Source organism: Bradyrhizobium oligotrophicum (genome assembly GCF_051168495.1).
Taxonomy (GTDB): Bacteria; Pseudomonadota; Alphaproteobacteria; order Rhizobiales; family Xanthobacteraceae; genus Bradyrhizobium; species Bradyrhizobium oligotrophicum_A.
Genome location: NZ_JBNPVB010000029.1, coordinates 1 through 56,813 on the forward strand (window position 1 = coordinate 1; position 56,813 = coordinate 56,813).

Here is a 56,813-nt window from a genome sequence, read left to right on the forward strand (position 1 = left end):
CAGACCGCGGCCATCGCATCCCCACCTCGCGTGTCGTGACGATCGCGCGCTACGCCCCTCTGCGGTGAGGCGGGATGCGCAGAGAAGATCATGATTTCAGAAAAAACGCAATAGAATTATTTTTATCAGAAGGTGAGGCGGTTATCCTCCGCCGTCGTCCCGGGCTCCATACTCCGCGGCGGGAGTGGTCAGAGCGATCTGGTCAACGTCTGTGCGCCAAATTACGGCCGGTGGCTATGGGTCCCAGGTCAAGCCCGGGACGACACCGTTTAATAGGCGCGATCGGTGGTCGTGCCTCCGGCGCCGTACGAAGTCCAACTCAGTCTGTTTCTTGCCGCACAGAGTTGCATCGGGGTGATCGTTGCATGCAATGATCGCTCATGAAATGGGCTGAGTTTCCCGTTGAAGGAGCCTGCTCAGCAAGCGGGCAACTTCGGCGGCCTGATCAACCTATTGAATTAGTTCGTGCTTCGTGACCGCCGTCGGCCTCTGCCCAATTGTACACAATGGCATAGCGCTTGCTTTGCCTCTTGCGACGCATTCTCGCGGGGAGGCAGGCGGCCATGGCGAACTCACTGGCGAACTCACCTGCAAAGGCAAGCGCGACCGTGCGCGCCGAGCCGGAGCCGATCACGCTCGATCTGTCCAGGACCGCGCTCGTCATCATCGACATGCAGCGCGACTTCATGGAGCCCGGCGGCTTCGGCGAGACGCTCGGCAACGACGTCTCGCAACTCGCCCGCGCGGTCGAGCCGATCGGCAGCGTGCTGGCGGCGGCGCGCAAGACGGGCATGCTGGTGATCCATACGCGCGAAGGCCACGAGCCGGATCTGTCCGACGCGCCGCCGGCCAAGGTCGAGCGCGGCGCGCCGTCTCTGCGCATCGGCGATCCCGGCCCGATGGGGCGGATTCTCATTCGCGGCGAGGCCGGGCACGACATCATTCCCGCGCTCTATCCGATCGACGGCGAGGTCGTGATCGACAAGCCGGGCAAGGGTGCGTTCTATGCCACGGAGCTGAGTGACGTGCTGGAACACCACGGCATCGAAAACCTGCTGGTGTGCGGCGTCACCACCGAGGTCTGCGTCAACACCACCGTGCGCGAGGCCAATGACCGCGGCTATCGCTGCGTCGTCATCTCCGACGGCTGCGCATCCTACTTCCCGGAATTCCACGAGATGGGCCTGAAGATGATCAAGGCCCAGGGCGGCATCTTCGGCTGGGTCGCCGAGTCGGCCGCGGTTCTGCAAGCCATGCACTGAGAGTCATGCACTGAGAGCCATGCACTGAGAGCCATGCGTTGAGAGCCAAGTGTTGAAAGCCAAGTGCTGAAACAGACGAGTTCGGAGACCTGATCGCGTCAATTCAACAGGGGAGCAAGGCGATGAGCGGAAGCGGGACGGCAAGCTCGGTCAAACCAGATTTCAAACCGGCGCTCTGGACACCGGGAGACTGGAACGCGTTCTTCGGTTTCGGCACCAACATCCTCGTTAACATGCTCGTCCTCACCGGGCTGCTGCGCTTCGTGCTGAAGATGCCCGACAGCCTGGTGTTCGGCCGCATCCTGCCGGCGCTCGGCCTGATGATGTGCCTGTCGACGTTCTACTACGCCTTCCTCGCCTATCGCCTGGCGCAGAAGACCGGACGCACCGACGTCTGCGCGCTGCCCTCGGGCGTCAGCGTGCCGCACATGTTCATCGTCACCTTCGTGATCATGCTGCCGATCACCTTGAAGACCGGCGATCCGTTGAAAGGCTGGTCGGCCGGCCTGGTCTGGGTGTTCTTCCAGAGCTTCATCCTGATGATCGGCGGCTTCATCGCGCCCTATATCCGCAAGATCACGCCGCGCGCCGCGCTGCTCGGCACCTTGGCCGGCGTGTCCGTCACCTTCATCTCGATGCGGCCGGCGCTCGAGATGTACATGACGCCGCAGATCGGTCTGGTGTGCTTCGCGATCATCCTGGTCAGCTGGTTCGGCGGCGTGAAATATCCGAAGGGCCTGCCGGCCGGACTCGTAGCGATCGCGGTCGGCATGATCATTGCGTGGGGCTCGAACCTGTTCGGCCTTGGGCTCGGTGGCCTCAGCGTCAAGGGCGTGGGTGATGCCTTCGCGAGCTTCGGATTCTCGGTGCCGCTGCCGGCCTTCGGCACGGTGTTCTCCGGTTTCGAATATCTCGGCATCATCCTGGTGACCGCGATTCCGTTCGGCATCTACGACCTCGTCGAGGCCATGGACAATGTCGAGAGCGCGGAAGCTGCCGGAGATGAGTACCCGACCACACGCGTGCTGACCGCCGACGGCATCGTCAGCCTGATCGGCTGCATGATGGGCAACCCCTTCATCAACGCGGTCTATATCGGCCATCCCGGCTGGAAGGCGATGGGCGGGCGCATCGGCTACTCCGCTGCGACAGGCCTGATGGTGATCGTGCTGTCCTGGCTCGGCATCATCTCGGTGCTGCTGGCGCTGGTGCCGGTGGTCGCGATCTCGCCGATCCTGCTCTACATCGGCATGCTGATCGGCGCGCAGGCGTTCCAGACCACGCCGGTCAAGCATGCGCCGGCGATCGTGCTCGCCTTCACGCCGCATCTGGCGGCCTGGGCCAAGCTGCAGATCGACACCATGCTGGCCTCGACCGTGACGGCGGCGCAGAGCGTCGGCGGTCTCGCCGCCGACAAGGTCGACGCGGTCAAGACGGCTGCGATCGCCGCACTCCCGCAGCAGGGTGTGCTGTATCATGGGTTGGAGGTGATGGGCGGCGGCTCGATCCTCGCCGGCCTCGTGCTCGGCGCGATCGGCGTGTTCGTGATCGAGCGTGACTTCACCAAGGCGGCGGCGTTTGCTCTGGCGGGGGCCGTCATGACCTTCTTCGGCTTCATGCACGGCGAGGCCGTCGGCATCGGCATCACGCCCGCGGTGGCTCTGGCCTATGTCGTGGTGGCCGGCGGCTTGTTCGCGCTGGGGCGGCTCGGCATGTCCCAGAGCTACGTGCCGCATGCCGACATGCACGCGGCGCCCGCGGAGTAGTTGACGGACCTGAGATACGCTCGACACGGTCATTGCGAGGAGCGAAGCGACGAAGCAATCCAGGGCCCCACACGGGACACTGGATTGCTTCGCTTCGCTCGCAATGACGCAAGAGGATGAGGCTCGGAGATCACGATCGACGAGCGCCAAGACTCGCATCGTGGAGCCGGACTCACGGCCGCACCGCCGGCGCGTCCAACGGCATTCCGTGCGCCCGTGACATCAGATAGAGTTCCAGCGCGATCATGTCCGCAGCGTCGAAGTCGAACGCCTGCGCGCGGACGCCGGTCATACAGCCGCGGAGGCGGCGCTGCAGCGAGCCCATGCCCTGCCATTCCAGCCGGTAAATCGGATAGCCGGTCGCCTGTCCCTGCGTGATCGATGAGCCGGCGAGATGCTTGTCCCAATTGTCGTCGTGGCAATTGGTGCAGGCGAGATTGAGCTGGCCCTGGCGCTCGAAGAACAGCTGATGGCCGCGCGCGACGAACGGCTGGAGTCGGGGGTCGTCGCCGGCCGTGATCGGCAGGCCGCGCGACTGCTTTGCGATCAGCGCCGTCAGCGCGAGCAGCTCGCGGCTCTCCGGCGCGAACGCGGCGGCCTGCTGATGCTGCGTGCGGCAGAGATTGACGCGCTGGCCGAGATCGACCGGCGCGGCGCTGGCGGCATTGAAGGCCGGGAAGCGTGCGGCCGTGCCTCTCATGCTGACGTCGACCTCGCCATGACAATCGCTGCAGGACTTGTTCGCGGCGCCTGCCTTCGTCGTCCATAGCGTCTCGCCGTCGAGCACCGAGAGCATCGCGGGATTGGCGGTGTCGTCGTCCTGCATCGCCCTGGTGTCCGGCGACATGAAGTCGTAGCCGGAGCGGCGCTCGGAGGGCGCGATTTCGCCGGCGAGCACGGGCAGCGCTGCGCCGAGCAGAGTCACAACGAGAAGGGCGCGCGGCGTCATTCGACCGTGATCGCCGCCGACGCGGTGGCGACGAAGCCGTTATCGCCGATCCACTCGAATTCGAATTTGCCGCTCTCGCTGGCGGTGGTGAAGAACGACAGGAAGGGATTGGCGGCGATGGCCGGATAGAGATCGGCGCGAAAGATTTCGGTGCCGTTGAACTTGCAGGTGAAGCCGGTGATGATGTCGCGTGGCACGACCTCACCGGCCGCGGTGTGGCGGTAGCCCGGCTCCATCACGTGGCTCATCAGCGTCTTGATCTCGATGACCGTGCCGCGTTTGGCCTTGGGCGGCACGTTGACCAGGGCTGCGGGCATCACGGCATCTCCTCGGTGCAGGCGGCGAGCGTCACGATGACGTCGACGCTGACGGACCAGAACGAGCCGTCCGACAGCCTTGCAATCGCGACCACCTTCTGGGTGTCGGCGAGCCGAATGCGGGTCGTGACCTGGGCGCGGCCGGCACTCGGCGTCAGATGGAAGTTGGCGACGTTGGGTTGCGGGTTCTTCTCGTTGAAGACGTGGATGCTCTTGACGTAGCTCTCAGGTGTCATCGGGTGATCGACGCTGACCGTCATCGGCACGGTGTTGCCGTTCTCGACCAGCGGCGGGATGTCGAGCCGGACCTTGCCGACGTTGACATGGGCCTCGCCGACGAGGTTGCGGATGGCCGAGGCCAGCATTGCCGGCGTGGCCTGCGCCGGCCGGACGGTAATCAGCGGCAGCGCGCCAGCGAGCGTGCCCGCCAGCTGCAGCAGGTGGCGGCGCGAGAGGTGGGAGGGTGCGAACATGCTGTCCATATGGGCTCACTCGCGCAACGTCGCGAGATAGGCGACGATGTCTTCGATCTGCTCCGCCGACAGGATCGGCTTGTCGCGCCAGGCGGCGCCGACGCGCGTCAGGCCTTCGATGCGATAGTAGGACGGCATGATCGTCTCGGCATTGACGCGGCTGGCATCGACCAGCCGCAGCCGGAGCTGTGCGGTCGTGGAGCGGCTGCCGGCACCGGCGAGGCTCGGCGCGAGGTCGCCCTGGAAGCGCGCTTCCGGAAACGGGCCGGAGTGACAGAGGATGCAGGTCGAGCTGCGCGCGAGCACCATTGCCCGGCCGCGCGTGGCGTCGCCGGGCTGGCCGGTGAGCGAGTCGGCGATGCCGTCGCTGGTGACCTTATATGGCGTAAGCGTCTGCGCCGCGGCGATGGCGGGCAGGGCGGTGATGAGCATGGCAATGAGCCGGCTAGCCGAAGGCGTCATCGGTCAGCGCCTTGAACCAGGCCGTGGCGGCTTCGGCTTCGGTCGCGCGTGTCGAGCGCGGTGCATCGATGGGACTGGTCCGGCCGCCCTCCATTTCGGCGAACAGGTCGCCCTTCGGCTGATAGACACCGGAGAGCGAGAACGCGTAGTCCGGCGCGACGATGCTGTAGCAGACGCCCGTCAGCGGCGGCGGCTCGGATTGCCGGCCGGTGAGATCGCGCGCGATCACGGCCGCGCAGGCCTTGCCCTGCGCCTGCGCCGCACCGGCCGATTTCGGAATACCGCCGCCAAGACAGGCGTCGCCGATCACGTGAACGTCGGAGACGAGCTTCGAAGCAAAGGTCGCGGCATCGATCGGGCACCAGCCGGTGCGGTCGGTGGCGCCGGCGAGCGATGCGATGCGACCGGCCTTCTGCGGCGGGATGATGTTGGCGACATCGGGATTGTAGTTGCCGAACTCGGTGATCACGGTGCGGCTCGCCACGTCGACGCCGGTCACGCGGCCGCCCTGCGACAGCGGAATGCGCTCGATCATGCCGTCATAGAGCTGCGCCCACGCCTGTTCGAACAGCTTCTGCTGCGAGAAAGTGTCCTTGGCGTCGAGGATCAGCACCTTCGACTTCGGCTTGTGCGTCTTCAGATGATGCGCGATCAGGCTGGCGCGCTCGTAAGGCGCGGGCGGGCAGCGCGAGGGATTGGCGGGGACCGCGATCGCGACCGTGCCGCCGTCTGGCATCGCCTCGATCTGCTTCCGCAACAGCAGCGTCTGTGGGCCGGCCTGATAGGCATGCGGCATCAGGGTCGATGCGGCCTCGTCGTAACCCTGCAGCGCGGTGAAATCGATGTCGATGCCGGGCGCGAGCACGAGGCGGTCGTAGGCGAGCGTGGTGCCGTCGGCAAGCGTGACCTTGTGCACCGCCGTGTCGATGGCCGTCGCTGCCTGCAGGACCACGCGCACGCCTTCGGCCGCGATCCTGTCGTAGCCGAATTGCTGGGCGCCGATGTCGCGCAGGCCGGCGATCACCTCGTTGCTGAGGGGGCACGCCGTGAAGAGCTTGTTCGCCTCCACCAGCGTGACGTCGAGCCTGTCATCGGCCTGGCGCAACGCGCGGGCGCAACTCGCGCCACCAAAACCGCCGCCGATCACGATCACGCGCGCCGTCGTTTGTGCGCGCAGCACGGCGGGGGCGGCGATCAGGGCTGCGCTCGCCGCGATCAGGCCGCCGACCTCTCTGCGCGTGCGCGGCCGGGACATCGTCATGGTCTTGCAATAGCACGGCGGCGGCCATTGGTCCCAACGGCCGCCGCCGCGCTGATCATGCGAAGGTGATGTTCTGGTCGCGCAGCGGCACCGAGCGGATGCGTTTGCCGGTGGCGGCGAAATACGCATTCAGCACCGCGGGCGCGGCGACGCCGATGGTCGGTTCGCCGACGCCGCCCCAGAACCCGCCGCTCGGGACCATGATCGCTTCCACCTTGGGCATCTCGGCGATGCGCATCGAATTGTAGCTGTCGAAATTGGTCTGCTCGATGCGGCCGTCCTTGACGGTGCAGCCGCCATAGAACAGCGCCGACAGGCCATAGACGAACGAGCCGGCGATCTGCCGCTCGACCTGCGCCGGGTTGACGACATAGCCCGGATCGGTCGAGGCGACGATGCGGTGGATCTTGATCTTGGTGCCGTCGATCACCGAGATCTCGGCGGCGCCGGCGACGTAGCTGCCGTAGCCGTGAAGCTGAGCGAGGCCGCGATATACGCCCTCGGGCGGTGCGGAGCCCCAGCCGATCTTATCGGCCACGGCGTTGAGCACCGCGAGATGCTTTGGATGATCGGCCATCAGCCGTCGGCGGAATTCCAGCGGATCCTGGCCGGCAGCGCTCGCGAGTTCATCCATGAAGCATTCGAGATAGATCGCGTTCTGGTTCACGTTGACGCCGCGCCAGAAGCCCGGATTGATGTGCGGGTTGCGCATCGCGTGCTCGATCAGCAGGTTCGGCACGGAGTAGCCGATCGTCGCCTCGCCGGTCGCGCCGAGCCCCTGGAAGGTCGCGGGGTCCTTGCCGTTGACCAGCGCGTCGGGCCGCAGGCTGAACAGGATCGACTGGCCGGAAATGCGCATGTGCAGCGCGGTCAGGTTGTTGTCGGCGTCGAAGCCGCCGGTCAGCTTGCATTGCGTGATCGGATGGTAGCGGCCATGCGTCATGTCCTCCTCGCGCGACCAGATCAGCTTGACCGGCGTGCCCGGCAGCTCCTTGGCGATCTTCACCGCCTGGCGGACGTAATCAGTTTGCCCGCGCCGGCCAAAACCGCCGCCGAGGATCAGCTTGTGCACTTCGCATTTGTCGGCCGGCAGGCCCGAGGCTTCCAGCACCGCGGCGAACGCCGCCTCGCCGTTCTGCGTGCCGCACCACACCTCGCAGCGATCGGCGGTGTAAACCGCGGTCGCGTTCATCGGCTCCATGGTGGCGTGGTTCTGGTAGGGATAGTTGTAGACCGCCTCGACTGTCTTCACGGCGCTCGCCAGCGCCGCCTTGGCATCGCCGTTCTCGTTGCCGACGAAGGCGGGGCCTGACTCGAGCCCTTCGGCCAGCCATTTGCCGATCGAGTCCGACGAGACCTTGGCGTTCGGGCCTTCGTCCCACACGATCGGCAGCGCATCGAGCGCGGTCTTGGCGTGCCACCAGGTGTCGGCGACGACGGCGACCGCGGTGCCGTCGATGGCGACCACCTTCTTGACGCCCTTCATGCCGGCGATTTTGGCTTCGTCATAACTCTTCAGCTTGCCACCGGTGACCGGGCAGTCCTTGATAGCGGCGTTGAGCATGTTCGGCAGTGTGACGTCGGCGCCGTAGATCATCGCGCCGTTGACCTTGTCGGCGGTGTCGAGCCGCTTCACGCCCTTGCCGATCAGGGTCCAGTCCTTCGGGTCCTTCAGCTTGACGTCGGCCGGCGGCGTCAGTTTGGCGGCGGCTTCCGCCACCTTGCCGTAGGTCGTCGTGCGGTCCGAGGCCTTGTGGGTGATGATGCTGTTGGCGGCGGTGCATTCAGCCACCGGCACCTTCCACTGATCGGCGGCGGCCTGGATCAGCATCATGCGCGCAGCGGCGCCGCCTTTGCGGACGTAGTCCTGCGACGAGCGGATGCCGCGACTGCCGCCGGTGGAGAAATCGCCCCACACCCGCTTGCGGGCGACGTTCTGGCCGGGTGTCGGATATTCGGTCGTGACCTTGCTCCAGTCGCAGGCGAGCTCCTCGGCGACGAGCTGGGCGAGACCGGTGAGCGAGCCCTGGCCCATCTCCGAGCGGGCGATGCGGATCACCACGGTGTCATCCGGGCGGATCACGACCCAGGCGTTGACCTCCGGTGAGCCGTCCGCGGCGCGCACCACCTGCGGGCCGCCGAAGGGGAGATCGAGGCCGAGCGCGAGGCCGCCGCCGAGCGCGGCGGTGCCGATCACGAAGGCGCGACGGTTGAGGCACGGCGTGACGTGCTGGTTCATACCGTCCTCCTCAGGCGTTGGCGGCGGCGTGGATCGCCTCGCGCACCTGCGCGAAGGTTCCACAGCGGCAGATGTTGGTGATGGCGTCGTTGATGTCCTGGTCGCTCGGTTTCGGATTGTCCTTGAGCAGCGCCGCGACGGCCATGATCATGCCGCTCTGGCAGTAGCCGCATTGCGGAACGTCGTTCTCGAGCCACGCCTGCTGCACCTTGTGCAGGCCGCCGTCGCTCGCGAGACCTTCAATGGTGGTGATCTGCTTGCCCGCGGCCTCGGACACGGTGATGCCGCAGGAGCGAACCGCGGTTCCGTCGAGATGCACGGTGCAGGCGCCGCATTGTGCGATGCCGCAGCCATATTTGGTGCCGGTCAATCCGGCGTTTTCGCGGATCGCCCACAGTAGCGGCGTATCGGCTTCGACGTCGAGATTATAGGATTTGCCGTTAATCGTCAGGTTTGCCATCGCACATCCCTTTCGTTCAACTCGCCAGTTGAACCGAACGCACTGTGGCGCGAACGATTGCATCCTTCAAATCAAGATTATGCGTTTGCGGCGCGGAAGATTTGTGAAGGCTGGGGTTGTTTGTAGTCGGGCTCACTGGCCGCGCGGAGTTGCAACCGCCAGCCGCAGGAAGCTCATGATGCTGCCGAGCGCGGCGAAGCCGGCACCCAGCGCCAGCGCCACGGTCGCGCCCTCGCGGCCGGCGAGGCTGAAGCACAGCGCCGCCAGTGCCGCGCCCGTGGTCTGGCCGGTCAGCCGCGCGGTGGCGACGATGCCGCTGGCGCCGCCGCTGCGATGCGGCGGGGCGCTTGACATGATGGCCTTCATATTCGGCGCCTGGAAGAAGCCGAACCCGATGCCGCAGATCAGCATGCGCCAGACGATGTTGGGAACGCTCGGGTTCTCCGGCAGCATGGCGAGCAGCGCCATGCCGGTTCCGAGCATCACGAGGCCAATGCCGCCGAGCAGGCCGGCGGGAAAGCGGTCCGACAGCCGGCCGGCGATCGGCGCCATGATGGTGACCGCGAGCGGCCAGGGCGTCATGAAGAAGCCGGTCTCGACCTGTGAGCGCTGCAGAATGTCCTCGAAGTAGAACGGCAGCGAGACGAAGCCGAGGCCCTGCACCGAGAACGAGCATACCGCGGTCGCGGCCGACAGCGCGAACACGCCGCGGCGGAACAAATCGATCGGCAGCATCGGCGCCGGATGATCGGCCTGGCGGCGGGCCAGGATGATGCCGAGCACGAGCGCGCCGACGAGTTCCGCCGCGACCATCACCGGCGTCGCGCCATGCGCGGCGCTGCCGATGCCGGTGATGAACAGGCCGAGACACAGCGCGGCGAGCCCGGCACCGAGGAAGTCGAAGCCGTGGTCGGCGCGCGGCGTTGATGGCAGCATCTTCAGGCCGATCGCGATCGCGATCAGGCCGAACGGCAGGTTGATCGCGAACAGCCACGGCCAGGAGCCGAGCGAGAGAATGGCGGACGCAATGGTCGGGCCCAGGGTGAAGGAGATGCCGACCACCAGCGCGTTGTGGCCGAGGCCGCGGCCGAGCATCCTGCCGGGATAGACGTAGCGCACCAGCGCGGTGTTGACGCTCATGATGCCGCTGGCGCCGAGGCCTTGCAGCGCACGCGCGATCACCAGGGTTGGCAGCGACCATGCCAGCGCGCAGCCGACCGAGGCCAAGGTGAACAGCAAGAGGCCGCCGAGATAGATGCGCTGGTGGCCGACGATTTCGCCGAGCGCGCCCAGCGGCAGCAGGGTCGCGACGAGGGCGATCTGATAGATGTTGACGACCCAGACCACTTCGGCGGGGGAGACGTGGAGATCGGCCGAGATCGACGGCAGCGCGATGTTGGCGATGGCGACGTCGAGCGAGGCCATCGACAGCGCCGTGAAGATCGCCGCGATCGCCCAGGGCCGCTGGCCCGGGGGCAGTCCATCGGCAAAGCCGGCGCCGGCATGCTTGGTCGCGTGGTGGCGGTTGGACATGGGGACCTTTCGGGGGCCTTCGGTTCGCGGGCGCGTCCGATCAGCATGTACACGGCAGCGGGCGAGGGCCCCAGCCGTCGCGCGCGCATGGCCGTATGCGCGGGCGGGCGGCAAGGCGCAACAACCGGGGTGACAGCGCCGGGGCCGTCATGCTGAAACTGGCACCGTCGCGCCGCGAGATGAGGGAGCCGCCATGCATATCGTCGTTCTGCCGGGGGACGGCATCGGACCGGAGATCACGACCGCGACATCGCAGGTGTTGCGCGCCGCCTCCGAGCAGTTCCAGCTCGGCCTGGTGCTCGACGAGCATGCCGTTGGTCACGCGAGCCTTCAGCAGTTCGGCACCACCGTGCGGCCCGATCTGCTCGATCGCGTCAAGGCCGCCGACGGCCTGATCCTCGGGCCGACCGCGACCTTCGACTTCAAGGACGAGGCGCGCGGCGAGATCAATCCGTCGCGGTATTTCCGCAAGAGCCTGGATCTGTTCGCCAACATCCGCCCGGCCCGCGTTTATCCGGGACGGACCAGCCGGGTCGGCGAATTCGATCTCGTCGTCGTGCGCGAGAACACCGAGGGCTTCTATGCCGACCGCAACATGGAGGAGGGCAATGCCGAGCTGCGCGTGACCCCCGATGTCGTGATCTCGATGCGGCGGATCACGCGGCAATGCTGCGAGCGTATCGCCGAGGTCGCATGCCGGCTCGCGATGAAGCGGCGCAGGCACCTGACCATCGTGCACAAGGCCAATGTGCTGAGGATGGGCGACGGCATGTTTCTCGACGTCTGCACGGCCACCGCAGCGCGCTATCCGGAGCTCGCGGTCGACGAGGTGCTGGTCGATGCCGCCATGGCGCATGTGGTGCGCGAGCCCGGCCGTTTCGACGTGATGGTCGCCACCAACATGTTCGGCGACATCCTTTCCGATCTCACCGCGGAGCTGTCGGGCAGCCTCGGGCTCGGCGGCGCGCTCAACATGGGCGCTGACCATGCGATGGCGCAGGCTGCGCACGGCTCGGCGCCTGACATCGCCGGACGCGGCATCGCCAATCCGGTGTCGCTGATCCTGTCGGCGGCGCTGCTCTTGGACTGGCACGGCACGCGCACGCAGCAGCCGCGCTTCGTCGCGGCGGCTGCCGCCATCGAGACCGCCGTTGCGGACGCCATCGGGAAGGGCGAGTCCACGCGGGACATCGGCGGCCCGCTCGGCACCGCCGAGGCCGCGGCGGCAATCGCCGCGCGGCTGCAGGCATGAGCGTCGAGGAAGGCGCCAGAGGCGCCGTTGCCAAGGTCTTGTCATGGAGACAACCACCTGACGGGCGGCCGTCAGCGCGCGCCCCGCGCTACCCCACTGGGGCCTTACGCGTGCCGATCAGTCAGGCATTGGTCCCGCCGTCGACGGTCAAGTTCGCCCCGGTCATGTAGGACGACTCGTCGCTGGCGACGAATGCGACCAGCGCGGCCACTTCCTCTACCTTGCCGTAGCGATTGAGAGCCGTGACGGCCTTCTGCGGAGTAGCCCAATCTCCGGAGGCTGGGTTCAGATCGGTATCGATCGGCCCCGGCTGCACGTTGTTCACGGTGATGCCGCGATCTCCGACTTCTCGCGACAAGCCCTGCGTGAACATCCGGATCGCGCTCTTGGTCGCCGAGTACGGTACCAGTCCCGGCGTCATCATGCGTTCGCCGACGCAGGAGCCGATGGAGATGATCCGGCCACCATCGTTCATCTGCTTCAACGCAGTCTGCGTCGTGACGAAGACGCTGCGGATGTTGAGGTTGATCACTTGGTCGAACTCTTCCAGCGTCGTCTCCTCGAACTTCTTCGGGATCGCCGTGCCGGCATTGTTCACCAACACGTCGAGCTTTCCGAACGTGCTCACGATCCTGTCCACCGCCGCCTGAACGGCGCTTGCGTCGGTGGCGTCCGCCTGAATCGCGATGGCCTTGCCGCCCGCGCTCTCGATCGTCTTGACGACCGAAGCCGCGGCATCCGCGCCCCTCGCATAGGTGATCGCGACCCTGGCGCCTTCGGCAGCGAGCCGTTTGGCGATGGCGGCACCGATGCCGCGGGAGGCGCCCGTGACGAGCGCAGTCTTGCCTTGGAGCTTCTTTGACATATCAGAATTCCTTGCGGTGATGAGGACAGGAGGCTGCGGCGAATTGAAAGTTGCCACTCGGTTCGGACGTTCCGAGGCCCAGGCGTCGATGAAGAGCGTCGTGTGCTTGCGACGGCGGCGCCAGTTCCCGGATTTTCAAGTGCGGCACTCACCATCGAGGAACAGGTTGGTGTGAGCCAGGAAGAGATCCGGATACTGGTAGAACGGCCCGTGGCTGGAGTCCGGATAGATGATGAGCTGCGCGTTTGGCAGATGCTGTTGCAGGATGAATCCGTTGACCGTGGGGATGATCCGGTCGTTACTTCCGTCGACCACGAGCACCGGATGATGAATGGTCGCCAGGTAGTCCCACACGCCATCGCTCTTCTCGTTCGACTTGACGATCGCCGCGTATTGCGCAGCGGCGGACGCCTCGCTGACTTCCGGGCTGCGATCCCTGCGGCGGAACTTTCGTTCGAGGTACTTCAGCCCAGCCTCGCGGCCAGCGGCATTGGGCAGGAAATGCGCGGCGATCCAGAGATGTTCGGGCGGATCGTAGGTGGCAGAGAAGATCTCGGCGGATCTGCTTGCCGCGGTGTCGGCGCCGCGCGGCCCGGTGCCCACGAGGACCAACTTGCGTACCAGATCGGGCGCCTGCACGGCGATCTCCTGGGCGACCTTGCCGCCGATCGAATACCCGAGGAGGTCGGCCTTGCCGACCCCGAGCGCCGTCATGAAGGTGATGGCGTCGGTCGCCATGCCCGGAATGTTCGCAGGCGTCACGCCCGAGCTGGCGCCGATGCCTGCGTTGTCGAACAGGATGACTTCGCGCTGCAATGCCAACCCGTCGGTCACGGCCGGATCCCAATGGTCCATGGTACCCCGGAAATGGATGTTCATGACGATCGGCACGCTGCCCGGCTTGCCGAAGCGGCGATAGGCGAAGCGGATGCCGTTGGCCTCGACGAATTGAGTCGACACGGTGTCATGGGTGTAGTTCGTCATGGTAAGGTCCTGGTCCCGGTTGAAATTAGCTGGCGGTCCTGCCGCCGTTGACGCCGATGATCTGGCCGGTGATGAAGGAGGCCTTGTCGGAGGCGACGAACAGGATCGCGTCGGCCAGCTCTTCGGGCTTGCCGGATCGCCGAAGCGGAATCCCCGCAAGCATCCCTGCCTTGCGCTCGCCGGAGCCGGCGAAACGATCGAGCATTGCGGTTTCGATCGGGCCCGGCGCGATGGCATTGACGCGAACGCCGAACGCAGCGGCTTCCAAGGCGGCGGATTTGGTCAGGCCCTCGACGGCATGCTTGCTTGCGACGTAGAGCGACGCGTTGGCCGCGCCGCGACTGCCCATGGTCGACGAGATGTTGACGACGTTGCCGAAGCCCTGCGCCTGCATCACGCGCAGCTCGTGCTTCATGCAGAGCAGCACGCCGAGGACGTTGGTGTCGAATACGGCCGCGTAGCTTGCCGGCGTCTGCTCCGCCACCGGACCCGGCGTGCCTTCCGTGCCTGCATTGTTGACGGCGACGTCGAGGCGCCCAAATCGCGCGACCGTCCTGTCGATCATCAGGCGAACGTCATCTTCGCGGCGGACATCCGCCTTGATGAACTCAGCGTTCGAGCCAAACGCGCGAAGGTCCTTGACGAGCTCAACGCCGGCCTCCTCACGCCGCCCTGCGACGACCACAATGGCGCCTTGCCTCGCAAAGGCGATGGCGGTCGCGCGTCCGATCCCCGCCTGGCCACCCGTGACCAGAACAACCCATCCAACCATCATGAGCTCCCTGATTGATTTGCGTTCTCCCAGCCCGCATGAGCGAGCGCTGCTCTCGCGATCATGGACGGCCGATTCCTAGGCAGCGGACGGCGGGCCGTCCTGAAATCCGGCTGAAGCGGTCTGAAATAGTTCTGAAATCGTGATCGCCGGCGTCGCGGTATCGCCTTGCCAGCGGGAGGCCGCCGGTGCAAATTAGGTGGAACGAGCGATCATCCGCGATCCCCGGGCCTGTCGTGAACATCCGTCTCAAAGATGTCGGACCCAGCGATCTGCACGGCCTGGAGCAGATCCAGATTGCCGCGTTGACGCTCGATTTGCGCCGACACGAATTGCGCGATGCCCACGGCGGGCGCATTGATCTGCGCCATCAATCGTTCAACGTGCTACGACATCTGGCGACGAACCCGGGGCAGGTCGTCTCGAAGGACGAACTCCTAGCGGCCAATTGGCCTGGCCTGACGGTCACCGAAGACTCTCTCACCCAGTGCATCTCCGAAATCCGTCGTGCGCTTGGCTCCCCCGGGCGCGAGCTCCTTCGGACCGTTCCCCGGCGCGGCTATATGATGTCGCTGCCCGAACACACGTCATTGCAGGTCCCGCCAGATCGTTCCCTCGGTCCAACCGTCGCGGTGTGGCCGTTCGAAACGGACCATGATGGCGATGGCCTCGATGCATTGGCCGACGGCCTGACCCGGCAAATCATTTCCGCGCTCGGCCGCTTCGGCGAATTGCGCGTGCTCACCCGGAGCCTGACGAAATCCCACAAGGATCGATTCGAGAGCGCGAACGACTTTGGTCGTTCGCTCGGCGTGGACTACCTCGTCGAAGGCAATCTGCGGCCAGACGGCGAGTTCGCCCGCATCGAGATCCTGCTGTCCGATGCACGGACCGGCACGCAGGTCTGGAGCAAGACGTTCAGAGCCAGCGTGACCGCCTCCAATCTCCTCGCCATGCAAGACGAGATCGCCGGCCAGGCGAGCGCCATGATCGGCAGCTATTGGGGCGCGATCGGTGCTGCCGAATATAGACGGATCCAGAACAAGCCGGGCCCGGAGCTGACGCCTTACGAGTGCATCGTCCAGGGTGTGATCGGGATTCCGACAGATGCGACCGTCCTGGAGCCGGTCGCGAAGGCGCGCGAGTGCCTCGAGCGCTTGACGCGCGCGCAGCCGCGGAACGCCGCAGCCTGGGCGGCGCTGGTCCTGGTGTTCAACAGTCAGAGGACCTGGGGCTTTCCATCGCCGACTGGCGAAGTCGGCAGCGTCGAGGATCGCCTCGACCTCGCGGACAAGGCGGTCGAAGCGGCAAACCGCGCTGTCGAAATCGCACCGAACGATGCTTTCGTTCGTGGGTTGGTCGCGCGTGCCGCCTGGATGGCCCGCCAGCCGGACCTGCTTCGCATCGAGACGATGCGCGCGATCGAGCTCAATCCCAACGATCCGCAGAACCTCGGCCCGCTGGGTAACCTCATGGCCTATGCAGGGTTCTGGGACGAGGGTGTCGCGCTTGCCGAGCGGGGAATTGCGCTGACGGCGCCCAGTACGCCGCGCTGGTGGTGGTGGGCGAGCGCAAAGCGCGCCTTCGCCCACGACGACCATGCGACGGCCTTCAAGGCGTTCCGCCAATCCTATGTCGAGCAGCTCTGGATCAGCCATCTGCACATGGCCTATACGTTGCCCTACCTGGACCGGGTCCAGGAGGCAAAGGAGCACGTCGCAACTCTGCTGAGGATGAGGCCCGGATTCACGGTCCGCGAGGCCGACGCCTACTACAAAATGTGGTGCTTTGCGCCGTCATATCGCGAGAAGATGTGCGAGGCGCTGCTGCGCGCAGGGCTGAAGCTCAGCGCCTAAGTCAGGGCGCGACACTTCCGCTTCGTGGGCCTGAAGCCGGCAAAATCTTTGGCGCATCATGTCGGCAGCTATCCGGGCAGCCGGCCGTCAATCAACGTCACGTCACGTCGCGGCAGCCAGCAGCATCTGCGGTCCATTCGTGTAGAACGGCTCTGTGGCCGGCCGCGCCAGGCGCTCGATCGTCTGGTTGTGCCGTGTCAGCAGCTCGCAGGCATGGCCGATCTGCCGTTCGCGCAGTTCGGCATCGAAGCGGTGCTGCCGAGGCAACGGATTTCGACTATCCTCCAATGCAGACCATCAAGGCGAAACAGACCAGGGAGCGCGAGGGAGATCGATGAGCACAGTCAGAATCGCTCTGGCCCAGAAGAGTGGGGCCCTTATCCATGTTCGTTCCCGCGACATGGTCGTGGAAGCGTTGCGCCAGATGCGCGACAACCGGGTCCGGTCGGTGCTGGTCATCGACGACGACGTGCTGGTCGGCATCGTGACCCAGGGCGACTGCGCCATCAAGGTGCTGCTGCCCGGACTCGACGCGAAGCAGACGCCTGTGGCCCAGGTGATGACGGCCAACCCGGTGACGGTCAGGCTGGACCATCCGCTGGACGGCTGCATGGCCATGATGTCCCAGCGCGGCTTTCGCCATCTGCCTGTGCTTGATGCGGGCAAGGTCGTGGGCGTGATCTCGATCGGCGATGTCGTCAAGAACATCATCCGCGATCTGGAGCACAATGTCGACGACCTGATGGGCTACATCCTGAAGGACGGCCCAGGGGGGTGAGAGGCTATGCTGGTGCCATCGCCCCTCTTGCATCTGCTGTGACCTGGGCGGACGTTACGGTCTAAACCCGGTTGTGGGCCCGCAGCGGACCTGACTTCCCAGCGCGTTTTCCGGAGAATCAAGAAACCGGTGATCAATCCAGATTCGCAGCCTCGGCAACTCCGGGTGGGTACATCAGAATGGTATCGATGGTCGCCTCGTATTTCGACCATTCCCTTCTCGAGTTCTCGATGCTGATCTTCGGGATATCCAGCTCTGCGTAAAGCAGGTCGGTGAGCTTGCGATAATTCCGGTACAGCTCGATGAGCCCGTCAAGGCCAACCAGGCCGTGCCTGACGGCATAGGGCGATGATAGTTTCCAGTCGACTTGATATGTCACCCATGCATCCCCGCGCTCGGCAGCAACCGTTCGGATCGCCCGTTCAACGTCATCTTGATTGAAATAGATGAGCAAGGGACGTAGTGGCTCGATGGCAGTTACCACCTCATGAACGTAGCCACGCATCAGGGCAGTGTCGGCATCAAGCAGAAACAGTGCCGTCAGGTTGCCATGGAAAAGTTGTCCATCGACAACCGTGATGCGCTCTGACATTGTGGCCAAATTGACGTAGGTTCGCCAATGTACGGCGGCTGACTGCGCCAGTTGTATCGCCGGCATGTCAGCCCACGGTTCGTCCCAATCGAAGCGGATAGGATGTGGATTGACGCCCTCGGTGATGCCGAGGGCGGTGATGCCGGATCCATTCAATCTATCGGCAAGTCGCCGTACAGTCGTCGACTTGCCGGACCCCATGATCCCTTCGACGATCACAAGTCCAGAACGGATGCTGCAAACGGGCCGGGTCATAACGAGGCGATGATAGCCCGTCCCATGCGCCGCTACCAGCGAGGCTTCATCTGCTCCTGGCCGCATTGAGAGGTGGCGTGCCCTTGCGTTGAGGTCTGCTCCCTCAGGTCGGCGGACCAGACTTGTTGGGGACGAGTGCTTCGCATTTTGATCCGAAGCCGGAGACGTCACCGCGTACTGGAAGGTCGCCTTCGCCTTCACGGACAATGACAATAGCGGTCTCCATGTCCGTGTCGATCTGATCGGGACGTTGGAGGCGAGCGTGACGGAGTTTCTGTGCAAAGCTACGCGCCGCCCGGCCGCGCCAGCCGCTCGATGGTCTGGTTGTGCCGCGTCAGCAGATCGCAGGCGTGGCCGATCTGCCGCTCGCGCAACGCCTGCAGGATCAGGCGGTGATCCTGGTTGGTGCGCGGGCGCCAGCCGGCGTTGCGCGCCATCGCGAGCACGAGGCGTGAGTTGGCGAGGCGCAGGCCGTCGAGGCTCGCCAGCAGCCGCGGCATCGCGCAAGGCGTGACCAGCGCGCGGTGAAAGGCGCGGTTGGCGGTCTCGAACTCCGAGATCGTCTCGGCATTGTCGGCCTCGATCAGCGCCAGCTCGATCGCGGCGAGATGCGTCGGCGTGTAGCGCGGCGCGGCGTTGCGCAGCGCGATCACTTCGAGCGCGACCCGCATCTCGACGATCTCCTTGGTCGACTTCGCATCGAGCGGCGCCACCCGCACGCCGCGCCGCGGCGCGGCGACCACGAGATAGAGCGCCTCGAGCTGCCGGAAGGCTTCACGCACCGGCACGTGGCTGGAGCCGAACTCGCGCGCGACGTGGTCCTGCCGCAGCGGGGCGTCCGGCGGCAGCGCGCCGCTGACGATGCGTTCGGTGATCGCCTCGGCGATCCGCTGGGCGGTGGTGAGATTTTCGTCCTGCATATCCATAGATTATCTATCGAAAAAACCGATGCAGCCCAAGCTGCGATTGTCTACGGTGCTCGAATGCAGCACTATCATAGATAATATCTATGATAATCTATAATTTGCTTGGAGTAAGAGCATGGTGGATGTGAGAAGCGCGTCTTTGGACCTCGTCGGGGAGGGCGGCACCGTCCGCCATGATTGGACCCGGGACCAGGCCGATGCGCTGTACGCGCTACCATTCCCCGAGCTGATGTTCGCTGCCCAGACGGTGCACCGCCGGCATTTCGATCCGACCCGGCTGGAGACCGCGAGCCTGCTCAGCATCAAGACCGGCGGCTGCCCGGAGGATTGCGGCTATTGCTCGCAGAGCGCGCATTGGGACAGCGGGCTGAAGGCGACCAAGCTGATGGAGCGCGACGCGGTGGTCGCGACGGCGCGGCGCGCGAAGGAAGCGGGTGCCGAGCGCTTCTGCATGGCCGCAGCCTGGCGCAGTCCCAAGGACCGCGACCTCGACCAGGTCTGCGACATGGTCAGCGCGGTGAAGGATCTGGGGATGGAAACCTGCGTCACCCTGGGCATGCTGACGCCGCCGCAGGCGCAGCGGCTCAAGGAGGCCGGGCTCGATTTCTACAACCACAATGTCGACACCTCGCCGGAATTCTACGACCGCATCATCACCACCCGCACTCTGCAGGATCGCATCGACACGCTCGCGCATGTCCGCGACGCCGGCATCAAGGTGTGCTGCGGCGGCATCATCGGCATGGGCGAGGAGGTCGACGACCGGCTCGGCATGTTGGTGCTGCTGGCCAATCTCGCCGAGCATCCCGATAGCGTGCCGGTCAACATGTGGAACGAGGTCCAGGGCGTGCCGGTCAACGCCACGGCCGCGCGGCCCGACGGAATCGCGCTGGTGCGGCTGATCGCGGTGGCCAGGATGATGATGCCCAGGAGCGTCGTGCGGCTGTCTGCCGGCCGGCAATATATGAGCGACGAATTGCAGAGCCTGTGCCTGCTCGCCGGCGCCAATTCGATCTTCATCGGCGACGTGCTGCTGACGACAGCCAATCCGCAAGCCGACCGCGACGCCGATCTGCTGGCACGGCTCGGCATGACGTCGTCGTTGGTTGCGCGGTCGGAGGCACCGGCTGCTGCGACCGAACCGAGCCATGGCTCATTCGTGGAATGACACGAAAGTGCGCCGGGGCCTCATGGTGAGACGCGTCTACGGCGCTCCTCACCCTGAGGAGCCCGCCGAAGGGCGGGCGTCTCGAAGGGCGAGGCCTCATGGTTCGAGACGCGCCGCGCATGGCCACCGCTCACAATCAAGATCAGCTCGGCGCGACGCTCCTCACCATGAGGTTTTGGCACCGAGACTTGCGCTGCACATTGACCGTGAGCAGCGTGCTCATGGCGGCTTCGCAGCGACCCTTGGCGCTGTCGTGATACCGCGCCACCGTCATTGATGCGTTCACCGACAACGGAAGTGATCCATGCAAGCGTCCGCCAATCGTCTCGCAGGCTACGCCAACGGCTTACAGAGTCTCGCAGCCGATGACCGGCTGCGGCGTCTCAGTCCGAGGTCCGGTCTCGATTTCTCCTCCAACGACTATCTGGGCCTGGCGCAGGCCCCGCGCATCAAGCGCGCGGTCGCGGCGGCGATGGAGGCGGGCACGCCGGTCGGCGCCGGCGGCTCGCGGCTGCTGCGCGGCAATTGCGAGGAGCACGAACGGCTGGAGGCCGAGGCGGCGCGCTTCTTCGGCGCCGATAGCGCGCTGTTCTTCGGCTCGGGCTACATGGCCAACTTCGCCGTGCTGACGACGCTGCCCCAGCGCGACGATCTGCTCGTGCTCGATGCGCTCGTGCACGCCAGCACCCATGAGGGCGCGCGCGCCGGCCGGGCCGAGACATGTCAGTTCGCGCACAACGATCCTGAAGCGGCCGAGGACCGGATCCTGGCGTGGCGCAGGGACGGCGGTGTCGGCCGGCCCTGGATCGTCGTCGAAAGCCTCTACAGCATGGACGGCGACATCGCGCCGCTGGATGAATTGATCGCTGTCGCCGACCGCCATGATGCCTTCCTGCTGATCGACGAGGCGCATGCGACCGGCGTGTATGGCATGCAGGGCCGCGGCCTTGCCGCGGCTTACGAAGGCCGCGACAGCATCGTCATCGTCCATACCTGCGGCAAGGCGCTGGGCGCGGCCGGCGCGCTGGTCACGGCGAGCCGCGTGCTGCGCGAGGTGCTGATCAACCGCTGCCGTCCCTTCATCTTTGCGACGGCGCCGTCGCCGCTGATGGCGGTGGCGGTCAGCGAAGCGCTCGCGATCCTGCAGGACGAGCCGGAGCGGCAACAAAGGCTCACGCAACTCGTGGCCTTTGCGCATCGCGAGATCGTCGCACGGTTCGGCAAGAATTGGTCGTCGTCGCAGATCATTCCCTACATCGTCGGCGACAATGCGCGCGCGATGCACCTCGCGAGCGCCTTACAGCAGCGCGGTTTCGACATCCGCGGCATCCGGCCGCCGACGGTGCCCGCCGGCACGGCGCGGCTCCGGCTATCGCTGACCCTGAATGTCGACGAGGCCGCGATCACGGCGCTGCTCGATGCGCTCGCCGAGCTCGATGAGGAGCCGCGATGGCGCAGCGCATCGTAGTCACGGGGACCGATACCGGCATTGGCAAGACCGTGTTCGCGGCCGGCCTCACGGCGCTGCTCGGCGCCTGCTACTGGAAGCCGGTCCAGGCCGGGCTGGAGGAGGAGACCGATTCGCAGCGCGTGCAACGGCTCGCCGAACTCAGCGACAGCAGCGTGATCCCCGAGCGCTATCGGCTGGCTGAGCCGGCCTCGCCGCATCGCGCCGCGCGCCTCGCAGGCATCCAGATCGATACGCTCCGGCTGGATCCTCCCGACACCGGCGGCAGGCCCGTCGTGATCGAGGGCGCCGGCGGCGTCATGGTGCCGCTCGACGACGACACGCTCCATCTCGACGTCTTTGCGCGCTGGCGCTTTCCCGTGGTGCTCTGCGCGCGCACCAGCCTCGGCACCATCAACCATTCGCTGCTGTCGCTGGCGGCGCTGCGCAGCCGCGGCATCGACGTGCTCGGCATCGCCTTCATCGGCAACGCCCATCCCGACAGCGAGGCGACGATCTGCCGTCTCGGCGAGGTGAAGCGCCTCGGCCGGCTGCCCTGGCTCGCGCCGCTCACCGCGACATCGCTGCAGCAGGCCTTCGCAACCGAATTCAGGCGTGCGGATTTCGAACCATGACAGGCACCACGGCCTCGCCGATCTGGCACCCGTTCACGCAGCATGCGCTGCAGCCGGAGATGACGCCGATCGTCAGCGGCGAGGGCGCCTATCTCCATGCGCGCGACGGCCGCCGCATCATCGACGCCATCGCCTCCTGGTGGGTGGTGACGCACGGCCATTGTCATCCGCACATCGTGCGCGCCATCCAGGCGCAGGCGGAGCGGCTGGATCAGGTCATCTTCGCCGGCCATACCCATGAGCCGGCCGAGCAGGTCGCCAAAGAGTTGCTCGCGCTGGCGCCGCCGAGCCTCGCCCATGTGTTCTTCTCGGACAGCGGCGCCACCAGCGTCGAGGTCGCGCTGAAGATGGCGCTCGGCTATTTCCGCAACATCGGCGCGCCGCGCACGCGCATCGTGGTGATGCAGCATTCCTATCACGGCGACACGATCGGCGCGATGTCGGTCGGTGCGCGCGGCGTGTTCAACGCCGCCTATAAGCCGCTGCTGTTCGACGTCGCCGTCGTCCCGTTTCCGGCGCCGGGCCGGGAGCAGGCCAGCCTCGACGCCTTGGCCGCGATCTGCCAGCGCGACCGGCCCGCCGCCTTCATCGTCGAGCCGCTGGTGCTCGGCGCCGGCGGCATGCTGATGTATCCGCCTGCGGTGCTGCGCGAGATGCACCGGATTTGCCGGGCGTCCGGCGTGCTGTTCATTGCCGACGAGGTGATGACGGGCTGGGGCCGCACCGGCACGCTGTTCGCCTGCGAGCAGGCGGACATCGCGCCCGACATCGCCTGCTGTGCGAAGGGCCTCACCGGCGGCGCGATGCCGCTCGCGGTGACGCTGTGCAGTGCCGCCATCTTCGAGGCGCATCGTTCGACCGACCGCGCGCGGACGTTCTTTCATTCCAGCTCCTATACGGCCAATCCGATCGCCTGCGCGGCGGCCGCCGCCAATCTCGAGCTGTGGCGTCGGCCGGAGACGCGGTCGCGGATCGCCGCGGTCGCCGAATCGCAGGCGCGCTGCCTGGCGCGCTTTCGCTACGACGAGCGGTTCTCCGACATCAGGCGCTGCGGCACCATCACCGCGCTGGATCTCCACGCGGATGAGCCCGGCTACCTCGCCGAGGTCGGGCCGAAGCTGCACGCCTTCTTTCGCGACAGTGACGTGCTGTTGCGTCCGCTCGGCCATACGATCTACGTCATGCCGCCGTATTGCGTGACGCCGGACGATCTCGACGCGGTCTATGCCGCGATCGACGAGGCCGTCGATCAGGTGCTGTGAGCACGCGCCGCCGACAGGCGATTTGCGCTCCACGATCCCGCGCATTAGCATCGCTCCGGCTAATGCGGGAGGAAGCAGCCATGAACGCGCCGGTCAGCGGTAACAGCTCCAAGGAGCCGAAGGATGCCAGCGAGGCCATGATCGCGGCGCAGCAAGCCCTGCTCGGATCTTTGCCGTTTGCCGACATGACCGATTTCGACGACGCGGCGCGCGGCTTTCTCGGCAGCATCGATCAGGCCAAGGTGGCGACGGCGCAGGGCCGCACGGTCTGGAGCCTGGAGCCCTACGCCTTTCTCGAGGCCGAGGAGGCGCCGCCCACCGTCAATCCGAGTCTGTGGCGGCAGGCGAAGCTCAACATGCATCACGGCCTGTTCGAGGTCGTGCCCGGTGTCTACCAGGTGCGCGGGCTCGACATTGCCAACATGACCCTGATCGAGGGCGACACCGGCGTCATCGTCGTGGATACGCTGACCTCGATCGAGGGCGCGCGGGCCGCGCTCGATCTCTATTATCAGCATCGCGGCAACAGGCCGGTCACCGCCGTCATCTTCACGCACACCCATACCGATCATTGGGGCGGGGCGCGTGGGGTGGTCGACGAGGACGCCCTCAGCAGCGGCGGCGTGCCGCTGATCGCGCCCAACCTGTTCATGGAGCATGCCGTCTCCGAGAACATCATCGCCGGTCCTGCGATGCTGCGCCGGGCGCAGTATCAGTTCGGGCCGCTGCTCGCGAAGGGGCCCAAGGGCCATGTCGATTGCGGCCTCGGCAAGACCATGGCCGCCGGCGGCGTGGCGCTGCTGCGGCCGACCGACCTGATCATGGCGACCGGCGACACCAGGACGATCGACGGCGTGAGCTTCGAATTCCAGATGGCGCCGAACAGCGAGGCGCCGGCGGAGATGCATTTCTTCGTGCCGCGCTACCGGCTGTTGAACCTCGCCGAGAACTGCACGCACAACTTCCACAATTTGCTGCCGTTCCGCGGCGCCGACGTGCGCGACGCGCTGGCCTGGTCGAAATATCTCGGCGAAGCCCTGCAATTATGGGGCGGCAAGGCCGAGGTGATGTGCGGCCAGCATCATTGGCCAGTGTGGGGCGCGAGTCGCGTCGACACAATGATCCGCGAGCAGCGCGATCTCTACAAATTCGCGCATGACCAGACCTTGCGTCTGATGAACCACGGGCTGACCGCGAGCGAGATCGCCGAGCAGATCACGCTGCCGAAAAGCCTCGACGGCGCATGGCATGCGCGCGGCTATTACGGCCACATCCGGCACAACGTGAAGGCGATCTATCAGAAATATCTCGGCTGGTACGACGCCAACCCGGTCAATCTCGATCCCTTGCCGCCGGTCGAGGCCGGCCGGAAATATGTCGAGTACATGGGCGGTGCCCAGACCCTGCTGTCGCGGGCGCGCGCGGACTTTGCGAAAGGCGAATTCCGCTTCGTCGCGCAGGCCGTGGGTCACCTCGTGTTCGCGGAGCCGGACAATCTCGATGCGCGCGCGCTGCTCGCCGATACGCTGGAGCAGCTCGGCTTCGCCGCCGAAAGCGCAACCTGGCGCAACGCCTATCTGTTCGGCGCGCAGGAGCTGCGCCACGGCATGCCCGAAATCCCGGCGCGCCCTGCGATGCCGCGCGAAACCTTGGCGGCGCTGCGCACGGAGCAATTGTGGGACGTGCTCGGGGTGCGCCTGAACGGCCCCAAGGCGGAGGGCAGGCACATCGTGCTGAACTGGACATTTACCGACACCGGCGAGCGCTTCGTGCTCACCTTGCAGAATTGCGCGTTGACCTATGCGGTCGGCGTGCAGGCGTCGACCGCGGATGCCGGCTTCACCTTGGCACGATCGACGCTCGACGAGGTCATCGCCAAGGCGACGACGTTTCCGGAAGCGGTCGCCGCCGCAAAGATCAGTTTCGTCGGCAACCCGATGCGGCTCGCCGAGCTAATGTCGCTGATGGACGAATTCCCGCGGATGTTCGAGATCGTCGAGCCGAAGCGCGCCGCGGTCATCTGATGGACGAAGCAGGCCGGATGCTTGTCCGGCCTGCTGCGATGAACTACTCGGCGCTGCTGACCAGCCTGATGCGTGGCTCGGCCTTCTCGATCAGCCGGCGATAGGCTGCGACGTAGTCGAGCGCCATGCGACGTGCGGTGAAGCGACGCTCGAACTGCTCGCGCACGCGACCGCGGCTGAGATCGGACAGGCGGCTGACGGCGGAGACGGCACTGAGTTCGTCCTCGACGATGAAGCCGGTGACGCCGTCGTCGATCACTTCGGGCACCGAGCCGCGGTTGTAGGCGATGACGGGCGTCCCGCACGCCATCGCTTCGATCATGACGAGACCGAACGGCTCCGGCCAGTCGATCGGCAACAGCAGGCCGAGCGCACCGGAGAGCAAGTCTGGCTTCTCATGGTCGCCGATCTCGCCGATGTACTCGACCAGCGGATTGCCGTGGATCAGCGGATGGATCTTCTGGTCGTAATAGTCCTGGTCCGCCCGGTCGACCTTGGCGGCGATCTTGAGCGGGATGCCACAACGCATCGCGATCTTGATCGCGCGATCGACGCCCTTCTCGGGTGCGATCCGTCCGAGCACCGCGAGATAGCTCGGTGTCACCGGCTTCGGCGTCAGCAGCTTCTCGGGAAGGCCGTGGAGAATGGTGCTGATCCAATTCGCATTTGGAACCGGCCGGCGTTGCGCATCCGAGATCGAAACGACCGGAACATCCTTGAAGACCGAGAACACCGGCTGATGCTCGGGAAGATCGAGTCTGCCATGCAAAGTCGTCAGAAAGGGCGTCGGCTGGCGATGGAACAGCGAGAACGGATAGTAGTCGAGGTGAAAATGAAGGACGTCGAACGCTTCATCGTCACATTGCTGCCGGACGTTCTCCAGCATCACCATATGCAGGGCATTCGGGTCGCGCACCGAGCCGTCGAGTCGCAATGCCCTTGGCCATGTCGGACAGAGTGTGGCCGTCGTCTGGGAATCGCCGCTCGCAAACAGCGTCACGTCATGGCCGAGGGCAACGAGCTCTTCGGTCAACCAATGGACCACTCGCTCGGTGCCGCCGTAGAGCTTGGGAGGCACGGCTTCCGTCAACGGAGCAACCTGCGCGATGCGCATCTCATCGTCTCCTATATGTGAAAGAGGGAGGGGCTCCTCCGCGATCCGGCGATAGCCAGACGGGAACGTTCTCGCATTTGCGAAGTTCCTTGATCCGAGACACTTTCTTCCAAGCCACGTTCGTCGAGACATCGTTCCACGCGACGTCTCATTGATGCCATCTGGTGCTTCCAAACCCTGTGAGTGCAGTGAATGTCGACACACGCTGACGCCGCGACGGCGATGCTGCGGGAACTGAGATGACACGTCGACTCTGATCGGTTCCGGTCGAGCCATCGCCACTTCAGCAGCAAGAACGCAAAATCTCTCTCACGGACAGTCCATGGATCAGCTTTCAGGTTATGCCCACCGGCCCTTTCCCTTCGTGATGCGCTATCTGCGCGAACGCCCAGTGGCCCATCTCGTCATTCTGATGTCCGTCATCGGTGCCGTCGCCTGTTCGGTGGGCACGCAATATGGCGTTAAGGCGCTCGTCGACAGCCTTTCCGCAGGACCTGCGGGAGGCGGAAAGGTGTGGGCCGCGTTCGTGCTGCTGATGGCGCTGATCGCGACCGACAACGTGCTGTGGCGCGTCGCCAGCTGGATCGCGAGCTTCACCTTCGTGCGCGTCACCGGGGATCTCCGGCGCGACATGTTCCGCCATCTCACCGGACATTCGCCGAGCTACTTCGGCGACCGCTTGCCGGGCATGCTGTCGAGCCGCATCACGGCGACCTCCAACGCCGTGTTCACCGTCGAGAACATGTTCGTCTGGAACGTGCTGCCGCCTTGCCTCGCCACGGTGGCGGCGATCTGCCTGATCGGCACCGTCAGCGGCCCGATGGCCATTGCACTGCTCCTGATCGCAGCGATGATGGTGCTGGCGATGTTCCGCCTGGCCGCGGCCGGCAAGCCGCTGCACGACGACTTCGCCGACAAGGCGGCGATGGTCGACGGCGAGATCGTCGACGTCATTTCGAACATGCCGCTGGTCCGCGCCTTCTGCGGCCTGCGCCACGAGCACGACCGGTTCGATGCGACTGTGAACAAGGAGCTGGAGGCTCGCGGGCGCAGCCTGCGCTATCTCGAAAAGCTGCGCATTCTCCATGCGACGGTGACGATCGTGCTGACGGTGGCGCTGATGGCCTGGGCGATCTCGCTCTGGCAGCGCGGCGGGGCAACGACGGGCGACGTCGTGCTGGTCTGTACGCTCGGCCTGTGCATTCTCAACGCGACGCGCGATCTGGCCGTTGCTCTGGTCGACGTGACCCAGCACATCGCGCGAATGAGCGAGGCGATCGCGACCCTGTTGCAGCCGCACGAACTGCGTGATCACCCCGAAGCCGAGCCGCTGGTCAAGAGCGGTGCCGCGATTGCATTCAACGACATCGCCTTCCACTATCCGGGCGGGCACAAATTGTTCGAGAATTTCACGCTGCGCCTGCAGCCGGGCCAGCGCGTCGGCCTGGTCGGGCAGTCCGGCGGCGGCAAATCCAGCCTGTTCACTCTGCTGCAGCGGTTCTACGACCCGCAACAGGGCAGCATCACGATCGACGGCCAGGACATCGCCAGGGTCACCCAGCAGAGCCTGCGCGAGGCGATCTCCGTCGTGCCGCAGGACATCTCGCTGTTCCATCGTTCCATCCTGGAGAACATCCGTTACGGCCGGCCGAGCGCGACCGACGACGAGGTGCTGCGGGCCGCGATCGCGGCGCGCTGCGATTTCGTCGAAACGCTGCCCGAGGGGCTCCAGACGATGGTCGGCGACCGCGGCGTGAAGCTCTCCGGCGGCCAGCGCCAGCGCATCGCGATCGCGCGCGCCTTCCTCAAGGATGCGCCGATCCTGCTGCTGGACGAGGCGACCGCCGCGCTCGATAGCGAATCGGAGGAGGCGATCCGCGAGGCATTGAGTCGGCTGATGCGCGGGCGTACCGTGATCGCGATCGCGCATCGTCTCACGACGTTGCGCAATTTCGACCGGGTGGTGGTGCTCAGGTCGGGCCGGATCATCGAGGACGGCGCGCCTGACCGGCTCATGCAGGGCCAGGGCCCTTACCGGGAACTCGTCACCCAGGAAATGAACCGGCTCGCCAAATTTGCCGCCTGATCGTTGCGCCGGGTCGCGTCGAGAACGTGCACTCTCGGTTGTGTGGGCACTTCAACTTTGCACGAGGTCAACATGTCCGCCGAAGCCGCAACCACGCTGTCATCGATCCCCCGGATGGACGAGCCTGCCGAGCAGCCGTTCTACATTCCCATGACGGGGCCGGCGGCCCGTCCTCGGCGATCGCTCAAACACGACGACACCTTCATCGTCCTCGACGGCCATGGCGACATCGGCGCCTCGGCCGGCGGTCCGGATGGCCTGTTCAATGCCGATACGCGCTATCTCGCACGGCTCGAATTGACGCTGGACGACGTTCAGCCGCTGCTGCTGGGCTCCAGCCTGCGTGACGACAACTCGGCGCTGACCGTGGATCTCACCAATCCCGACATCTACAGCGACGGCCGGCTGGTGCTGCCGAAGGACATGCTGCACATCGTGCGCACGATCTTTCTCTGGCACGGCACCGCCTACCAGCGCATCGGGCTGCAGAACCATGGCGATCGCAACGCCAGCTTCGACCTCAAGCTGACGTTCGACAATGATTTTGCCGACCTGTTCGAAGTGCGCGGCTCCGTACGGTCCCGGCGCGGCATCGGTTCGAGCCGGCTGGTCGATCCGAGCGAGGTCGTGCTCAACTATCGCGGGCTCGACAATGTCCTGCGCACCACCGACGTGACCTTCGATCCGCGCCCGACCAACCTCACCGCCAGCGTCGCGACCTATCATTTCGACCTCGCGCCGCAGCAATCCGCCTCGCTGTTCGTGGCCGTGATGTGCAACGCCAAGGCCGGCGAGCGGCCCCGGCGCTTCTTCCGCAGCCTGCTCGCCCACCGCCGCGAGATGCGCCGCTGCACCGTCGGCGGCGCCAGCATCGAGACCTCCAACGACATCCTCAACGAGGTGCTGTGCCAGGCGGCGGCCGACCTCAACATCCTGATGACGGACACGCCGGAGGGACGTTACCCCTACGCCGGCATTCCCTGGTACTCGACGACGTTCGGCCGCGACGGCCTGATCACGGCACTGCAGATGCTGTGGGTCGATCCGCGCATCGCTCGCGGCGTGCTGCGACGGCTCGCCGTGCATCAGGCGCGGCAGACCGATCCGCTCGCGGATGCCGAGCCCGGCAAGATCCTGCACGAGATGCGCGGCGGCGAGATGGCGGCGCTGCGCGAGGTGCCGTTCGCTTGCTACTACGGCAGCGTCGATTCGACGCCGCTGTTCGTGTTGCTGGCCGGGCTCTACATCGAGCGCACCGGTGACATCGAGACCTTGCTGGAACTGTGGCCGGCGATCGAGCTGGCGCTGAGCTGGATCGACGGGCCGGGCGATCCCGATGGCGACGGCTTCGTCGAATATCAACGGGCCTCCGAGCAGGGGCTCGCCAACCAGGGCTGGAAGGATTCCTACGATGCGGTCTTCCACGCCGACGGGCGTCTCGCAGAAGGCAACATCGCGCTCGCCGAGGTGCAGGGCTACGTCTACGCCGGCAAGCGGCTGGCGGCCCGCTGTGCGCGCCGGATCGGCAAGGCGACGATGGCCGATTGGCTCGAAGCGGAAGCGGCGCGGCTGGCCGAACGATTCGAGGACGCCTTCTGGTGCGAGGATCTCAACACCTACGCGCTCGCACTCGACGGCGACAAGAAGCCCTGCCGGGTGCGCACCTCGAATGCCGGCCAATTGCTGTTCAGCGGCATGGTGCGTGAGGACCGCGCCCGCAGGGTGGCGGCCGATCTGCTGCGGCCGCATTTCTTCTCGGGCTGGGGCATCCGCACCGTCGCCTATGGCGAGGCGCGCTACAACCCGATGTCCTATCACGACGGCTCGATCTGGCCGCACGACAACGCGCTGATCGCGCTCGGCCTGTCGCGCTATGGGCTGAAGCATGCGGTGGAGCAGGTGTTCAAGGGCCTGTTCGAGGCCGCGTCCTACATGGATCTGCGCCGGCTGCCGGAACTGTTCTGCGGTTTCCGACGCGAGAAGCATCGCGGGCCGACGCTCTATCCGGTGGCCTGCGCGCCGCAGGCCTGGGCGAGCGCGACGCCTTTCACGCTGCTCGAAGCTGCTCTGGGGCTCGAGTTCGACGCCGCGCGCGGCGAGATCCGGCTGCGCAATCCGCGACTGCCGGACTTTCTGGATTGGGTGGTGCTGCGCGATCTCAGGCTCGGCAACTCGACGATCGATCTGCGCGTTCGCCGCCACGGCGAGGACATCTCGATGGAGGTGCTGCGGCGGCGCGGTCAGATCCAGGTTTCGCTGGTGCTGGCGCAATGACGGGGCCGACGCAGCGCATCAGCCGATGGGCGCGCATCGGTCTCGCGATGTTGCCGCTGCTCGCGGGTCTCCATGCCAATGAGGGGCACGCGCAGCAGGCCTCGCCGGCGCCGCCCGCCAAGGACGCCGCAGGGCCCGCGAAGGAGCCGCCGCCGCCGGCCTCGGTAACGGTCCTCGGTGCACGCGATGCGCATGGCGTGCTTGGCCGCGACGTGCGCAGCTCGACCGGCGAGGACATGGGACAGATCGTCGACGTCATCGTCGATCTCAACGGCACGGTCCGCGCCGCGGTGATCGATTTCGGCGGCTTCCTCGGCGTCGGCAGCCGCAAGATCGTGGTCGACTGGACCGCGCTGGATTTCAAGCACCTCGCCGACAAGAAGGATCAGGTCTCGCTGGACCTCACCAAGGAGCAGGTGAAGGCCGCGCCCGAATTCAAGGAGGACAAGCCTGTCGTCGTCCTCGGCGCCGCCGGCAGGCTGTCGCCCTGGATTTTCGATCATTGAAAGAGTGCCTGAGCCCATCGGTCCGGTGAGCGCGCCCGGACCCGTCAACCCGACATCCGCGTCCCGCGCCCGATGCAAGTTGAGACATTGAAGCCATGCCGATTGCGCGGCCGTCCGCACCACGGGACCGGCAGCCTCGCTACAGCAGCGAGGCCGATGGCGGCGTGCGGCCTCGGCCAGGGCCGGAACCTGGACAGGGCTCCGGAGAGACGGCAAAGCCGTCGCCGTCGCGGCAGAGCCTGCGCGGTCTCGACTGGTTCATCTTCTTTCTCGCCGACGTACAGACCGGGTTTGGTCCGTTCATCGCGGTGTACCTGACGACGCAGAAATGGACGCAGGCGCAGATCGGGCTGGTGCTGTCGATCGGCGGCGTCGTCGGCCTGATCGGGCAGATGCCGGGCGGCGCGATCATCGATGCCGCAAAATCAGAGCGGCGGGTGGCGGGCCTTGCGATCGCTGCGATCGGCTGCTGCGCGCTCGCCTACGCGCTGTGGCCGATCTTTCCCGTGGTGGCCGGCGCTGCGACCCTGCATGCGGCGGCGAGCTGCGTCCTCGGACCGGCCATCGCCGCGATCAGCCTCGGCCTGGTCGGACCGCGCGGCATGGCGGAGCGGCTCGGCCGCAACGCGCGGTTTGCCTCGCTCGGCAATGGCGTGGCGGCGGCGGTGATGGGCACATGCGGCTATCTGCTGTCCAGCCGCGCGGTGTTTCTGGTCACCTTCATTCTAGCGTTTCCGACCCTGATCGCGCTATCGCGCATCCGCGAACGCGAGATCGACATCGCGCGTGCGCATGGCCGGGCCGACCGGGAGGACAGGGAGGTCGCGCGGCTCTCGAATCTGCTGGGTCTGCTGCGCCAGCGCGCGTTGCTGGTGTTCGCGCTCGGCGTGTTCCTGCTGCAGCTCGCCAATGCGGCGATGCTGCCGCTGATGGCCGGCGTGGTGACGACCAAATCGAGCGAGTGGGCGCCGATGCTGATCGCGTTCTGCATCGTCGTGCCCCAGGCGATCGTGGCATTGACCTCGCCGTCGGTCGGCGCGGTGGCGCAACGATGGGGCCGCCGGCCGCTGCTGATGCTGGGATTTGGTGCGCTGGCGATCCGCGGCGTGCTGTTTGCCGTCGTGCACGATCCTGTCGTGCTCGTGGCGGTGCAGATCTTCGACGGGGTCACTGCCGCTGTGTTCGCCGTGATGATTCCGCTGACGGTGGCCGACGTCGCCTTCGGCAGTGGCCATTTCAGTCTGGCGCAGGGAATCGTCGGGACGGCGTCCGGGATCGGAGCATCGTTGTCCACCATCATTGCCGGCTTCGTCACCGACAAATACGGCAGCGTCACTGCCTTTACGGGCCTGTCGGGCGTGGCGCTGACAGGCCTTGTACTGATCGCGCTGCTGATGCCCGAGACCGGACAGCAGCGTGAGCGCAAGCCGGCAGAGTAGCGTCGGAGATCAGGCGTCCATGCTGCGCAGGCGCTGACGGTTGCGCAGCACGATCTGGCGCGCACCGGAGAAGCCGAGAACGCCCTGGCTGTGCAGCTGCGACAGCGCGCGCGACACGGTCTCCAGGGTCAGGCCGAGATAATCGCCGATGTCGCGACGGCACATCGGCAGCGCCATCATGCCGGCGACGGCGAGGCGGCGGTCCATTTCGAGCAGGAAGGTCGCGACCCGCTCCATCGCGGTCTTGCGGCCCAGCAGCAGCATGTGGTCTTCGGCATGGCGCAGGTCGCCCGCGGTCATGGTCCAGAGCTTGCGGGCGACGGCGACGTCGGTGGCGGCCGCCTGTTCGAGGCTGCGGCGCTTCACGAGGCGCACCGTGGTGTCGATGATCGCCTCGGCGGCGAGACGGTGGGTGGGACCGAATTCGAGACCGAACACGTCGCCGGGAAGATGGAAGGCGCCGATCTGACGGCGGCCGTCGGACAGTAGCTTGTAGCTGCGAACGGCTCCGGAAATCACCTGGTAGACGTATTCGGCAGGCTCGTCCTCGCCATAGATCTCCTCGTCTTTCTTGTAGGAGAACTCGGTGGCGATCAGTCCGACATGGCCGGTGATCTCGGCAAATGGATTGGCGGCAGGAGACGGAGCAATGTGGGGAATATTGGTGGTGACGACCGAATTGGCGACCGACTGATTGAGCATGACCATCTCCTTGCGGCGGATGGCGATGTGGTACACGGCGGCTCCCGTTAAGGACATTTCGCGCGATATCTTAAGGGGGTTCCCTTACGTAGATATACGTAGGCCGGCGGTCAGCAGGCGCGGCCGACGGTAGCCGAATGGTCGTTGGCGATCGCTTTGCGAATCCGTTTCACCAGGTTGTCGTCGAGCAGCGGCTTGAGCAGGAAATCCCGGATGCCGACGGCGGCCGCGCGCGCCGCCAGACGGTCGTCGTAATGGCCGGTGATCAGCACGACCGGCGCAGTCGCGCCCTGCTTGCGCAGCCGCTCGGCGAGTTCGACGCCGTTCAACTCCGGCATCTTGTAGTCGACGACGAAGCAGTCGACGGGCGCATGATCCGAAGCCTTGAGCAGCGCCGTGCCGCTGCGAAACGTGCGGACGTCGAAGCCGTCGGCTTCCAGCAGGAAGCGGAGCGAGCCGAGGACGTCAGCATCGTCATCGGCTACGTAGACCGTAGGTTTGGTGTGAACCGACATCGCACGTGCCGCGGGAATGTGATGTTGAACCGAGGCACAACATAACACTCGATTCTGTCAAGGCAGCTTGATCTAGCTCAATCCTTCAACGCGCCGGCGCGCATCGCCAGCCGCACCAGCTCGGAGAGGCTGTTCGCGCCCATCTTGGTCATCACGTTCGCCCTGTAGACCTCGATGGTGCGCGGGCTGATGTCGTATTCGCGCGCGATCAGCTTGTTGGAGAGGCCGGCCATCAATCCATCCATCACCTGGCGCTCCCGCGGGCTGAGGCTGGCGATGCGGACGAGAATGTCCTGCGTGATCGATTCGGTCTTCGCAGCCGGCTCCGCCTGGCGGATCGCCGTCTCGATCATGGCGACGAGGCGCTCGTCCTCGAACGGCTTTTCCAGGAAGTCGACGGCGCCGAGTTTCATGGCTTCGACCGCGAGCGGCACGTCGCCGTGGCCGGTCATCACCAGGATGGGAAAGCTGCTGCCGGTCGCCTTCATGCGCTTGAGCAACTCGATGCCGTCGATGCCGGGCATCCTGACGTCCGAGACGACGCAGCCGAAGGCCAGCGTCGGCAGCCGGTCGAGGAAGGCTTGCGCGTTCTCGAACAGCGTGACGTCGAAGCCTGAGGAATCGAGCAGGAAGTTGAGCGAATCCCGCATCGCCTCGTCGTCGTCGATCACATAGACCTTGGCCGGTTCAGCCATCATGCTCAACCCTGGTTGGAGCGGCGGGCAGGGTGAAGCGGAAGGTCGCGCCGCCCGCCTCGTTGTTCTCGGCCCACATGCGTCCGCCGTGCGCCTCGATGATGGAACGGCTGATCGAGAGGCCGACTCCCATTCCGGTGTCCTTGGTGGTGAAGAAGGTCTTGAAGAGGTTGGGCATGACGTCGTCGTGAAACCCCGTTCCGGTATCGGACACCGCGACTTCGATCAAGTCGTTGCTGACCCTGCGGTTGATCGCCGCGAGTTCGCGACGCGGGGAATGTGACATCGCCTCGAGCGCGTTGCGGAACAGGTTCACCAGCACCTGCTGGATCTGGACGCGATCCGCCAGCACCAGATCGGCCTCCGGGTTGAGCTGGAAGCGCAACTGGACGTTCTGCTCGCGGGCGCCGGCAAGGCCGAGCGCGCCGGCTTCCTCGATCAGCTTCGAGAGGCTCTCGACCCGCTTCTCCGATTCGCCCCGCGAGACGAAATCGCGCAGACGGCGGATGATCTGGCCGGCGCGAATCGCCTGCTCGGCGGCGCGGTCCATCGCGCTCTCGATCTTGCTCGTGTTCGGATCGCTGCTGCCGGCCAGCAGCCGGCGCGAGCCCTTCATGTAGTTGCTGATCGCCGCGAGAGGCTGGTTCAGCTCGTGCGCCAGCGCCGAGGCCATCTCGCCCATGGCACTGAGGCGCGAGACATGGACCAGCTCCGACTGCAATTCGCGTAAGCGCGTCTGGGTCTGCTGGTGCTCGGTGAGGTCGTGGGCGAAGCCCGTGAAATACGGCTTGCCGCCGGACTGCATCTCACCGATCGACAGGTGCATCGGGAACGTCGCGCCATCGCGGCGCCGTCCGGTCACGATGCGGCCGATGCCGATGATGTGGCGCTCGCGGGTGGCATGGTAGCGAGTGAGGTAGGCGGCATGGCGCGAACGGTCCGGCTCCGGCATCAGTTCGCTGACGTCGAGACCCACGGCCTCGTCCTCGGAGTAGCCGAACATGCGCTCGGCCGCGGCGCTGAAGAACTGGATGATGCCGTTGCCGTCGATCACGATCATTGCGTCCGGCACGGTGTCCAGGATCGAGCGGAAATGCTGCTCGCGCAGGCGCAGCGCCTCTTCCAGCCGCTTCTCCTGATCGATGTCGAGGGCGATGCCGCGCAAATGCCGCGGCTGCCCATCCTCGCCGGGAACGACGCCGGCGAGCACGCGGATCCAGTGGCCGCCGTTCGGCACCTTGAACGACATGTCGAACCCGGTGCCCTGGTGGCGCGAATGCGCGATCGCCGCTTCGACCGGTGCGCGATCCTGGCTGGCGAGCAGCGACAGGAACGAGCCGTAGCTCACCGGCTGATCGGCCTCGACACCAAACAGCGTCCGTGTGGTCGCCGACCAGTAGAACTCGCCCGAGGCAAGATCGAGATCCCAGGCCCCGAAGCCCAGCGGCTGGGCATCTTCGGGGCGGACGGATGCGTCGGGAAAGGGTTGGGTGACGCCGCGCACTTGAGAGCCTTCGATCGATTCGCCGTTATGCCAGCCGTTGTCGCCAAGAGGCGCGTTGCCAAAAGCCGTGTTGCCAAGCCCTGTTGCCAAGAGCCCTGTTGCCGTGATCGGCCGAGTCCTGCGGCAGCCTATACCAGATTGTGCGGCTGCAACCGGCCCTGACTAACCTTTTGGTTCGACAATTCAAGGCTTTCCGAGGGTCGGCCGGGTTCCATCGCCCCCTCCCGTCCGCGGTTCCACCGCCACATATTGATCTATCTCATCACGGGGGGCGATTTCACCTCTAAGAGCTGCATGGAAGCAATGTTTGGAGAGACGGATGACGTTCGCGACTGTCATGGTGAGCCTTGCGCTCAACCAGCCGAATGAGGCCCGTCTCGAGGTCGCGAGCGATCTCGCGGCCCGATTCGGCGCCGGCATGATCGGCGTGGCAGCTGCGGAATTCAGCCCGCCGCTCTATTTCACGACCGGCGAGCAGGCCCAGGACCTGATCGACCAGGGCGAGGCCGCGCTGCAGAACCGGCTGGCCGAACTCGAACGGCAATTCCGCTCGGTCGTCGGCGGCCGCGCGGCGCCGCTGAGCTGGCGCAGCGCGCTGGATTTTCCCGCCCGCTATGTCCTGGCGCAGGCCCACGCCGCCGACATCCTCGTCACGGGCGCCGTGCATCCCGGCATGTCCGATGCGTTCGCGACCGCCAATCCCCGGGATCTCGTCATGCAGGCCGGACGTCCGCTTCTGGTGGTGCCGGACAATGCCGGCCTGATCGATCTCGGGACCGTGCTGGTGGCCTGGAAGGAAACTCCGGAGGCGCGCCGGGCGATCACAGATGCCTTGCCGCTGCTCGCCAAGGCGAGCGAGGTCGTCGTCGCCGAGATCCCGGAAGACACCTCGGACTACGATGCCTGCGAGGCGCGTCTCGATGACGTGGTCGCGTGGCTCGGCCGTCACGGGATCGCGGCATCGGCGCGGGTCGAGGAGCCAGGGCAGGGGCGCAACGTCGCCGCCAAGCTCGACGCCGTCGCCGCCGAGTTGAAGGCGGGTCTCGTGATCGCCGGCGCCTATGGCCATTCGCGATTCCGCGAGCTCGTGCTCGGCGGCGTCACCGAGCATCTCTTGACGCGCACGGAACGTTGCGTGCTGCTGTCGCACTGAACTTCAATTGCTTCATCCGAGAACAGGATTGCCGCCTTGTACAGATTTCTCGAGGAAACCGCCGGCAACTACATGACGCGGACCATCACGACCGTGACCCGCGAGACCTCGATTCGCGAGCTCGGCGACATGTTCGACCGCGACGATTTCAACACCTACCCCGTCGTCGAGAACGACGAGGTGATCGGCATCGTCACCAAGTTCGACGTGCTGAAATGCTTCGCGTTCACGCCCAATCAGATGCTGCCGCGCTACGCCGACCTGATGAACCGGACCGTCGCCGACGTGATGACGTCCGAGTTCATCTATGTCAGGCCGGATACCAAGCTGACGCGCGTGCTGCAGCTGATGGTCGAGCACCGCATCCGCAGCCTGCCCGTGACCGACGGCGACAACCGGCTGGTTGGTATCATCGCCCGCGAGGACATCGTGCGCGCGCTCGCAGCGGCCGCCAAGGACTGATCGGCCGCCGATCCTTCCGCGCCTGATACGAACGTCTAAGACCATCATCCCGCAGGCGCCCATGGCGCCTGCGGGATGATGCGTTCGTGCGTCTGGCTGCCGCCGCCCGTGGTCGTTCAGTGCTGCAACAGTCGGGCTCTTTACCAGCGAACCGGTCGCAAGGTTGATTTCGATCAATTCCACGTGTGAACGATTGTGGTTGCTGGTCTCGTGTTCTTTCAGCGAGATTCCGCATGAGCGCGTCCTCAACAACAAAATCCATGACCATCGGCGAGAGCGGCTTGTCGCTCATTTTCGCCGTTACCGCCTTCCTGTGCGTCTTCGCCGCGGCGAAGGCACTGGATACGGCCTTCGCGTTCCACGCCTCGCTCGCGGCTGCCGCCAGCGCGGCGTCCGTCTTCTTCATCCTCAACCGCTATTTCGAGCGCGGCCAGCTGCCGGCGCAGGAGATCAACGGCCGGCCGAACTACAATCTCGGCCCGATCAAGTTCGCCTCGTTCATGGCGATGTTCTGGGGCATCGCCGGCTTCGCCGTCGGCCTCATCATCGCCTCGCAACTGGCGTGGCCGGCGCTGAACTTCGATCTGCCCTGGACCAGTTTCGGCCGCCTGCGGCCGCTGCACACCTCGGCGGTGATCTTCGCCTTCGGCGGCAACGTGCTGCTGGCGACGTCGTTCTACGTCGTGCAGCGGACCTGCCGCGTGCGGCTCGCCGGCGATCTCGCGCCCTGGTTCGTGGTGATCGGCTACAACTTCTTCATCCTGATCGCGGGCACGGGCTATCTGCTCGGCGTCACCGAGGGCAAGGAATATGCCGAACCCGAATGGTACTCCGACCTGTGGCTGACGATCGTCTGGGTGACCTATCTGCTGGTCTTCCTGGTGACGGTCATCAAGCGCAAGGAGCCGCACATCTTCGTGGCGAACTGGTTCTACCTCGCCTTCATCGTCACGATCGCGGTGCTGCATCTCGGCAACAACCCGGCGCTGCCGGTGTCGTTCTTCGGCTCCAAGTCCTATATCGCCTGGGGCGGCGTGCAGGATGCGATGTTCCAGTGGTGGTACGGCCACAACGCGGTGGGCTTCTTCCTGACCGCCGGCTTCCTCGCCATCATGTACTACTTCATTCCGAAGCGGGCGGAGCGGCCGGTCTATTCCTACCGGCTGTCGATCATCCACTTCTGGGCGCTGATCTTCCTCTACATCTGGGCCGGCCCGCACCATCTGCACTACACGGCGCTGCCGGACTGGACGCAGACGCTCGGCATGACCTTCTCGATCATGCTGTGGATGCCCTCCTGGGGCGGCATGATCAACGGCCTGATGACCTTGTCCGGTGCCTGGGACAAGCTGCGGACCGATCCCGTGCTGCGCATGCTGGTCGTCTCGGTCGCCTTCTACGGCATGTCGACCTTCGAAGGTCCGATGATGTCGATCAAGGTGGTCAACTCGCTCAGCCACTACACCGACTGGACCATCGGTCACGTGCACTCCGGTGCGCTCGGCTGGGTCGGCTTCGTGTCCTTCGGCGCGCTGTACTGCCTCGTGCCTTGGATCTGGAACCGCAAGGGTCTCTACAGCCTCAAGCTCGTGAACTGGCACTTCTGGACGGCCACGCTCGGCATCGTGCTCTACATCTCCGCGATGTGGGTCTCGGGCATCCTGCAGGGCCTGATGTGGCGGTCCTACACGGCGCTCGGCTTCCTCGAATACTCGTTCATCGAGACCGTCGAGGCGATGCATCCCTTCTACATCATCCGTGCCGCCGGTGGCGCGCTGTTCCTGATCGGCTCACTCATCATGGCCTACAATCTCTGGATGACGGTCCGTGTCGGTGAGGCGGAAGTTCAGTCGCCCGTCGCCCTTCAGCCGGCGGAGTGAGGTATCCAACCATGTCATTCTGGCAACGACACCAAGTCTTCGAGAAGAACTCGATCATCCTGGTCATCGGCATCCTGCTGGTGATCGCGATCGGCGGCCTCGTCGAGATCACTCCGCTCTTCTACCTGAAGAGCACGATCGAGGCGGTCGACGGCGTGCGTCCGTATACGCCGCTCGAACTCGCCGGCCGCAACATCTATGTCCGCGAGGGTTGCTATCTCTGCCACTCGCAGATGGTTCGTCCGCTGCGCGACGAAGTGGAGCGTTACGGCCACTTCTCGCTCGCCGCGGAGAGCATGTACGACCACCCGTTCCAATGGGGCTCCAAACGCACGGGTCCGGACCTTGCCCGCGTCGGCAACAAGTACTCCGACGATTGGCACGTCACCCATCTGGCGAACCCGCGCGCCATCGTTCCGCAATCGGTCATGCCCGGCTATCCCTTCCTGAAGGAGACCGAGCTCAGCGCCGACAACGTCGCCGATCACCTGAAGACGTTGCGGGCGGTGGGCGTGCCCTACACCGACGACCAGATCGCCAATGCGGCCGCCGACCTCAAGGCCCAGGTCGATCCGGACGGCGCCGGCGCGGAGGCGCTCACCAAGCGCTATCCGAAGGCGGTGGTGCGCAACTTCGACGGCAAGGCGGGCGCACCGACCGAAATGGATGCCCTGGTGGCGTACCTGCAGATGCTCGGCACCTTGGTCGACTTCAAGATCTACAACGAAAAAGCCAATCTGCGCTGAGATCGAGAGGCGAGCATCATGAAGCCCATCATTGCAGTCGAAAACATCGCGTCGTCCCTCGTGACGACGCTGTGGACACCGATCTTCGTCGCGATCTTCATCGCGATCGTGACCTACGCCCTCTGGCCTCGCAACAAGGCCGCTTTCGACGAAGCGGCGAGCATGCCGTTGCGCGAGGAGTAATTCATCATGGCTGACCATAACGAAGTCGACAGCGTCACGGGCACGGCCACGACGGGCCATGCCTGGGACGGCATCAAGGAGCTCAACACCCCGCTGCCGCGGTGGTGGGTGATCACCTTCTACATCACCATCGTCTGGGCGATCGGCTATTGGATCGTGTATCCGGCCTGGCCGACCATCTCCAGCAACACCGCGGGCCTGTTCGGCTACTCGTCCCGCGCGGACGTGGCGGTCGAGCTCGCCAATCTCGAGAAGATCCGCGGCGCCAAGATGGCGGCGCTGGCCACCGCCTCGCTCGCCGACATCGAGAAGGATCCGGCCATGCTCGCCTTGGCGCGCGCCAAGGGCAAGACCGTGTTCGGTGACAACTGCGCCGCCTGCCACGGCACGGGTGCGGCCGGCGCCAAGGGCTTCCCGAACCTGAACGACGACGACTGGCTGTGGGGCGGCTCGCTGGAGCAGATCCAGCAGACCCTGCTGTACGGCGTCCGTTCGGGTCATCCCAAGACCCGGGAAGGCCAGATGCTCGCCTTCGGCAAGGACGGTGTCCTGAAGCCGGCGGAGATCGTCACGGTCGCCAACTACGTCCGCGAGCTGGCGGGCCTGCCGACCCGGCCCGGCTACGACGCCAAGGCCGGTGCCAAGGTGTTCGCCGAGAACTGCGCCGCCTGCCATGGCGACAACGCCAAGGGCAATCCGGAGGTCGGCGCGCCGAACCTGACCGACAAGATCTGGCTGTACGGCTCGGACGAGGCGACCCTGATCGAGACCATCACCAATGGTCGCGCCGGTGTCATGCCGGCCTGGGAAGGCCGTCTCGACCCGACCACGATCAAGGCGATGGCGGTCTATGTCCACTCGCTGGGCGGGGGAAAGTAACGGAAATCCAACGGAACTTTCCTTCCAATTGAGCTGGATCAACTGAGCGGCCGGAGGTGGGCATACCTTCGGCCGCAACTGCGAGAAGACCCCAGCCATGAACCTTACGGTAAAACCCGACGACCTGAAGCCTCAAGAGGCGCAGCCGCAAGTTCTGCAGCCGGTGGACGACTACGGTCCGCTGTACGCGCCCACGAAGAAGGTCTATCCGCAGAGCGTTTCGGGCACCTTCCGCCGTATCAAATGGGGCCTGATGGGCTTCTGCCTGGGCGTCTACTACTTCCTGCCGTTCGTGCGCTGGAATCGCGGTCTGGGCGCGCCCGACCAGGCGGTGCTGATCGACTTCCCCAACCACCGCTTCTATTTTTTCTTCATCGAGCTGTGGCCGCAGGAGGTGTATTATTTCACCGGCCTCTTGATCATCGCCGCCATCGGCCTGTTCCTGATGAACGCGATCGGCGGTCGCATCTGGTGCGGCTATCTCTGTCCGCAGACGGTCTGGACCGACCTGTTCTACGCCGTGGAGCGCCTGATCGAGGGCGACCGGCGCGAGCGCATGAAGAAGGACGCTTCCAGCGACCCGATGAAGCTGGAGCGGATCTCCGAACTCGTGCTCAAGCACTCGATCTGGCTGATGATCGCCTGGTGGACCGGCGGCGCCTGGGTGCTGTATTTCAGCGACGCGCCGACCCTGGTCAAGGAGCTCGTCACCTTCCAGGGGCCGATGCTGGCCTACATCTGGATCGCGATCCTGACCGCAACCACCTATACGCTGGCCGGCTTCATGCGCGAACAGGTCTGCGTCTACATGTGCCCGTGGCCGCGCATCCAGGCGGCGCTGACCGACGAATGGGCGCTCAACGTCACCTACCGCTACGATCGCGGCGAGAACCGCATGTCGGTCAAGAAGGCCGCCGAACTGCGTGCGCTCGGCCAGCCGGCCGGCGACTGCATCGATTGCAAGCAATGCGTGGCCGTGTGCCCGACCGGCATCGACATCCGCGACGGATCGCAGATGGATTGCATCCAATGCGGCCTGTGCATCGACGCCTGCGACACGGTCATGACCAAGATCGGCCGCCCGACGCGGCTGATCGGCTATGACAACGACATCAACATCCATCGCCGCCAGGACGGCAAGGCGCCGATCTACAAGCTCGTGCGTGCGCGCACGGTCACCTACGCCGCGATCATCGCGGTGGTCGGCGGCGCGATGGTCTACAAGCTGGCCACCCGGTCGCTGCTCGACGTCAACGTGCTGCATGATCGCAATCCGATCGCGATCAAGCTGTCCGATGGCTCGATCCGCAATGCCTATACGGTGCGCGTGCTCAACAAGCACGGCTTCGACCGCGTCATCGCCATCGACATCGAGGGGCCGGTGAACGCGACCGTCCATGTCGTCGGCGCGGACTCGGTGACGCCCGACCGGCCGATGATCGTGATCGGCCGCGACCAGACCGAGGAACTGCGCCTGCTCGTGACCGCGCCCGAGGAGAGCAATCCTGCGAAGTCGATCCCGGTGAAGTTCTTCGTTACCGACATCGGCCTCGGCGTCGTCGCGTCGGCCACCGACAACTTCGTCAGCCCGTGAGATCCCAAGGAGTTTGCCATGGCCAGCCGTTCCGAACGATCCAAGCCGCTGACCGGAGGCATGGTGCTGGCGATGCTCCTCGCCTTCTTCGGCACCGTGATCGGCGTCAACGCCTACATGATGAAGATGGCGATCTCGACCCTGCCGGGCACCGAGGTCGACAGTCCGTATAGCGCCAGCCTCGCCTACGAGAAGGAAATCGCGGCCGCGCGCGCCCAGGACGAGCGGCGCTGGCAGGTCGAAGCGCATATCGAACGCGCCGCGGGCGGCGCCGCGATCCTGCAGGTCAATGCGCGCGACGCGAGCGGCAATCCGGTGTCGGGCCTGACCTTCCAGGGCCGGCTCGAGCGTCCCGCCGACAAGCGCGCCGATCAGGACGTCGCCCTCGCCGAGGTCGGCAGCGGCATCTATCGCGGCACGGCAGAAGCGATCGCGCCCGGTCAGTGGGACCTCGTGCTCGAAGGCGACTCCAGCGGCCGGCGCATGTTCATGTCCAAAAATCGCGTGCTGCTGAACTAAGGGAATTGCGACCATGCATGTGACGCGCGACTTCTCCCACTACGTCAAGGATCTCGGGGCGGGGCTGAAGCATATCGACCTCGCGGTCGAAGGCGTCAGCTGCGCCGGCTGCATGGCCAAGATCGAGCGCGGCCTGTCGGCGCTGCCCGACGTGACGCTGGCGCGCGTCAATCTCACCGATCGCCGCGTCGCGCTGGAATGGAAACAGGGCACGCTCGATCCGGCCAAATTCATCGATCGCCTCGCCGAGCTCGGCTACAAGGCCTATCCGTTCGAGAAGGCGAGCGCGGAGGCCACCGAGGCCGAGGAATCTCGCTTCCTGCTGCGCTGCCTCGGTGTCGCGGCGTTCGCCACCATGAACGTGATGATGCTGTCGATCCCGGTCTGGTCCGGCAACGTCAGCGACATGCTGCCGGAGCAGCGCGACTTCTTCCACTGGCTGTCGGCGGTCATCGCGCTGCCGGCGGCGGCCTATGCCGGCCAGCCGTTCTTCCGCTCCGCGTGGCGGGCGATCAGCAACGGCAACGTCAACATGGACGTGCCGATCTGCATCGGCGTGATCCTGGCGCTCGGCATGTCCGTCGTCGAGACCTTCCATCATGCCGAGCATGCTTATTTCGACGCGGCGATCATGCTGCTGACCTTCCTCCTGGTCGGCCGCTATCTCGACCAGAACATGCGGCGGCGGACGCGGGCGGTGGCCGGCAATCTCGCCGCGCTGAAGGCGGAGACCGCGACCAAGTTTATCGGCGCCGACGAGATCTCCGAGGTGCCGGTCGCGGCCGTCCGCGCCGGCGATCTCGTGCTGCTGCGGCCCGGCGAGCGCTGCGCGGTCGACGGCGTCGTGGTCGAGGGCCGTTCCGAGATCGACCAGAGCCTGATCACCGGCGAGACGCTGTACGTGCCGGCCGAGCAGGGCACCGCCGTCTATGCCGGCTCGCTCAACATTTCCGGCACGCTGCGGGTTCGAGTCTCGGCCGCGGCGGAAGGCACGCTGCTCGCCGAGATCACGCGCCTGCTCGACAACGCGCTGCAGGCGCGCTCGCGCTACATGCGCCTCGCCGACCGTGCCTCGCGGCTGTATGCGCCGGTAGTACATGCGACAGCGGCGCTCACCGTGCTCGGCTGGGTGCTGGCCGGCGCGAGCTGGCACGATGCGATCGTGACCGGCATCGCGGTGCTGATCATCACCTGTCCCTGCGCGCTCGGTCTCGCGATCCCCACGGTGCAGACCGTGGCGTCGGGCGCGATGTTCAAATCCGGCGTGCTGCTCAATGCCGGCGACGCGATCGAGCGCCTCGCCGAAGCCGATCACGTCATCTTCGACAAGACCGGCACCTTGACGCTTCCGGAGCTGGAGGTCGTCAACGCCGCGGATATTCCGGCCGATGTATTCGCATTGGCCGGGCAGCTCGCGCTGTCGAGCCATCATCCGGTGGCAGCCGCGGTGGCGCAGGCCGCCAGGGCGCGTTCGCCGCTGATGGGGGCGACGGAGGAGCCGGGGCAGGGTGTTCGCGCCGTCGTCGGCGGCGTGGAGATCCGATTGGGCCGGCCGTCCTTCTGCGGCGCCGAGGCGCTGGTTGCGCAGAACAGCAACGTCGATCCCGAGGCCTCGATCGTTGCCTTCCGGCGCGGCAACGAAGCCTTCCTCTTCTCCGTGCGCCAGGGCCTGCGCCCGGACGCCGCGACCATCATTGCCGGTCTGCAGCGGCGCGGCATCAAGGTCGAAATTCTCTCGGGTGATCGCGAAGCCGCGGTGGCCGCCGCCGCCAAGTCGCTCGGCATCGGCGAATGGCGTGCCGGCGTCACGCCGGCCGACAAGATCGCGCGCATCGAGGAGCTGAAGCGTGCCGGCGTCAAGGTGATGATGGTCGGGGACGGCATGAACGATGCGCCGTCGCTCGCCGCCGCCCATGTCTCGATGTCGCCGATCTCGGCTGCGCATCTGAGCCAGGCCACCGCCGATCTCGTCTTCCTCGGCCGTCCCCTGACGCCGGTGCTGGCCGCGATCGACTACGCGCGCAAGGCGCTGCATCTGATGCGCCAGAACCTGTGGCTCGCGGTCGGCTACAATGTCCTCGCGGTGCCCCTGGCGATCAGCGGCGTCGTCACCCCGTTGATCGCGGCGGCCGCGATGTCGGGCTCGTCGATTCTGGTGATGCTGAATGCGCTGCGCGCCCGCAAGGTCGCCGGGGAGGCCTCGTCATGGAAGTGATGATCATTCTGGTGCCGCTGGCGCTGGCGCTCGGCCTTGCCGGCCTGGTCGGCTTCCTCTGGTCGCTGAAGAGCGGTCAGTACGAGGATCTCGAAGGTGCGGCCTGGCGCGCCATCGCCGATGACGACGAGGCGGTGCCGCCGGCTCAGCCCGAGGTGGCGCCGAGCCGGTCCTGAGCGCCTGGCCTTTCGAAACACGACCGGACATCCCCAACTGATGGCGCGCGGTGCTGTTAGCTGCGACCCGCGGGCCGGCTCCTGGATTCACTGATCGGGAGGTCGCGCCGGCCGTCGCAGCCATGCGCTCCGCCCATGGCGCGCTGGTGTCGCAACATCGATGGCAGGATGGCGTAACACTGTCGTAGGATTGGCGAATGGACCAATACGGCACGTGGACGGAGCGCAGACATGACCGAGGCCGGCGGCGCGGCACGCACGACGATCGATCGCAGCAAGATCCCCGGACAGGTGGTGCTGGTGCTGCAGGGCGGCGGTGCGCTCGGATCCTACCAGGCCGGCGTCTATCAGGCGCTGCACGAGGTTGGTCTGGAGCCTGACTGGGTCATCGGCACGTCGATCGGTGCGATCAATGCAAGCCTGATCGCCGGTAGCCCCGTGCAGGAACGGATCGCGCGGCTTCGGGAGTTCTGGAAGCGCATGCACCGCCAGCCCGCCTGGACGGTGCGGACGGCGTTTCCCGATCTCAACGAGCGCTTGTCGTATTGGACGACCGTGACACAAGGCGTTCCCGGCTTCTTTCGCCCCAACGCGCTGGCGCATGCCGGCGAATCCTATCCGCTCGGTGCCGAACAGGCGGGCTACTACGCGACCGCTCCCTTGCGCGACACCCTGCAGCAGCTGGTCGATTTCGATCTCGTGAACAATGGCGGGCTGCGGCTGACCGTCGGCGCCGCGCATGTCCGCACCAGCCGAATGCATTATTTCGACAGCCGCGACGGCACGCTCGACGTGCGTCACATCCTCGCCTCCGGCGCGCTGCCGCCGGCATTTCCGGCGGTCCGCATCGACGGCGAATTGTATTGGGATGGCGGCATCCTCTCGAATACGCCGACCGAGGTGGTGTTCGACGACAACCCGCGCAAGGACGCCGTGATCTTCGCGGTCAATCTGTGGAATCCGCAAGGCGCGGAGCCAACCACGATGGCGGAGGTGCTCAACCGGCACAAGGACGTGCAGTATGCGAGCCGGATCGCGAGCCATACTGCCCGCCAGCAGCAGACGCACCGGCTGCGTCACGTCATCAACCAGCTCGCCGCGTACCTGCCGGACTCGGTTCGGAATGATCCTGCCGTTCGCGATCTCGTCAGCTACGGCTGCCAGACGCGGATGCATGTCGTCCAACTGCTGGCGCCGCAACTCGATCGCGAGAGTCATACCAAGGACATCGACTTCAGCGCGAGAGGTATTTCTGCACGTTGGAATGCCGGCTATCAGCACACGCGATCGGTGCTGGAGCGGATGCCCTGGACCGGTACGTTCGATCCGCTGTCCGGCGTGGTGCTGCATGAGCCGCCGTCGGAGTCGATGACCAGTGACTAGGTGGCCGACCTGTCGGAGGCGGCTGCGTACATGGGCGACGGTCGCCGAAGAAATCTCGCAGCAGATCTTGGGGGGCAGGCCGCGACGCAGGAATCGCCGGCGACTCCCACCGTCTCAAGCGCGAGGTCGGCCATTTTCTCGAAGCGGTGCGCGCGGCGTAAGTGGTCTCGGCTCGAGGCGTCGACGAAAAAGCCCGGACATTGTCCGGGCTTTTCTCGTGTCGACGTGGCCCCGATGAGCGCAGCGACATCCGGGGGGGAGGCGTCGCGTTCCCCGCATGTCGCCACATATGCGAGCTACGACGTCAGCATTCTCCGGTACAGCGCGTTGTAGCAGGCGGCCGACAGGTCCCAGCTGAACGAGCGCCCCATCGCCGACAGGCGCATCGCGTTCAGCCGTTCGGTGCTGGTGAAGGCGGAGAAGGCGCGCTTGACGCCGCCGAGAAACGATTCCGCCGACGGCTTCTCGAACAGGAAGCCAGTCTCGCCGTCGGTGATGGTCTCGGCCAAGCCGCCGGTCTGGTGGCCGATCGGCAGCGAGCCGAAGCGCTGCGCATACATCTGGCTCAGCCCACACGGCTCGAAGCGCGACGGCATCAGGGTAAAGTCGCTGCCGGCGAAGATGCGCCGCGCCTGCGCATCGTTGAAGCCGATTGCGACCCCGATGGCGTCCGGCCGGCGGCGATGGGCCTCCATCAGCGCGCGCTCGATCGAAGGCTCGCCGGTGCCGGTGACGACGATCTGCCCGCCGGCGCCGACGATCTCGTCGGCGGCTTCCAGCACGAGATCGATGCCCTTCTGGTGCACCAGTCGCGCAACGATACCGAACATCGGGCCGCGCGAGACCGCCAGCCCGAACTGCTTGCGGACGTAATCGGCATTGGCCTTCTTGCCTTGCCAGTCACCGGCGGCGAAGGGCTGCGCCAATTGCTGGCAGTAGCGCGGGTCCCAGCTCTCGTCGATGCCGTTGAGGATGCCGGTCAGCTCATGCGCATTGGAGCGCTGACGCAACAGGCCCTCGAGGCCGCAGCCAAGCTCGGAGGTGGTGATCTCCCTGGCGTAGGTCGAGCTGACGGTGGTCAGATGCGACGCATAGATCAGCCCGCCTTTGAGGAACGAGAGCTTGTCGTAGAACTCTAGCCCGTCGATGTGGAACGAGGATTCCGGTGCGCCGATCCGGCGCAGGGAATCGCGCGGGAACAGGCCCTGATAGGCCAGATTGTGGATGGTGAGGATCGACGGCACGTCGACCCCGCGCCAGGCCAGATAGGCCGGAACCAGCGCCGCCTGCCAGTCATTGGCGTGCACGAGATCCGCTGCCCAGTTCTTGTCCAGGGTGCCTGCGGCGAGTTCGGCCGCAGCCGCAGCGAGCCGGCCGAAGCGGATGTCGTTGTCCGCCCAGTCCTGGCCGCTCTCGTCGCCGTAAGGGTTGCCCGGCCGGTCGTAGAGCTCGTCGCAGAGCAGGACATAGACCGGCAGGCCGTCGCGCGTCGACGATCGGCCGAGTGCGCATGCCGGCATCTCTGCCAGCGCGGGGCATTGGCCGACGATCTCGATATGGGTGAGTTGTTCGACCACGTCCCGGTAGCCGGGCAACATGATCCTGACGTCGGTGTGTGAGCGCAGTGCTCTGGGAAGTGCGGCTGAAACGGCCGCCAGTCCGCCTACCCGGACGAAGTCGTCCATTTCGGTTGTAACGAACAGAACCCGCAAGAGATGTCCTCGATCAAGCCCCATGTTCGCCCTATGCAAGAAAAGGTCCAAATTCAGTCATGAAAGAAAGCGGTGCCGCTTCACGGCGATTGGCCAAACGCTTTCGACATCGAATGGTTCGATCTAGACTCCCAGCGCGCCGCGCCCGATGGCTTACGCTTCGTTAATCGCGAAGACGAAGTGGACATGGCCGGCTTCGGTCTGCGGAAAACAGAGAAACGCCACGAGGGAGTTGCGCTCTTGAGTCTAGCTGGGAACGATGAGAGCCGTTTGACAGGATGCTTCGCGGGGCTGCGCGTCCTGGATTTCTCCACCACGATCGCCGGTCCGCACTGTGCACGCATGCTCGCAGATATGGGGGCGGAAGTGATCAAGATCGAGTCAGTCGAAGGTGAAACCATGCGCACCCGGCCCCCGGTCCGTCATGGCTGCTCCACGGCTTTCGGCCAGCTCAACGTCGGCAAGAAGAGCGTCGTGCTCGATCTCAAGTCGCCCGACGGGGTCGGCGCGGTGCGCCGGCTGGTTGCAGCGGCCGATGTCCTGGTCGAAAATTTCAGGCCCGGCGTGATGCAACGGCTCGGCCTCGACTTTGCGGCTCTGAGCGCGCTCAACCCGCGGCTGATCTACTGCTCGATCTCGGGCTATGGCCAGACCGGGCCGTCGGCGGAACTTCCCGCCTACGCCCCGGTGATCCATGCCGCCTCCGGCTACGACATGGCGCATCTCTCCTATCAGCCGGGGCGCAGCCGGCCGGACTATTGCGGCATCTATCATGCCGACGTGGTGACCGGCACCTACGCCTTCGGCGCCATCGCATCGGCCCTGTACCAGCGCGAGCGCAGCGGGCGCGGCCAGCACATCGACTGCTCGATGCTGGAATCGATGCTGAGCCTGACCTTGAACGAGGTCCAATGGTCGCAATTTACCGTGGCGCAGCCGTCGCGGCCGACCTTCGGTCCGGCGGCGTGTCGCGACGGCTATGTGATGATCGCCATCGCCAGCGAGAAGACGTTCCAGAACCTGATGTCCGTGATCGGCCAAGCCGATTGGGTCGATGATCCCAGGTTTGCGAAATATTCCGACCGGCGGGCAAACTGGGGCGCGCTGATGGATGGCGTCGAGGCGTGGTCGGGACGGCTCAGCGTCGCCGAATGCCTGGACCGCTTGAATGCGGGCGGGGTGCCGAGCTCGGCCTATCGCAGCGTCGCCGAAGCGCTGGCCGATCCGCAGATCGCGCATCGCGGAGCGCTGGCCGATGTCGAGGATGCGGCCGGCAGCTTCAAGGTCGTCAACCTGCCGTTCCGGATGTCGGAGGCGCGGGTCGCGGCGGGTCCGCGGGCAGCAAGCCTGGGCGAGCACACGGCGGACATCCTGCGCGAGGCGGGAGTGATCGCGCCCGGCAAACACTGAGTGCGGTGAGGCAAAAGGCTGCAGGGCAGCCATGATCGCGAGCGGGGCGGGCGGCCTTGCTGCTGCGCCCGTTTCCAGCCAATGTTCCCGGCATCGCAAGAACAGTCCGGATCCGCCGGACGCGCTCCTGCCGGGAGGAGATGTCGAGGCACGCTTGCCCTGCGCAAGCCGTGGCCGCTCGTCCCGTCATGCGCCGTCCGGTCCTGCCAGTCGACCGGACCACGGGAGTGAGAGCATGAAGAGCTTCAAGGTCACCGATTTCAATGCGCCGCTGACCGAGGTCGACGAGCCGACGCCGCAGCCGTTCGGCAAGCAGGTGCTGATCAAGGTCAAGGCCGCCGGCGTCTGTCACAGCGACCTGCACATCTGGGAGGGCGGCTATGATCTCGGCCACGGCCGCAAGCCGCTGTCGCTCAGGGATCGCGGCGTGTCGCTGCCGCGGACCATGGGGCATGAGAGCGCCGGTGAGATCGTGGCGTTCGGGCCTGATGTCACCGAAGCCGAGAAGGGCGGACTGAAGGTCGGCGACGTCGCGCTGGTCTATCCCTGGATCGGCTGCGGCACATGCGCGACGTGTCTCGCCGGTGACGAGAACATGTGCCTGAAGCCGGCCTCGCTCGGCGTCTATTGCGACGGCGGCTATGCGGATCACATGACCGTGCCGCATCCGCGCCATCTGATCGACCTCGAGGGGCTCGATCCGGTCACGACCGCGCCCTATGCCTGCTCGGGGGTCACCACCTACAGCGCGCTCAAGAAGGTCGAGAAGGATTTCGATACGCCGATCGTGATCTTCGGCGCCGGCGGCCTCGGGCTGATGGCGCTGTCGCTGTTGAAGGCGATGGGCGGCAAGGGCGCGATCGTCGTCGACATCGATGCGCGCAAGCGCGAGGCGGCCTTGGCCGCCGGCGCGCTGGCGGCGGTCGATGGCAAGGCGCCGGACGCGCTGGAGCAGCTGAACAAGGCGGCAGGCGAGCCGATCCGGGCCGTGATCGACCTGGTCGGCAATGCCGCCACCGCCCAGCTCGGCTTCGACTGCCTGACCAAGGGCGGCAAGCTCGTCATGGTCGGCCTGTTCGGCGGCGGCTCGCCGTGGGCCCTGCCGCTCATCCCGATCAAGGCGGTCACGATCCAGGGCAGCTATGTCGGCAATCTGCGCGAGACGAAGGAGCTGCTCGACCTCGTCCGCACCAAGCACATCGCGCCGATCCCGGTGACCCCGATGCCGCTCGCCAAGGCCAACGATGCGCTGCGCGAGCTGCAGAAAGGCCAGCTGGTCGGTCGCGCGGTGCTGACGCCGTAGTCCTTGCTCTGTACCCATCATGGCCGGGCTTGACCCGGCCATCCACGTCTTTGGTGTCGCATCGCTCGAAAGTCGTGGATGTCCGGGGCGAGCCCGGGCAAGACGGTGTCTTGCATCCCTGTCTTCGAAAGCGTCCCATGCCCTCGACCAATGCACTCCACATCGCAGTCCTCCCCGGCGACGGCATCGGACCGGAAGTCATGGCGCCTGCGCTTGAAGTGTTGCGCAAGGTCGAGGCCAAGGCCGGCCTGTCGCTGCGTTTCACCGAGGCCCAGGCCGGCGCGAACAATTATCTCGCGACTGGCGTCTCCATCGCCGACACCACGCTCCGGCTGTGCGAGGGGGCGGACGCCATGCTGCTCGGCGCCTGCGGCCTGCCGTCGGTGCGCTATCCCGACGACACCGAGATCGCGCCGCAGATCGAGCTGCGCTTTCACTTCGACCTCTATGCCGGCGTGCGGCCGGCGCGGCTGATCCCGGGCGTGCCGAGCCCGATCGTCGGCGCCGACAGCAAAGGCATCGACTTCGTCGTCATTCGCGAGTCGACCGAAGGCCTGTTCGCCTCGATGGGCAAAGGTGTGGTGACACATGAAGAGGCGCGCGAGACCCTCGTCATCACCCGCAAGACCTCGGAGCGACTCTTCAACTTCTCCTTCAAGGTCGCGGCGCGGCGCAAGGCGCGCGGCCGCTCCGGCACTTTAGCCTGCGTCGACAAGGCCAACGTCTTCAAGGCCTTCGCCTACTTCCGCAAGATCTTCGACGAGGTTGCTCAGCTTCATCCAGATGTGACGACGGATCGCCTCTACATCGACGCCTGTGCCCTCATGCTCGTGAAGCGGCCGTGGGACTTCGACGTGCTGGTCACCGAAAACATGTTCGGCGACATCCTGTCCGATCTCGCTGCGGGCCTCGTCGGCGGCATGGGCATGGCGCCGTCGGCCGACATCGGTGATACGCATGCGGTGTTTCAGCCCTGCCACGGCACCGCGCCCGACATCATGGGGCAGGGCAAGGCCAACCCGACCGCGATGATCCTGTCGGCGGCGATGATGCTGGACTGGCTGGCAGACACCCGCGGCATCGAGGGCGCCGCCGAGGCCGCCCAGCGGATCGAGCAGGCGGTCGACAAGGTCTATGCCGCAGGTCTCAAGCCGTTCGAGTTCGGCGGCAGCGCCGGCACCGCCGAGGTGACCCAAGCGGTGCTCGCGGCGCTCTAGCGTCCCTTGAACACCGGCTCGCGTTTGTCCATGAAGGCGCGGCGGCCCTCACGGAAATCCTCCGAATCCATGCAGGTGTCGCGGATCCGCTTGATCGCAGCCATGTCGCGGCGGCTCTCGTCCTTCAGCACTTCGGCGATCGTGATCTTGGCGGCCTGGACCGCCAGCGGGGCGTTGCCGGCGATCGTGCGGGCGGTGTCCAGCGTGGCCGGCATCAGGTCGTCATTGGCCATCATCCGGTCGACCAGGCCGATCCGCAGCGCCTCATGGGCATCGATCCGCGTCCCGGTGTAGAGCAGGAGCCGGGCCTGCGACGGGCCGACCAGCGACACCAGGTGGCGCAGGCCCTCATGGCCATAGGCGATGCCGAGCTTGGTGGCGGGAATGCCGAACTGGCAGTCCTCGGCCGCAAAGCGCATGTCGGCGAGCATCGCGATCTGCAGGCCGCCGCCGAGGCAGAAGCCGCGGATGCAGGCGATGGTCGGCTTGGGGTAGGTCGCGAGCAGCGCCCGCTGGGCGGCGCTCCGCTGCGCGTAGGCTTCGGAGGCCTCGGCGTTGTTGCGGCTCTGCTCGAACTGGCTGATGTCGGCGCCGGACACGAAAGCCTTGTCGCCCGCCCCGGTCAGCACCACGACGCGGATCTCGGCATCGTCACGCAGGGCGGTGAGCGCCTGACCGAGGCCCTCCCACATTTCCAGCGACATCGCATTGCGCTTGTCGGGATTGTTGAAGGTGATGATCCCGACCCGATCATCGATGGTCATGAGGATCTTGCCATCGGCGAAGGCGGTGGGAGCTTCACGCATGCTGGTTACAAATCCGGACGGCGGGGCAGGGCAGGCGACCCATCGTCCACCGCGCCCGATGCGACGTCAACGCCGGATCAGCGGCCAAGCCGGATCAACGCAGTCGAGGCCTGCCGTATCAGGGGTAACGAAGCCAAGTGGTTCGGAGGCACCGCGGCGACGGCTGGATGCCTGCAACGGCGGAAGACGCGGTTTGAAACACGAGCGTCCGGACGGGCGCCTGCCAGGCGCGCCGGGCGAAAACGACGGCATGCCGCCACTTCCTATGACGGCAAATGAGGTCGCGAGAGGTGACGAATCCTCGTACCGCGCAGCCATTGCTGGGCGGACGAGAGGGGCCGGATGACCGGCCATATCGATCGTTCGGCCCGCAGGGCCGAAACCGCGGACTCGCCCGAGCCGGCTGAGCGCCTGGCGCCCCCAAGTTGCGCCCTCGAGCGACGATGGCCCATACCCATCACGAGGTGGCTTGTCTGAATGATCAGACAGCCTCGACTATTCCTCGTTCGCTGCGATCGACTCCATCAAGGACACCAGCTGACGTTGAACCGTCTGGTCCTTGATCTTGCTGTAGGCACGTAGCAACCGCAGGCTGAAGGCGCTGTCCAGGAACAGTAGGCTCTCGACCTCACGGGCCTTGTTGTCGCCGTCGTAGAAGAACGTCACGGGCACGTCGAGCGCGGTGGCGATCTGCTGCAGACGCGCAGCGCCGACACGATTGACACCCTTCTCGTACTTCTGGACCTGCTGGAAGCTCACGCCGAGCTTTTCACCAAGCTCCGCCTGCGAGATCTTCTGCTCCACCCGCCGCAGGCGAATGCGCTTGCCAAGCTCAATGTCGGGTTTGCCGGCACTGCGCTGCTTCATCTTCTTTGCCGCTGATTTATTCATACTGGTCTTACCGTCCTTCCATCGGAAATCCCCCGAAGAGATGGGTCAGGGGTTCACCCATATATACTGTTTTAAGTTGCTGTGGATGGATGAATTCGTCCTTAAACCACGGGTATTTGCCAGGGTTAAAAGCCTCCACCAGCCAGTCGATCATGTGCCGCACCCTAGGGATGCGACCTGTCGTGGCGTGGTATGACAGCCAAATATCGTAAGACCATTTCAGATCAACCTCCAGAGGTATAATTTTCCCACCAAGCGCGCTCGCATAGGTTGGGAATACCCCAATACCAGCGCCGTGGGCGACGGCCCAGTAATTGGCACTGGAGACGTTGGTCGTCATTGCGATCAGGTCCCGCTGCTCGAAACCGGGAAAAATGGTGGCGAAAGCGGCATTGGCTGCGGCTTCATCCGCGACTTGCAGAACCAGCCGGTGTTTCGCCAGCTCGTCAATCGTCTTTGGAACACCATACATTTCCAGATATTTCTCGCTCGCAAAGCACATCAGGTGCATGCGGCCGAGCCGGACCAGCTTGACGTCGAGCGCCGCCGGCCGCGACAGATGGATGGCGACGTCGGCCTCGTGACGCGACACGTCGGCCGAGCGCATCGCGCAGTACAGGTCGACCATCACGTTCGGAAAACTCTGCTGAAACTCGACCAGCCGTGGCGCGAGCCAGAAGGTGCCGAGGCCCTCGGTCACCGCGACGCGGACTTCGCCGGACGCAGCGCCGGCGAGACCATCGCCCGCACGCAGCAGCTCGAACGAGGCGGCTTCCATGCGCTCGACTGCCGAGACCACCAACGCGCCCTCGTCGGTCAGGCGCGCGCCGTGAACGTCGCGCGTGAACAGGGTCGCGCCGATCTGCCGTTCGAAATCATCGATGCGTCGCCGCACGGCATTGATCGAGAGCGTGAGACGTTCTGCTGCCGAACGAAAGCTGCCGGCCCTGACGACCTCGAGGAAGATCCGCGCGGCGTCCCAGTCCGTCAGACTTGCCAGCGCCGATTTGCTCACGGCCGCCTTGTTGCTGAGGGCAGCCTTGCCGCCGGCGGCACGGCTGGCCGCGGAACGCGCGGCCGCCTTGCTGGGCGGCATCGCTGCAGTGGCCTCGTCGCCACCCTCGCGTACCTGCTCGCCGCTCGTCCCTGCCGCGGCAGACGAGTCTCCATGCACGGCCGGAGCCAATGTCGCATGGGGGGCATTTAGCTCCTGGCGTTCCTTCTGAGGAACGCCCCGTTCCGCCACAACGCGCATACAAGCTCTCTCCGCCTGCTAGAGTGAAACCGATAAACTACGGAATATGGCACAACTGATGCCATGGGATTGGTTGAGACATTGACGCTCGAGATGAGTCTTTCGGCTTCACAGCCTTGCAGCATCGCCTTACCGCCTACGGACCCGCAGGGATACACACGATATAGGCCGAGGACACGCTTAGCGCGAATCGGGCCGAACATCGACGGTTTTTGCCCGGAACACGGTGAATTGGTATTCGAAGATGGCCATGGGTCATGCTATCTTGGTGAATGGACGCTGGCGCTGACTCATCGAATGCAGGTGTTCGATCGTGCGGCTTCGCACGGGGACTTATCGATACGGAGGCGGGCCAGGGCGGGCCGACGACAACTTCGGGCGCAGGGCGCGATGGAGTTGGATGAGAAGCGCGCAGAGGAGCAACAGATGACGTATTTGAAAGCCATCCGCGAGTCGGGACTTGCTCCGCTCCATCTCGCCGCACGCTAGAACGGAACGATGACCGTGGCCAATTCAGACGACCAGATGTTTGCCGTGCTTGCAACGTTGGAGCAATGCCGCGCGACGCTCGTCGCGACCGGCAATCGCGAATCGGCGCATTTGATTTCGGTAGCGATCCTCGATCTGCGCATGAAGCTGAACCGTTTGAGCGAAGA

The 56,813-nt window shown here is 65.6% G+C and carries 52 protein-coding genes (1 of these 52 running past the window's edge); 29 read left to right on the forward strand and 23 right to left on the reverse strand.

All coding sequences use genetic code 11. The annotated features are described in order from the left end of the window. Positions 1–563: 563 nt before the first annotated feature. Both ACQR1B_RS33485 and ACQR1B_RS33490 read left to right on the forward strand, forming a co-directional pair. Positions 564–1,262, forward strand: coding sequence for a cysteine hydrolase family protein (locus ACQR1B_RS33485; RefSeq protein ID WP_434835317.1), 699 nt, complete (start codon positions 564–566; stop codon positions 1,260–1,262). 122 nt (positions 1,263–1,384) lie between these two features. Beyond that, positions 1,385–3,028 carry a regulator gene (locus tag ACQR1B_RS33490; protein ID WP_434835316.1) on the forward strand — a complete coding sequence of 548 codons (1,644 nt, stop codon included), beginning with the start codon at positions 1,385–1,387 and terminating at the stop codon, positions 3,026–3,028. A gap of 172 nt (positions 3,029–3,200) precedes the next feature. Here the strand turns inward: ACQR1B_RS33490 and soxA are convergent, their stop codons facing one another. The 8 genes from soxA to ACQR1B_RS33530 form a co-directional block, all read right to left on the reverse strand. Beyond that, a complete protein-coding gene (gene soxA / locus ACQR1B_RS33495) occupies positions 3,201–3,977 on the reverse strand; it encodes a sulfur oxidation c-type cytochrome SoxA (protein ID WP_434835315.1) in 777 nt (258 codons plus the stop codon). Further along, positions 3,974–4,294 carry a thiosulfate oxidation carrier complex protein SoxZ gene (soxZ, locus tag ACQR1B_RS33500; RefSeq protein ID WP_434835314.1) on the reverse strand — a complete coding sequence of 107 codons (321 nt, stop codon included), beginning with the start codon at positions 4,292–4,294 and terminating at the stop codon, positions 3,974–3,976. The genes soxA and soxZ overlap by 4 nt, the downstream gene beginning before the upstream one ends. Continuing rightward, positions 4,294–4,776, reverse strand: a complete 483-nt coding sequence (locus ACQR1B_RS33505; protein WP_434835313.1) for a SoxY-related AACIE arm protein — start codon at positions 4,774–4,776, stop codon at positions 4,294–4,296. The genes soxZ and ACQR1B_RS33505 overlap by 1 nt, the downstream gene beginning before the upstream one ends. Positions 4,777–4,782: 6 nt before the next feature. Further along, the gene (soxX, locus tag ACQR1B_RS33510; protein ID WP_434835312.1) at positions 4,783–5,199 is read right to left on the reverse strand and encodes a sulfur oxidation c-type cytochrome SoxX; all 417 of its coding nucleotides are present in this window, start codon (positions 5,197–5,199) and stop codon (positions 4,783–4,785) included. 13 nt (positions 5,200–5,212) lie between these two features. Beyond that, positions 5,213–6,490, reverse strand: coding sequence for an FCSD flavin-binding domain-containing protein (locus tag ACQR1B_RS33515; protein WP_434835311.1), 1,278 nt, complete (start codon positions 6,488–6,490; stop codon positions 5,213–5,215). Positions 6,491–6,545: 55 nt separating this feature from the next. After that, a complete protein-coding gene (locus ACQR1B_RS33520; protein WP_434835310.1) occupies positions 6,546–8,729 on the reverse strand; it encodes a molybdopterin cofactor-binding domain-containing protein in 2,184 nt (727 codons plus the stop codon). A gap of 10 nt (positions 8,730–8,739) precedes the next feature. Continuing rightward, complete coding sequence (locus ACQR1B_RS33525) at positions 8,740–9,189, reverse strand: (2Fe-2S)-binding protein (RefSeq protein WP_434835309.1); 450 nt, start codon at positions 9,187–9,189, stop codon at positions 8,740–8,742. Between the two features lie 132 nt (positions 9,190–9,321). After that, the gene (locus ACQR1B_RS33530; protein ID WP_434835308.1) at positions 9,322–10,722 is read right to left on the reverse strand and encodes an MFS transporter; all 1,401 of its coding nucleotides are present in this window, start codon (positions 10,720–10,722) and stop codon (positions 9,322–9,324) included. A gap of 193 nt (positions 10,723–10,915) precedes the next feature. Here ACQR1B_RS33530 and ACQR1B_RS33535 point away from each other — a divergent pair, with 193 nt between their 5' ends. Then, positions 10,916–11,974, forward strand: coding sequence for an isocitrate/isopropylmalate dehydrogenase family protein (locus ACQR1B_RS33535; protein WP_434835307.1), 1,059 nt, complete (start codon positions 10,916–10,918; stop codon positions 11,972–11,974). Positions 11,975–12,095: 121 nt separating this feature from the next. Here ACQR1B_RS33535 and ACQR1B_RS33540 read toward each other — a convergent pair whose 3' ends face one another. From ACQR1B_RS33540 to ACQR1B_RS33550, 3 genes are all read right to left on the reverse strand, one after another. Further along, the gene (locus ACQR1B_RS33540; protein WP_434835306.1) at positions 12,096–12,839 is read right to left on the reverse strand and encodes an SDR family NAD(P)-dependent oxidoreductase; all 744 of its coding nucleotides are present in this window, start codon (positions 12,837–12,839) and stop codon (positions 12,096–12,098) included. A gap of 135 nt (positions 12,840–12,974) precedes the next feature. Further along, on the reverse strand, positions 12,975–13,823 hold the full coding sequence (locus tag ACQR1B_RS33545) for an alpha/beta fold hydrolase (protein WP_434835305.1): 849 nt from the start codon (positions 13,821–13,823) through the stop codon (positions 12,975–12,977). 25 nt (positions 13,824–13,848) lie between these two features. Beyond that, a complete protein-coding gene (locus tag ACQR1B_RS33550; RefSeq protein WP_434835304.1) occupies positions 13,849–14,595 on the reverse strand; it encodes an SDR family NAD(P)-dependent oxidoreductase in 747 nt (248 codons plus the stop codon). Between the two features lie 236 nt (positions 14,596–14,831). Between ACQR1B_RS33550 and ACQR1B_RS33555 the strand changes: the two genes are divergently transcribed. Then, a complete protein-coding gene (locus tag ACQR1B_RS33555) occupies positions 14,832–16,451 on the forward strand; it encodes a winged helix-turn-helix domain-containing protein (protein WP_434835303.1) in 1,620 nt (539 codons plus the stop codon). Positions 16,452–16,553: 102 nt separating this feature from the next. Here the strand turns inward: ACQR1B_RS33555 and ACQR1B_RS33560 are convergent, their stop codons facing one another. Beyond that, complete coding sequence (locus ACQR1B_RS33560; protein ID WP_434835419.1) at positions 16,554–16,718, reverse strand: hypothetical protein; 165 nt, start codon at positions 16,716–16,718, stop codon at positions 16,554–16,556. Positions 16,719–16,785: 67 nt separating this feature from the next. On the opposite strand from ACQR1B_RS33560, the gene ACQR1B_RS33565 reads away from it, so the two are divergent. After that, positions 16,786–17,229 (forward strand): CBS domain-containing protein, encoded by a 444-nt coding sequence (locus ACQR1B_RS33565; protein ID WP_434835302.1) that lies wholly within the window; start codon positions 16,786–16,788, stop codon positions 17,227–17,229. Between the two features lie 133 nt (positions 17,230–17,362). Here ACQR1B_RS33565 and ACQR1B_RS33570 read toward each other — a convergent pair whose 3' ends face one another. Next, complete coding sequence (locus ACQR1B_RS33570; protein WP_434835301.1) at positions 17,363–18,289, reverse strand: hypothetical protein; 927 nt, start codon at positions 18,287–18,289, stop codon at positions 17,363–17,365. Positions 18,290–18,360: 71 nt separating this feature from the next. Further along, a complete protein-coding gene (locus ACQR1B_RS33575; RefSeq protein WP_434835413.1) occupies positions 18,361–18,996 on the reverse strand; it encodes a GntR family transcriptional regulator in 636 nt (211 codons plus the stop codon). A gap of 121 nt (positions 18,997–19,117) precedes the next feature. Between ACQR1B_RS33575 and bioB the strand changes: the two genes are divergently transcribed. The 5 genes from bioB (at position 19,118) to ACQR1B_RS33600 (ending at position 25,538) form a co-directional block, all read left to right on the forward strand. Continuing rightward, a complete protein-coding gene (gene bioB, locus ACQR1B_RS33580) occupies positions 19,118–20,170 on the forward strand; it encodes a biotin synthase BioB (RefSeq protein ID WP_434835300.1) in 1,053 nt (350 codons plus the stop codon). Between the two features lie 304 nt (positions 20,171–20,474). Beyond that, entirely contained in the window at positions 20,475–21,638 is a 1,164-nt protein-coding gene (locus ACQR1B_RS33585) for an 8-amino-7-oxononanoate synthase (RefSeq protein WP_434835299.1), read from the forward strand. Beyond that, positions 21,620–22,252, forward strand: coding sequence for a dethiobiotin synthase (bioD, locus tag ACQR1B_RS33590; RefSeq protein WP_434835298.1), 633 nt, complete (start codon positions 21,620–21,622; stop codon positions 22,250–22,252). Before ACQR1B_RS33585 ends, bioD begins: the two co-directional genes overlap by 19 nt. Next, positions 22,249–23,514: an adenosylmethionine--8-amino-7-oxononanoate transaminase gene (locus ACQR1B_RS33595; protein ID WP_434835297.1), complete on the forward strand. Its 1,266-nt coding sequence runs from the start codon at positions 22,249–22,251 to the stop codon at positions 23,512–23,514. Before bioD ends, ACQR1B_RS33595 begins: the two co-directional genes overlap by 4 nt. Before the next feature lie 80 nt (positions 23,515–23,594). Next, positions 23,595–25,538, forward strand: a complete 1,944-nt coding sequence (locus ACQR1B_RS33600) for an alkyl/aryl-sulfatase (protein ID WP_434835296.1) — start codon at positions 23,595–23,597, stop codon at positions 25,536–25,538. A gap of 43 nt (positions 25,539–25,581) precedes the next feature. Here the strand turns inward: ACQR1B_RS33600 and ACQR1B_RS33605 are convergent, their stop codons facing one another. Next, positions 25,582–26,652, reverse strand: coding sequence for a glycosyltransferase family 4 protein (locus tag ACQR1B_RS33605; RefSeq protein ID WP_434835295.1), 1,071 nt, complete (start codon positions 26,650–26,652; stop codon positions 25,582–25,584). A gap of 322 nt (positions 26,653–26,974) precedes the next feature. On the opposite strand from ACQR1B_RS33605, the gene ACQR1B_RS33610 reads away from it, so the two are divergent. From ACQR1B_RS33610 to ACQR1B_RS33625, 4 genes are all read left to right on the forward strand, one after another. After that, positions 26,975–28,738, forward strand: a complete 1,764-nt coding sequence (locus ACQR1B_RS33610) for an ABC transporter ATP-binding protein (protein WP_434835294.1) — start codon at positions 26,975–26,977, stop codon at positions 28,736–28,738. Positions 28,739–28,810: 72 nt separating this feature from the next. Next, positions 28,811–31,012: an amylo-alpha-1,6-glucosidase gene (locus ACQR1B_RS33615; RefSeq protein ID WP_434835293.1), complete on the forward strand. Its 2,202-nt coding sequence runs from the start codon at positions 28,811–28,813 to the stop codon at positions 31,010–31,012. A 47-nt stretch (positions 31,013–31,059) separates the two neighbouring features. After that, positions 31,060–31,518 (forward strand): PRC-barrel domain-containing protein, encoded by a 459-nt coding sequence (locus ACQR1B_RS33620; protein ID WP_434835412.1) that lies wholly within the window; start codon positions 31,060–31,062, stop codon positions 31,516–31,518. 95 nt (positions 31,519–31,613) lie between these two features. Then, positions 31,614–32,957, forward strand: coding sequence for an MFS transporter (locus ACQR1B_RS33625; protein WP_434835292.1), 1,344 nt, complete (start codon positions 31,614–31,616; stop codon positions 32,955–32,957). A 9-nt stretch (positions 32,958–32,966) separates the two neighbouring features. Here the strand turns inward: ACQR1B_RS33625 and ACQR1B_RS33630 are convergent, their stop codons facing one another. The 4 genes from ACQR1B_RS33630 to fixL form a co-directional block, all read right to left on the reverse strand. Next, positions 32,967–33,659 (reverse strand): helix-turn-helix domain-containing protein, encoded by a 693-nt coding sequence (locus ACQR1B_RS33630; RefSeq protein ID WP_434835411.1) that lies wholly within the window; start codon positions 33,657–33,659, stop codon positions 32,967–32,969. A 110-nt stretch (positions 33,660–33,769) separates the two neighbouring features. Then, complete coding sequence (locus ACQR1B_RS33635) at positions 33,770–34,174, reverse strand: response regulator (protein WP_434835291.1); 405 nt, start codon at positions 34,172–34,174, stop codon at positions 33,770–33,772. A gap of 77 nt (positions 34,175–34,251) precedes the next feature. After that, complete coding sequence (gene fixJ / locus ACQR1B_RS33640) at positions 34,252–34,869, reverse strand: response regulator FixJ (protein WP_434835410.1); 618 nt, start codon at positions 34,867–34,869, stop codon at positions 34,252–34,254. Next, complete coding sequence (gene fixL, locus ACQR1B_RS33645) at positions 34,862–36,313, reverse strand: sensor protein FixL (protein WP_434835409.1); 1,452 nt, start codon at positions 36,311–36,313, stop codon at positions 34,862–34,864. Before fixL ends, fixJ begins: the two co-directional genes overlap by 8 nt. Before the next feature lie 379 nt (positions 36,314–36,692). On the opposite strand from fixL, the gene ACQR1B_RS33650 reads away from it, so the two are divergent. From ACQR1B_RS33650 to ACQR1B_RS33700, 11 genes are all read left to right on the forward strand, one after another. Further along, positions 36,693–37,526, forward strand: coding sequence for a universal stress protein (locus tag ACQR1B_RS33650; RefSeq protein WP_434835290.1), 834 nt, complete (start codon positions 36,693–36,695; stop codon positions 37,524–37,526). Positions 37,527–37,562: 36 nt separating this feature from the next. Continuing rightward, positions 37,563–37,988, forward strand: a complete 426-nt coding sequence (locus ACQR1B_RS33655) for a CBS domain-containing protein (RefSeq protein ID WP_434835289.1) — start codon at positions 37,563–37,565, stop codon at positions 37,986–37,988. 233 nt (positions 37,989–38,221) lie between these two features. Beyond that, positions 38,222–39,868, forward strand: a complete 1,647-nt coding sequence (ccoN, locus tag ACQR1B_RS33660; protein ID WP_434835288.1) for a cytochrome-c oxidase, cbb3-type subunit I — start codon at positions 38,222–38,224, stop codon at positions 39,866–39,868. Between the two features lie 11 nt (positions 39,869–39,879). Continuing rightward, on the forward strand, positions 39,880–40,614 hold the full coding sequence (ccoO, locus tag ACQR1B_RS33665; RefSeq protein ID WP_434835287.1) for a cytochrome-c oxidase, cbb3-type subunit II: 735 nt from the start codon (positions 39,880–39,882) through the stop codon (positions 40,612–40,614). Positions 40,615–40,632: 18 nt separating this feature from the next. Continuing rightward, positions 40,633–40,797: a CcoQ/FixQ family Cbb3-type cytochrome c oxidase assembly chaperone gene (locus ACQR1B_RS33670; RefSeq protein ID WP_015668233.1), complete on the forward strand. Its 165-nt coding sequence runs from the start codon at positions 40,633–40,635 to the stop codon at positions 40,795–40,797. A 6-nt stretch (positions 40,798–40,803) separates the two neighbouring features. Then, positions 40,804–41,676: a cytochrome-c oxidase, cbb3-type subunit III gene (gene ccoP, locus ACQR1B_RS33675; RefSeq protein WP_434835286.1), complete on the forward strand. Its 873-nt coding sequence runs from the start codon at positions 40,804–40,806 to the stop codon at positions 41,674–41,676. A 97-nt stretch (positions 41,677–41,773) separates the two neighbouring features. Then, complete coding sequence (gene ccoG / locus ACQR1B_RS33680; RefSeq protein ID WP_434835285.1) at positions 41,774–43,270, forward strand: cytochrome c oxidase accessory protein CcoG; 1,497 nt, start codon at positions 41,774–41,776, stop codon at positions 43,268–43,270. 18 nt (positions 43,271–43,288) lie between these two features. Beyond that, the gene (locus ACQR1B_RS33685; RefSeq protein ID WP_434835284.1) at positions 43,289–43,789 is read left to right on the forward strand and encodes a FixH family protein; all 501 of its coding nucleotides are present in this window, start codon (positions 43,289–43,291) and stop codon (positions 43,787–43,789) included. 13 nt (positions 43,790–43,802) lie between these two features. Further along, positions 43,803–46,004, forward strand: coding sequence for a cation-translocating P-type ATPase (locus ACQR1B_RS33690; protein WP_434835283.1), 2,202 nt, complete (start codon positions 43,803–43,805; stop codon positions 46,002–46,004). After that, a complete protein-coding gene (ccoS, locus tag ACQR1B_RS33695) occupies positions 45,995–46,180 on the forward strand; it encodes a cbb3-type cytochrome oxidase assembly protein CcoS (RefSeq protein ID WP_434835282.1) in 186 nt (61 codons plus the stop codon). The genes ACQR1B_RS33690 and ccoS overlap by 10 nt, the downstream gene beginning before the upstream one ends. Before the next feature lie 231 nt (positions 46,181–46,411). After that, positions 46,412–47,563 carry a DUF3734 domain-containing protein gene (locus ACQR1B_RS33700; protein ID WP_434835281.1) on the forward strand — a complete coding sequence of 384 codons (1,152 nt, stop codon included), beginning with the start codon at positions 46,412–46,414 and terminating at the stop codon, positions 47,561–47,563. A 296-nt stretch (positions 47,564–47,859) separates the two neighbouring features. On the opposite strand, the gene glgA is transcribed toward ACQR1B_RS33700, so the two are convergent. Continuing rightward, positions 47,860–49,275, reverse strand: a complete 1,416-nt coding sequence (gene glgA, locus ACQR1B_RS33705) for a glycogen synthase GlgA (protein WP_434835280.1) — start codon at positions 49,273–49,275, stop codon at positions 47,860–47,862. A 240-nt stretch (positions 49,276–49,515) separates the two neighbouring features. Here glgA and ACQR1B_RS33710 point away from each other — a divergent pair, with 240 nt between their 5' ends. The 3 genes from ACQR1B_RS33710 to ACQR1B_RS33720 all read left to right on the forward strand — a co-directional run bounded on the left by ACQR1B_RS33710 (position 49,516) and on the right by ACQR1B_RS33720 (position 53,205). Then, positions 49,516–50,685 carry a CaiB/BaiF CoA transferase family protein gene (locus ACQR1B_RS33710; RefSeq protein WP_434835279.1) on the forward strand — a complete coding sequence of 390 codons (1,170 nt, stop codon included), beginning with the start codon at positions 49,516–49,518 and terminating at the stop codon, positions 50,683–50,685. Positions 50,686–50,920: 235 nt separating this feature from the next. After that, the gene (locus ACQR1B_RS33715) at positions 50,921–51,988 is read left to right on the forward strand and encodes an alcohol dehydrogenase (RefSeq protein ID WP_434835278.1); all 1,068 of its coding nucleotides are present in this window, start codon (positions 50,921–50,923) and stop codon (positions 51,986–51,988) included. Positions 51,989–52,125: 137 nt separating this feature from the next. Beyond that, a complete protein-coding gene (locus ACQR1B_RS33720; RefSeq protein ID WP_434835277.1) occupies positions 52,126–53,205 on the forward strand; it encodes an isocitrate/isopropylmalate dehydrogenase family protein in 1,080 nt (359 codons plus the stop codon). Here the strand turns inward: ACQR1B_RS33720 and ACQR1B_RS33725 are convergent. From ACQR1B_RS33725 to ACQR1B_RS33735, 3 genes are all read right to left on the reverse strand, one after another. After that, complete coding sequence (locus ACQR1B_RS33725) at positions 53,202–54,011, reverse strand: enoyl-CoA hydratase (protein ID WP_434835276.1); 810 nt, start codon at positions 54,009–54,011, stop codon at positions 53,202–53,204. The two genes, ACQR1B_RS33720 and ACQR1B_RS33725, sit on opposite strands and share 4 nt — an antisense overlap. A gap of 495 nt (positions 54,012–54,506) precedes the next feature. After that, positions 54,507–54,902, reverse strand: a complete 396-nt coding sequence (locus ACQR1B_RS33730) for a helix-turn-helix domain-containing protein (RefSeq protein WP_006611929.1) — start codon at positions 54,900–54,902, stop codon at positions 54,507–54,509. Between the two features lie 7 nt (positions 54,903–54,909). Next, positions 54,910–56,157 carry a LysR family transcriptional regulator gene (locus ACQR1B_RS33735; RefSeq protein WP_434835275.1) on the reverse strand — a complete coding sequence of 416 codons (1,248 nt, stop codon included), beginning with the start codon at positions 56,155–56,157 and terminating at the stop codon, positions 54,910–54,912. Positions 56,158–56,655: 498 nt separating this feature from the next. Here ACQR1B_RS33735 and ACQR1B_RS33740 point away from each other — a divergent pair, with 498 nt between their 5' ends. Beyond that, positions 56,656–56,813 carry the 5' portion of a hypothetical protein gene (locus ACQR1B_RS33740; protein ID WP_434835274.1) on the forward strand. The gene runs 115 nt beyond the window's last position, so the window shows 158 of its 273 coding nt (coding positions 1–158); the start codon lies at positions 56,656–56,658; its stop codon lies off the right edge, out of view.

Bases quoted from the DNA above. Each gene is read 5' to 3' on its own strand.
- ACQR1B_RS33485 (WP_434835317.1), top strand. From the start codon at position 564: ATGGCGAACTCACTGGCGAACTCACCTGCAAAGGCAAGCGCGACCGTG.
- ACQR1B_RS33490 (WP_434835316.1), top strand. From the start codon at position 1,385: ATGAGCGGAAGCGGGACGGCAAGCTCGGTCAAACCAGATTTCAAACCG.
- soxA (WP_434835315.1), bottom strand. From the start codon at position 3,977: ATGACGCCGCGCGCCCTTCTCGTTGTGACTCTGCTCGGCGCAGCGCTG.
- soxZ (WP_434835314.1), bottom strand. From the start codon at position 4,294: ATGCCCGCAGCCCTGGTCAACGTGCCGCCCAAGGCCAAACGCGGCACG.
- ACQR1B_RS33505 (WP_434835313.1), bottom strand. From the start codon at position 4,776: ATGGACAGCATGTTCGCACCCTCCCACCTCTCGCGCCGCCACCTGCTG.
- soxX (WP_434835312.1), bottom strand. From the start codon at position 5,199: ATGCTCATCACCGCCCTGCCCGCCATCGCCGCGGCGCAGACGCTTACG.
- ACQR1B_RS33515 (WP_434835311.1), bottom strand. From the start codon at position 6,490: ATGACGATGTCCCGGCCGCGCACGCGCAGAGAGGTCGGCGGCCTGATC.
- ACQR1B_RS33520 (WP_434835310.1), bottom strand. From the start codon at position 8,729: ATGAACCAGCACGTCACGCCGTGCCTCAACCGTCGCGCCTTCGTGATC.
- ACQR1B_RS33525 (WP_434835309.1), bottom strand. From the start codon at position 9,189: ATGGCAAACCTGACGATTAACGGCAAATCCTATAATCTCGACGTCGAA.
- ACQR1B_RS33530 (WP_434835308.1), bottom strand. From the start codon at position 10,722: ATGTCCAACCGCCACCACGCGACCAAGCATGCCGGCGCCGGCTTTGCC.
- ACQR1B_RS33535 (WP_434835307.1), top strand. From the start codon at position 10,916: ATGCATATCGTCGTTCTGCCGGGGGACGGCATCGGACCGGAGATCACG.
- ACQR1B_RS33540 (WP_434835306.1), bottom strand. From the start codon at position 12,839: ATGTCAAAGAAGCTCCAAGGCAAGACTGCGCTCGTCACGGGCGCCTCC.
- ACQR1B_RS33545 (WP_434835305.1), bottom strand. From the start codon at position 13,823: ATGACGAACTACACCCATGACACCGTGTCGACTCAATTCGTCGAGGCC.
- ACQR1B_RS33550 (WP_434835304.1), bottom strand. From the start codon at position 14,595: ATGGTTGGATGGGTTGTTCTGGTCACGGGTGGCCAGGCGGGGATCGGA.
- ACQR1B_RS33565 (WP_434835302.1), top strand. From the start codon at position 16,786: ATGAGCACAGTCAGAATCGCTCTGGCCCAGAAGAGTGGGGCCCTTATC.
- ACQR1B_RS33575 (WP_434835413.1), bottom strand. From the start codon at position 18,996: ATGCAGGACGAAAATCTCACCACCGCCCAGCGGATCGCCGAGGCGATC.
- bioB (WP_434835300.1), top strand. From the start codon at position 19,118: ATGGTGGATGTGAGAAGCGCGTCTTTGGACCTCGTCGGGGAGGGCGGC.
- ACQR1B_RS33585 (WP_434835299.1), top strand. From the start codon at position 20,475: ATGCAAGCGTCCGCCAATCGTCTCGCAGGCTACGCCAACGGCTTACAG.
- bioD (WP_434835298.1), top strand. From the start codon at position 21,620: ATGGCGCAGCGCATCGTAGTCACGGGGACCGATACCGGCATTGGCAAG.
- ACQR1B_RS33595 (WP_434835297.1), top strand. From the start codon at position 22,249: ATGACAGGCACCACGGCCTCGCCGATCTGGCACCCGTTCACGCAGCAT.
- ACQR1B_RS33600 (WP_434835296.1), top strand. From the start codon at position 23,595: ATGAACGCGCCGGTCAGCGGTAACAGCTCCAAGGAGCCGAAGGATGCC.
- ACQR1B_RS33605 (WP_434835295.1), bottom strand. From the start codon at position 26,652: ATGCGCATCGCGCAGGTTGCTCCGTTGACGGAAGCCGTGCCTCCCAAG.
- ACQR1B_RS33610 (WP_434835294.1), top strand. From the start codon at position 26,975: ATGGATCAGCTTTCAGGTTATGCCCACCGGCCCTTTCCCTTCGTGATG.
- ACQR1B_RS33615 (WP_434835293.1), top strand. From the start codon at position 28,811: ATGTCCGCCGAAGCCGCAACCACGCTGTCATCGATCCCCCGGATGGAC.
- ACQR1B_RS33620 (WP_434835412.1), top strand. From the start codon at position 31,060: ATGTTGCCGCTGCTCGCGGGTCTCCATGCCAATGAGGGGCACGCGCAG.
- ACQR1B_RS33625 (WP_434835292.1), top strand. From the start codon at position 31,614: ATGCCGATTGCGCGGCCGTCCGCACCACGGGACCGGCAGCCTCGCTAC.
- ACQR1B_RS33630 (WP_434835411.1), bottom strand. From the start codon at position 33,659: ATGCTCAATCAGTCGGTCGCCAATTCGGTCGTCACCACCAATATTCCC.
- ACQR1B_RS33635 (WP_434835291.1), bottom strand. From the start codon at position 34,174: ATGTCGGTTCACACCAAACCTACGGTCTACGTAGCCGATGACGATGCT.
- fixJ (WP_434835410.1), bottom strand. From the start codon at position 34,869: ATGGCTGAACCGGCCAAGGTCTATGTGATCGACGACGACGAGGCGATG.
- ACQR1B_RS33650 (WP_434835290.1), top strand. From the start codon at position 36,693: ATGACGTTCGCGACTGTCATGGTGAGCCTTGCGCTCAACCAGCCGAAT.
- ccoN (WP_434835288.1), top strand. From the start codon at position 38,222: ATGAGCGCGTCCTCAACAACAAAATCCATGACCATCGGCGAGAGCGGC.
- ccoO (WP_434835287.1), top strand. From the start codon at position 39,880: ATGTCATTCTGGCAACGACACCAAGTCTTCGAGAAGAACTCGATCATC.
- ACQR1B_RS33670 (WP_015668233.1), top strand. From the start codon at position 40,633: ATGAAGCCCATCATTGCAGTCGAAAACATCGCGTCGTCCCTCGTGACG.
- ccoP (WP_434835286.1), top strand. From the start codon at position 40,804: ATGGCTGACCATAACGAAGTCGACAGCGTCACGGGCACGGCCACGACG.
- ccoG (WP_434835285.1), top strand. From the start codon at position 41,774: ATGAACCTTACGGTAAAACCCGACGACCTGAAGCCTCAAGAGGCGCAG.
- ACQR1B_RS33685 (WP_434835284.1), top strand. From the start codon at position 43,289: ATGGCCAGCCGTTCCGAACGATCCAAGCCGCTGACCGGAGGCATGGTG.
- ACQR1B_RS33690 (WP_434835283.1), top strand. From the start codon at position 43,803: ATGCATGTGACGCGCGACTTCTCCCACTACGTCAAGGATCTCGGGGCG.
- ccoS (WP_434835282.1), top strand. From the start codon at position 45,995: ATGGAAGTGATGATCATTCTGGTGCCGCTGGCGCTGGCGCTCGGCCTT.
- ACQR1B_RS33700 (WP_434835281.1), top strand. From the start codon at position 46,412: ATGACCGAGGCCGGCGGCGCGGCACGCACGACGATCGATCGCAGCAAG.
- ACQR1B_RS33715 (WP_434835278.1), top strand. From the start codon at position 50,921: ATGAAGAGCTTCAAGGTCACCGATTTCAATGCGCCGCTGACCGAGGTC.
- ACQR1B_RS33720 (WP_434835277.1), top strand. From the start codon at position 52,126: ATGCCCTCGACCAATGCACTCCACATCGCAGTCCTCCCCGGCGACGGC.
- ACQR1B_RS33725 (WP_434835276.1), bottom strand. From the start codon at position 54,011: ATGCGTGAAGCTCCCACCGCCTTCGCCGATGGCAAGATCCTCATGACC.
- ACQR1B_RS33730 (WP_006611929.1), bottom strand. From the start codon at position 54,902: ATGAATAAATCAGCGGCAAAGAAGATGAAGCAGCGCAGTGCCGGCAAA.
- ACQR1B_RS33735 (WP_434835275.1), bottom strand. From the start codon at position 56,157: ATGCGCGTTGTGGCGGAACGGGGCGTTCCTCAGAAGGAACGCCAGGAG.